At 48.2% G+C, this 50,494-nt stretch carries 44 protein-coding genes and 1 pseudogene; 27 read left to right on the forward strand and 18 right to left on the reverse strand.

Annotated features, from left to right (window positions below):
• From RF007C_RS17530 to RF007C_RS13635, 14 genes and pseudogenes are all read left to right on the forward strand, one after another.
• Positions 1-385 (forward strand): annotated as a pseudogene (locus tag RF007C_RS17530) (hypothetical protein); the annotation flags it as partial.
• A 302-nt stretch (positions 386-687) separates the two neighbouring features.
• The gene (gene glgA / locus RF007C_RS13570) at positions 688-2,142 is read left to right on the forward strand and encodes a glycogen synthase GlgA (RefSeq protein ID WP_037300753.1); all 1,455 of its coding nucleotides are present in this window, start codon (positions 688-690) and stop codon (positions 2,140-2,142) included.
• Between the two features lie 115 nt (positions 2,143-2,257).
• The gene (locus RF007C_RS13575; protein ID WP_019680947.1) at positions 2,258-2,911 is read left to right on the forward strand and encodes an HAD family hydrolase; all 654 of its coding nucleotides are present in this window, start codon (positions 2,258-2,260) and stop codon (positions 2,909-2,911) included.
• 1 nt (position 2,912) lies between these two features.
• Entirely contained in the window at positions 2,913-3,158 is a 246-nt protein-coding gene (locus RF007C_RS13580; RefSeq protein ID WP_019680946.1) for a hypothetical protein, read from the forward strand.
• Between the two features lie 181 nt (positions 3,159-3,339).
• A complete protein-coding gene (gene trkA / locus RF007C_RS13585) occupies positions 3,340-4,698 on the forward strand; it encodes a Trk system potassium transporter TrkA (RefSeq protein ID WP_037300755.1) in 1,359 nt (452 codons plus the stop codon).
• 19 nt (positions 4,699-4,717) lie between these two features.
• Positions 4,718-6,154 (forward strand): TrkH family potassium uptake protein, encoded by a 1,437-nt coding sequence (locus tag RF007C_RS13590; RefSeq protein WP_037300760.1) that lies wholly within the window; start codon positions 4,718-4,720, stop codon positions 6,152-6,154.
• A gap of 57 nt (positions 6,155-6,211) precedes the next feature.
• Positions 6,212-7,279 (forward strand): leucine-rich repeat protein, encoded by a 1,068-nt coding sequence (locus tag RF007C_RS16675; protein WP_051456682.1) that lies wholly within the window; start codon positions 6,212-6,214, stop codon positions 7,277-7,279.
• Between the two features lie 86 nt (positions 7,280-7,365).
• Positions 7,366-10,809 carry a leucine-rich repeat protein gene (locus RF007C_RS18100; protein WP_037300762.1) on the forward strand — a complete coding sequence of 1,148 codons (3,444 nt, stop codon included), beginning with the start codon at positions 7,366-7,368 and terminating at the stop codon, positions 10,807-10,809.
• A 189-nt stretch (positions 10,810-10,998) separates the two neighbouring features.
• On the forward strand, positions 10,999-11,415 hold the full coding sequence (rpsL, locus tag RF007C_RS13610; protein WP_019680939.1) for a 30S ribosomal protein S12: 417 nt from the start codon (positions 10,999-11,001) through the stop codon (positions 11,413-11,415).
• A gap of 226 nt (positions 11,416-11,641) precedes the next feature.
• Complete coding sequence (gene rpsG, locus RF007C_RS13615; RefSeq protein WP_028515382.1) at positions 11,642-12,112, forward strand: 30S ribosomal protein S7; 471 nt, start codon at positions 11,642-11,644, stop codon at positions 12,110-12,112.
• 24 nt (positions 12,113-12,136) lie between these two features.
• Positions 12,137-14,215: an elongation factor G gene (gene fusA / locus RF007C_RS13620; RefSeq protein ID WP_037300764.1), complete on the forward strand. Its 2,079-nt coding sequence runs from the start codon at positions 12,137-12,139 to the stop codon at positions 14,213-14,215.
• Positions 14,216-14,383: 168 nt separating this feature from the next.
• Positions 14,384-15,583: an elongation factor Tu gene (gene tuf / locus RF007C_RS13625; protein ID WP_037300766.1), complete on the forward strand. Its 1,200-nt coding sequence runs from the start codon at positions 14,384-14,386 to the stop codon at positions 15,581-15,583.
• 109 nt (positions 15,584-15,692) lie between these two features.
• Positions 15,693-16,604 (forward strand): ATP-binding cassette domain-containing protein, encoded by a 912-nt coding sequence (locus RF007C_RS13630; RefSeq protein WP_037300768.1) that lies wholly within the window; start codon positions 15,693-15,695, stop codon positions 16,602-16,604.
• Positions 16,597-17,367 (forward strand): ABC transporter permease, encoded by a 771-nt coding sequence (locus tag RF007C_RS13635; RefSeq protein WP_037300770.1) that lies wholly within the window; start codon positions 16,597-16,599, stop codon positions 17,365-17,367. The genes RF007C_RS13630 and RF007C_RS13635 overlap by 8 nt, the downstream gene beginning before the upstream one ends.
• Positions 17,368-17,399: 32 nt before the next feature.
• Here the strand turns inward: RF007C_RS13635 and asnB are convergent, their stop codons facing one another.
• The 5 genes from asnB to RF007C_RS13660 all read right to left on the reverse strand — a co-directional run bounded on the left by asnB (position 17,400) and on the right by RF007C_RS13660 (position 23,170).
• The gene (gene asnB / locus RF007C_RS13640; RefSeq protein ID WP_037300772.1) at positions 17,400-19,217 is read right to left on the reverse strand and encodes an asparagine synthase (glutamine-hydrolyzing); all 1,818 of its coding nucleotides are present in this window, start codon (positions 19,215-19,217) and stop codon (positions 17,400-17,402) included.
• A 112-nt stretch (positions 19,218-19,329) separates the two neighbouring features.
• Positions 19,330-20,073 (reverse strand): pyruvate formate-lyase-activating protein, encoded by a 744-nt coding sequence (gene pflA, locus RF007C_RS13645; RefSeq protein ID WP_037300773.1) that lies wholly within the window; start codon positions 20,071-20,073, stop codon positions 19,330-19,332.
• On the reverse strand, positions 20,070-21,395 hold the full coding sequence (locus RF007C_RS13650) for a CCA tRNA nucleotidyltransferase (protein ID WP_037300775.1): 1,326 nt from the start codon (positions 21,393-21,395) through the stop codon (positions 20,070-20,072). Before RF007C_RS13650 ends, pflA begins: the two co-directional genes overlap by 4 nt.
• Positions 21,396-21,437: 42 nt before the next feature.
• Positions 21,438-21,914 (reverse strand): 2-C-methyl-D-erythritol 2,4-cyclodiphosphate synthase, encoded by a 477-nt coding sequence (gene ispF, locus RF007C_RS13655; protein ID WP_037300777.1) that lies wholly within the window; start codon positions 21,912-21,914, stop codon positions 21,438-21,440.
• A gap of 50 nt (positions 21,915-21,964) precedes the next feature.
• Positions 21,965-23,170: a cation:proton antiporter gene (locus RF007C_RS13660; RefSeq protein WP_037300779.1), complete on the reverse strand. Its 1,206-nt coding sequence runs from the start codon at positions 23,168-23,170 to the stop codon at positions 21,965-21,967.
• Positions 23,171-23,442: 272 nt separating this feature from the next.
• Here RF007C_RS13660 and rpsF point away from each other — a divergent pair, with 272 nt between their 5' ends.
• The 4 genes from rpsF to RF007C_RS18330 are packed head-to-tail and all read left to right on the forward strand — an operon-like array spanning position 23,443 to position 24,670.
• Positions 23,443-23,739, forward strand: coding sequence for a 30S ribosomal protein S6 (gene rpsF, locus RF007C_RS13665; RefSeq protein WP_019680931.1), 297 nt, complete (start codon positions 23,443-23,445; stop codon positions 23,737-23,739).
• 29 nt (positions 23,740-23,768) lie between these two features.
• A complete protein-coding gene (locus tag RF007C_RS13670) occupies positions 23,769-24,290 on the forward strand; it encodes a single-stranded DNA-binding protein (protein WP_019680930.1) in 522 nt (173 codons plus the stop codon).
• Positions 24,291-24,330: 40 nt separating this feature from the next.
• Positions 24,331-24,573, forward strand: coding sequence for a 30S ribosomal protein S18 (rpsR, locus tag RF007C_RS13675; protein WP_019680929.1), 243 nt, complete (start codon positions 24,331-24,333; stop codon positions 24,571-24,573).
• On the forward strand, positions 24,509-24,670 hold the full coding sequence (locus tag RF007C_RS18330; RefSeq protein ID WP_430344453.1) for a zinc-finger domain-containing protein: 162 nt from the start codon (positions 24,509-24,511) through the stop codon (positions 24,668-24,670). Before rpsR ends, RF007C_RS18330 begins: the two co-directional genes overlap by 65 nt.
• On the opposite strand, the gene RF007C_RS13680 is transcribed toward RF007C_RS18330, so the two are convergent.
• The gene (locus RF007C_RS13680; protein WP_019680928.1) at positions 24,667-24,885 is read right to left on the reverse strand and encodes a DUF378 domain-containing protein; all 219 of its coding nucleotides are present in this window, start codon (positions 24,883-24,885) and stop codon (positions 24,667-24,669) included. The genes RF007C_RS18330 and RF007C_RS13680 overlap by 4 nt on opposite strands.
• A 124-nt stretch (positions 24,886-25,009) precedes the next feature.
• Between RF007C_RS13680 and RF007C_RS13685 the strand changes: the two genes are divergently transcribed.
• Positions 25,010-25,657: a nuclease-related domain-containing protein gene (locus tag RF007C_RS13685; protein ID WP_019680927.1), complete on the forward strand. Its 648-nt coding sequence runs from the start codon at positions 25,010-25,012 to the stop codon at positions 25,655-25,657.
• Between the two features lie 18 nt (positions 25,658-25,675).
• The gene (locus tag RF007C_RS13690) at positions 25,676-27,244 is read left to right on the forward strand and encodes a glycosyl hydrolase 53 family protein (protein ID WP_037300782.1); all 1,569 of its coding nucleotides are present in this window, start codon (positions 25,676-25,678) and stop codon (positions 27,242-27,244) included.
• Positions 27,245-27,291: 47 nt separating this feature from the next.
• Here RF007C_RS13690 and RF007C_RS13695 read toward each other — a convergent pair whose 3' ends face one another.
• From RF007C_RS13695 to RF007C_RS13705, 3 genes are read right to left on the reverse strand one after another with little or no spacing between them, the layout of a single operon-like run.
• Entirely contained in the window at positions 27,292-28,092 is an 801-nt protein-coding gene (locus RF007C_RS13695; RefSeq protein WP_037300784.1) for an amidohydrolase family protein, read from the reverse strand.
• Positions 28,093-28,099: 7 nt separating this feature from the next.
• Positions 28,100-28,450, reverse strand: a complete 351-nt coding sequence (locus RF007C_RS13700) for an ArsR/SmtB family transcription factor (protein ID WP_019680924.1) — start codon at positions 28,448-28,450, stop codon at positions 28,100-28,102.
• Between the two features lie 9 nt (positions 28,451-28,459).
• The gene (locus RF007C_RS13705; RefSeq protein WP_019680923.1) at positions 28,460-28,897 is read right to left on the reverse strand and encodes a hypothetical protein; all 438 of its coding nucleotides are present in this window, start codon (positions 28,895-28,897) and stop codon (positions 28,460-28,462) included.
• Positions 28,898-29,284: 387 nt separating this feature from the next.
• Here RF007C_RS13705 and RF007C_RS16680 point away from each other — a divergent pair, with 387 nt between their 5' ends.
• A complete protein-coding gene (locus RF007C_RS16680) occupies positions 29,285-32,554 on the forward strand; it encodes a carbohydrate-binding domain-containing protein (protein WP_051456683.1) in 3,270 nt (1,089 codons plus the stop codon).
• Between the two features lie 117 nt (positions 32,555-32,671).
• On the opposite strand, the gene RF007C_RS13715 is transcribed toward RF007C_RS16680, so the two are convergent.
• The 8 genes from RF007C_RS13715 to RF007C_RS13750 all read right to left on the reverse strand — a co-directional run bounded on the left by RF007C_RS13715 (position 32,672) and on the right by RF007C_RS13750 (position 41,513).
• On the reverse strand, positions 32,672-34,654 hold the full coding sequence (locus tag RF007C_RS13715) for a protein kinase domain-containing protein (RefSeq protein WP_037300786.1): 1,983 nt from the start codon (positions 34,652-34,654) through the stop codon (positions 32,672-32,674).
• Positions 34,655-34,867: 213 nt separating this feature from the next.
• Entirely contained in the window at positions 34,868-37,255 is a 2,388-nt protein-coding gene (locus tag RF007C_RS16685; RefSeq protein WP_051456684.1) for a hypothetical protein, read from the reverse strand.
• Positions 37,256-37,295: 40 nt separating this feature from the next.
• Positions 37,296-38,543: a glutamate-5-semialdehyde dehydrogenase gene (locus RF007C_RS13725; protein ID WP_037300788.1), complete on the reverse strand. Its 1,248-nt coding sequence runs from the start codon at positions 38,541-38,543 to the stop codon at positions 37,296-37,298.
• 15 nt (positions 38,544-38,558) lie between these two features.
• Positions 38,559-38,891: a hypothetical protein gene (locus RF007C_RS13730; RefSeq protein WP_037300791.1), complete on the reverse strand. Its 333-nt coding sequence runs from the start codon at positions 38,889-38,891 to the stop codon at positions 38,559-38,561.
• Entirely contained in the window at positions 38,848-39,381 is a 534-nt protein-coding gene (locus RF007C_RS13735) for a deoxycytidylate deaminase (RefSeq protein WP_019680916.1), read from the reverse strand. The genes RF007C_RS13730 and RF007C_RS13735 overlap by 44 nt, the downstream gene beginning before the upstream one ends.
• Positions 39,382-39,393: 12 nt before the next feature.
• The gene (gene proB, locus RF007C_RS13740; protein WP_019680915.1) at positions 39,394-40,185 is read right to left on the reverse strand and encodes a glutamate 5-kinase; all 792 of its coding nucleotides are present in this window, start codon (positions 40,183-40,185) and stop codon (positions 39,394-39,396) included.
• A 14-nt stretch (positions 40,186-40,199) separates the two neighbouring features.
• Positions 40,200-41,150: a D-2-hydroxyacid dehydrogenase gene (locus RF007C_RS13745; RefSeq protein ID WP_037300793.1), complete on the reverse strand. Its 951-nt coding sequence runs from the start codon at positions 41,148-41,150 to the stop codon at positions 40,200-40,202.
• 3 nt (positions 41,151-41,153) lie between these two features.
• Positions 41,154-41,513, reverse strand: a complete 360-nt coding sequence (locus RF007C_RS13750; protein ID WP_037300796.1) for a hypothetical protein — start codon at positions 41,511-41,513, stop codon at positions 41,154-41,156.
• 296 nt (positions 41,514-41,809) lie between these two features.
• Between RF007C_RS13750 and RF007C_RS13755 the strand changes: the two genes are divergently transcribed.
• From RF007C_RS13755 to RF007C_RS13770, 4 genes are read left to right on the forward strand one after another with little or no spacing between them, the layout of a single operon-like run.
• On the forward strand, positions 41,810-42,901 hold the full coding sequence (locus RF007C_RS13755) for an alpha/beta fold hydrolase (protein ID WP_037300798.1): 1,092 nt from the start codon (positions 41,810-41,812) through the stop codon (positions 42,899-42,901).
• Between the two features lie 28 nt (positions 42,902-42,929).
• Positions 42,930-43,613, forward strand: coding sequence for a response regulator transcription factor (locus RF007C_RS13760; protein ID WP_037300800.1), 684 nt, complete (start codon positions 42,930-42,932; stop codon positions 43,611-43,613).
• On the forward strand, positions 43,606-45,276 hold the full coding sequence (locus tag RF007C_RS13765) for an ATP-binding protein (protein ID WP_037300802.1): 1,671 nt from the start codon (positions 43,606-43,608) through the stop codon (positions 45,274-45,276). Before RF007C_RS13760 ends, RF007C_RS13765 begins: the two co-directional genes overlap by 8 nt.
• A 9-nt stretch (positions 45,277-45,285) precedes the next feature.
• Positions 45,286-46,404, forward strand: coding sequence for an ATP-binding protein (locus tag RF007C_RS13770; protein WP_037300804.1), 1,119 nt, complete (start codon positions 45,286-45,288; stop codon positions 46,402-46,404).
• Positions 46,405-46,627: 223 nt separating this feature from the next.
• Here the strand turns inward: RF007C_RS13770 and RF007C_RS13775 are convergent, their stop codons facing one another.
• Entirely contained in the window at positions 46,628-48,928 is a 2,301-nt protein-coding gene (locus RF007C_RS13775) for a hypothetical protein (protein WP_037300807.1), read from the reverse strand.
• Positions 48,929-49,181: 253 nt separating this feature from the next.
• On the opposite strand from RF007C_RS13775, the gene RF007C_RS17075 reads away from it, so the two are divergent.
• Both RF007C_RS17075 and RF007C_RS13785 read left to right on the forward strand, forming a co-directional pair.
• Positions 49,182-49,448 (forward strand): alpha/beta-type small acid-soluble spore protein, encoded by a 267-nt coding sequence (locus RF007C_RS17075; protein ID WP_037300809.1) that lies wholly within the window; start codon positions 49,182-49,184, stop codon positions 49,446-49,448.
• 596 nt (positions 49,449-50,044) lie between these two features.
• Positions 50,045-50,494: hypothetical protein (locus RF007C_RS13785; protein ID WP_037300812.1), on the forward strand; the 450-nt coding region annotated here is incomplete at its 3' end.

Genomic DNA, 50,494 nt, shown 5'->3' on the forward strand with positions numbered 1-50,494 from the left:
AACCAAGCCCAAGGCAACAACTACCACCACAACCAAGCCCAAGGCAACAACTACCACCACAACAAAGCCCAAGGCAACGACAACCACAACAACCAAGCCAAAGGTAACGACTACTACAACTACAGTCAGCAAACCTGCTGTAACAATGCTCGGCGATGCCAACTGCGATAATAAGGTAGATCTTGCAGACGCTATACTCATAATGCAGGCTCTTGCAAATCCCAATAAGTACGGTATCGGCGGTACTGCTCAGAAGCCGCTGACAAAGCAGGGATATGCAAATGCAGATGTGGACAGCTCCACAAAGGGACTTACAGGAGATGACGCATTGAGGATACAGGAGTATCTGCTGCATAAAATAGATTCCATAGGCGATCAGAAATGATCGGTCGGAAACGGTACGTTTATACGTGCCGTTTTTGTTTATAACAGGGAAGGAATACAGTTGATTCTTGCGGGGCGTAAAATGAGTGAAATTCAACGGACGGGCATCGAAGCCGAAAAAAATATTTTTTGTATTCGACTTAGTAAACAAATTTTTGATAATACTATTGTTGATATTCACAGAGTTTCCGCCCGCTGTGCAATGTTCATATTTTTGTGTTGACTAATAGTGGAAATTAGTATATAATATTAGTGTGGTTACAGGTGATCGCTGTAACAAATACAATAGTAAGGAGATATGCTATGAACAATATTCTATTTGCCGCTTCCGAGTGCGTTCCTTTTATAAAGACAGGCGGTCTTGCAGACGTTGTGGGCGCACTGCCGCAGTATCTGGACAAGAAACAGTTCGATGTAAGAGTCATCATGCCATATTACACCTGTATACCCGATAAGTACAGGAATGAGTTCAAATACGTTCACCACTTCTATATGGATTACGGTATGAGAAGCGAGGGCGTCCATGTCGGTATCATGGAGTATGAATATAATGGCATAACCTTCTATTTCGTGGATAACGAGTATTACTTCAAGTGCGACAGCCCTTATTCTCCCGACCTGAAATGGGATATAGAAAGGTTTACTTTCTTCTGTAAGGCTGTTCTGGCGATACTGCCTGTTATAGGCTTCCGCCCGGATATTATACACTGTCACGACTGGCAGGCTTCCATGATACCCGTTTTCCTTCATTCCGCTTTTGCTACAAACCCGTTCTTCAGCTCCACAAAGACTATCATGACTATCCATAACCTGAAGTTCCAGGGTGTATGGGATATCGATACCTTTAAGTTCAACACGGCTCTGCCCGATTATATGTTCACCTCAGATAAGCTGGAATTCCACAACAATGCCAATATGCTCAAGGGCGGTCTGGTATACGCTGATTATATCACTACCGTATCCGAGACCTACGCCGAGGAGATAAAGTATCCCTTCTACGGCGAGCAGCTGGACGGACTTCTCCGTGCAAGGTCGGCTTCGCTGAGAGGAATACTCAACGGCATAGACTACAAGGTGTTCGATCCTGCCCATGACAATAAGATCTTCGCGGACTATACTGCAAAGAACGCCAAGACGAAAAAGGCTGAGAACAAGAAGAAGCTCCAGGAGCAGCTGGGACTTCCCGTGGACGAAGGCAAGTACATGATAGCCATAATTTCACGCCTTACCGATCAGAAGGGTCTGGATCTGGTAAACTATGCTATCGAGCGCATATGCGATGAGAACACCCAGTTTGTGATCATAGGCACGGGCGATCCCAGATATGAGAATATGTTCACGCATTATCAGTGGAAATACCCCGAGAGAGTTTCCGCTAATATCCTGTATTCCGACGAGCTGGCTCATAAGCTCTATGCTGCGGCAGATACCATGTTGATGCCGTCGCTGTTCGAGCCCTGCGGACTTACTCAGCTGATAGCTCTCCGTTACGGTACTCTTCCCATAGTACGCGAGACAGGCGGACTAAAGGATACAGTCACACCCTACAACGAGTTCGACGGTACCGGCAACGGCTTCTCTTTCGCTAACTACAACGGCGATGAGATGCTGGGCGTTATCAACTACTCCAAGCATATCTACTACAACCACCGCAAGCAGTGGGACAAGATGGTGCAGCGTGCAATGGAGCAGGACTTCTCGTGGAACAGCTCTGCAAGACAGTACGAGGGTATGTACAGCTGGATGATAAACTGGTAATAATTCTTTTATATAATGGAGTGAGGGCGGAACTCGATCCGCCCTTGCGCTTTGTTGAGCGGTGCGGAGTGCGTACTTTCCGCACCGTCCGATAATCAGTAACAAGGAGCAGATAATGTTAAAAGGCGCTATTTTTGATATGGACGGTCTTATGATAGACACCGAGAAGCTCTATCTGAAATTCTGGATACTGGCTGCAAAGGACTTCGGCTATGATATGACTCCCGAGCACGTCTACTCAATGCGCAGTATGGCGAGAAAGTTCTCCATACCCCTGCTGAAGGGTATATTCGGTGAGGACTGCCCCACAGAGGAGATAAGAGCTCACCGCACCGAGCTTATGGCGGAGTACATAAAGGAGCATGGCCTGGAGGTAAAGAAGGGGCTTTTTGTGCTGCTGGACTATCTCCGAGACAAAGGCATCAGAATGGCTGTTGCCACGGCTACGCCCCTTGAGCGGACTATGAGCTATCTTGAGACCATAGGCGCAAAGGACTACTTTTCGGCAGTGATATGCGGAGATATGGTCACTACGGGCAAGCCTGCCCCCGATATATACCTTGCGGCGGCAAAGGGACTGGGGCTGCCTTCTGAGGAGTGTGCAGCCTTCGAGGACTCGCCCAACGGCATAAAGGCGGCTCACGCCGCAGGCTGCTATGCTGTGATGATACCCGATATGACTCAGCCTGACGAGGAGATAAAGCCTCTCCTGTCGGCAGTATATGACAGCCTCGACCAGGCAGCGGAGTTTTTTGAAAGGAGCTTATGATATGAGCGTTTCGGAAATATTTGAGATACCAAAGTTTTATTACTTCGAGAGCGGCAACGACTTCTCGGGGAGCAAGGACGACTTTTCCTATAAAATAGCCAACGGAGACACAATGAAGTGCATGACCTGGCACGGCAGGCTCTGTTCGATGAAGGCGGAGATAGAGCATGAAGCCGAATTCGAACGTACACAGGAGGGCTTCGAGGCCATGATAAAGTGGCTGGAGGAGCAGTATAAAGGGGAATGAGCCCCTGTCTACCCGTGAGTATCAGGGGCATAGCCGCGGCATATTATGTTCCCGAAATATTTTTGCTGTGCGGAACAATGAGCCAAAAATAGACGTTGACAAAAACATACTGTGGGTTTATAATTATAATGAGTAGTTATATCTGCTCATCTCATGAACTTTTATAAAAAACGGAGGAATCATGGATATTATAATTGTAGGCTGCGGAAAGGTGGGAGCTTCTCTCGCTGAAGTCCTCAGCAGTGAACATAATGTTACTATTATAGATAAGAAGGAGGCGCTTATTGAAGCCGCAACCAATGACTACGACGTCATGGGAATTGTCGGCAACTGCCTTCAGACTCAGATCCTCGAGGAGGCCAACGTTGCAAAGGCAAATATATTTATTGCCGTTACTACCTCTGACGAGGTGAATATTCTCTCCTGTCTTATTGCAAAAAGAATGGGAGCCCGTCACTGTGTAGCCCGTGTGCGCAGCCCCGAATTCGACAAGCAGCTGGTATTCATGCGTGAAGAGCTTGGTATCAGCATGATGGTAAATCCGGATTACAACGCCGCTAACGAGATAGCAAAGGTTCTTCGCTATCCCGAGGCTATAAATATAGAGTCATTTGCAAAGGGAAGAGTAGACCTGGCGGAGATCCGCATTACCAGCGGAAGTATCCTGGACGGAGTGGCTCTCACCCAGCTATCGAGACGTATGAGGCTCGATGTGCTTATATGCGCAGTTCAGCGTGGTGATGAGCTCACTATCCCGAACGGTAATTTCGTGCTTCGTGCGGGAGACAAGATACACATGACAGCTTCTCACAGCAATATGGTCAAGTTTTTCAAGAGCATAAGCGCCGCTTACCGCGAAAAGCGCGTAAAGTCTGCGGTGCTCATCGGCGGCGGCCGTATTGCCTATCATCTGTCCCAGCAGCTTATAGAAATGGGTGCAAAAGTCAAGATCATCGAGATCGATCGCGAACGCTGCCTTGAACTGTCCGACAGGCTCAATAAGGTAGATATTTCTTGCGCCGACGGTACAGATCACGATATACTGGAGGAGGAGCGCGTTTACGACGCCGATGCGGTGGTAACACTGACCGGCATCGACGAGGAGAATATACTCCTTTCGCTCCTTGCAAAGAACAACGGCGTGGATAAGGTGGTAACAAAGGTAAACAGAATGTCCCTTATGCAGCTTTCGGACACTCTCGACCTCGATAGCATCATATCACCCAAGACTATCACGGTAAATCAGATACTTCAGTACGTCAGAGCAAAGCAGAATTCTCTCGGAAACAGTGTAACCACGCTGTACAGACTGGTCAACGACCGTCTGGAGGCGATAGAATTCGTTGTCCGTGACAAGAAGGAGTACGTTGATGTGCCTCTGAAAAAGCTGAAGCTGCGCAGCGGTATCCTCATTGCAAGTATTGTAAGAGGCAATGAACTCATAATCCCAAAGGGCGATGACTGCCTGAAGGTAAATGACAGTGTCGTTGTCGTGACTACCACAAAAGGCATGCACGACCTGAGTAATATATTTGACTGAGGTGTAGCGGACGATTTCTATGAATTACAGAATGATTTCATATATTATGGGACAGATACTGAAGGTCGTGGGACTTTTCATGCTTCTTCCCATAATTGTAGGGTTTATTTACGGTGAGAATCATGTGGTTGCTTCCTTCGGCATACCGTTCCTTATTACTATGGCCATTGCAATGGGATTTACCATTGCGAAGCCGAAGAACAATGCGGTATATTCAATGGAGGGCTTCGTGAGCGTTGCGGCTTCATGGGTAACCATGTCCTGCATAGGTGCTCTGCCCTTTGTGATTTCGGGAGAGATAGCAGATTATCCCAGCGCTCTGTTTGAGACTGTTTCGGGATTTACCACCACCGGTGCCACCATACTGGAGGACGTTGAGGCAATGTCGCGTTCCTGCCTGTTCTGGCGAGCTTTAACTCACTGGCTGGGTGGTATGGGAGTTCTTATGTTTGTGCTGGCTATAATGTCCAGCAATGATTCAAGGACCATGCATATGATGCGAGCTGAGTGCGCAGGCCCGAAGGTAGGACGTCTGGTGTCAAAATCAAGGTTTTCTGCCCGTATACTCTACGGTATCTATATTACCATGACCGTTTCGGAGGCAATACTCCTCATGTGCGGCGGTATGCCGCTGTATGATGCGATAATACATTCCTGCTCGTCGGCAGGTACGGGAGGATTCTCCATGTGGGGAAACAGTATCGGCCACTATAACAGCGTATACATCGAAATGGTCATTGCTGTGTTCATTATCCTCTTCGGCGTTAACTTCAATCTTTATTATTACCTTATAATAAAGAAATTCTCCCTTGCCTACAAGAACGAGGAGGTAAGGACATATTTTGGCGTTATCATAGCGGCTACCGCTATAATCGCCGTCAGTGTGCATAAGCTCTATGACGGAGTGGGCGATACACTGAGACACAGCTTTTTTATGGTGGCTTCCACCATTACTTCGGCAGGCTTTTCAACCACTGATACGGCGAAATGGCCTGTATTCTCGCAGACTCTGCTGCTGATGCTCATGTTCGTGGGCTCCTGCGCAGGCTCTACGGGCGGCGGTATGAAGGTATCGCGTATAATTATACTCATAAAGACAGGCATCAAGGAACTCAAGTATATTACAAATCCTCGCGCTGTGACTACTGTCAAAATGGACGGAAAGCCCGTGGAAAAGGATGTTGTGCGCGGCGTCAGCAATTATCTTATCCTGTTCCTTTCGCTTATGTCAATATCTGTGCTTATGGTGACTCTGAACGGCTTTTCCATTGAGGAGTCCCTTTCATCGGTCATCACCTGTATGAATAATATCGGCTTCGGTGTGGGACGTTTCGGTCCTGCGGGCAACCTCAGCGGACTCAATGCCTTCTCAAAGGTAGTGCTGTGTTTTGATATGCTGCTGGGACGTCTTGAGATCTATCCGCTCATAATGCTGTTTGTGCCGAGAAGGAGATAAGACCTGCGGGCTTGGGGAAGCCTGAGGTTTTATATATTAAAATAGGAGGAATAAAACATGAAAAAGTTATTTGCAGCCCTTGTATCAGCGGCGATGTGCGCTGCGGTAATGACAGCGGCTCCCGTTACAGCTTCGGAGACTGCTCTCGTCAGCGGTATTTTGTCGGAGAACAGAGTGGGAGAATCGGGCTCCTGCGGAGATAATGCGCAGTGGAACCTTTCCGGCGGAAAGCTCACTATCACAGGCACGGGAAAAATGACAGCCTGGAAAACCAGCAGCTATGTTCCCTGGGACGAATTCAGAGAACAGATCACTTCCGTGGAGATAGCCAGCGGAATAACCAGTATCGGTCCCAGTGCATTTTTAAGGTGCAGTAATCTGCATTCTGTCAAGATACCTGATACCGTTACATCTGTCGGATCAAGTGCATTTATGCGTTCAGGCATAACATCTCTTGAGATACCTGCTTCCGTTACCATAGTGGGAAGAGACTTCCTGAGGGAATGTTCTTCTCTTAGCTCGGTGACCTTTTATAATGCAAAATGCGAGATAGTAGGCGGCAATCTTACTATAAGCAACAGTGAGTCAAACGGACAGGGCAGTTACGGCGGAACTATCTTAGGATATGATAATTCCACTGCAAAGAAATATGCCTCAGACCGCGGGATAAACTTCTGTCTTATCGGTCAGGCTCCGCCTGAGACTACTACTTCCACAACAACAACAACTACTACCACAACAACAACTACTACCACCACAACAACGACAACAACTACCACTACTACAACTACAACCACAACTTCCACTACAACTACTTCCACAACTTCCACCGCGACTACTTCAACATCCAATGTTAATACCGAAGATTATAAGCTCGGCGATATAAACAACGACGGAAGGGTAGACTCCGTAGACGCCAGCATGGCTCTTGCTGAATATGCTCGTCTTTCATCAAGACAGCCTGCTGCATTCAGCGAAAAGGAGAAAAAAGCAGCAGACGTTGACAAGAACGGAATGGTCGACTCTGTTGATGCCTCAAAGATACTTGCTTATTATGCCTATCTTTCTTCTCTGAAGGACGGAGAGCAGGTAAAAACAATATCGGATTTCATAAGCGGCATTTAAGTTTTCAGTTATGGGGAAGTGCATAGGGGTATTTTAATGGAAGCTGTGTTATATAAATCACAGATTCAGGAAACGGAGAAATATGCATGAGAAAACTGATAGCCGTTATGATGGCGGCGATATTGGGTTTATTTTCGGTATCTGCCGGACCGCAGCTTCTGAGCGAGGCTGCCGTGCCGCAGTATATTGGAAATGAAGACGCTAAGACAGGAGAATCAGGCTCCTGCGGAGCAAACGTCAGCTGGAACCTCTCGGGAGGCAGGCTAACCATTACGGGTACGGGAAAAATGGAGGTCTGGAAAACCAGCAGCTACGTCCCCTGGGACGCATACAGAAGCCAGATCAATTCCGTGGAGATAGCCGAGGGCGTAACAAGTATAGGTCCGAGTGCTTTTTTAAGGTGCAGCAACCTCAGTTACATAAAGCTACCGAACAGTATTGCATCTGTCGGATCCAGCGCATTTATGCGCTCGGGCATCTCATCCATCGAATTCCCGGCAAATGTTACCATAGTGGGAAGAGATGTACTGAGAGAATGTCCTTCTCTGAGGTCGGTGACCTTCTATAATCCGAAATGTGAGATAGTCGGCGGTAACCTCACCGTAAGCAACAGTGAATCGGCAGGAAAAGGCAGCTACGGCGGAGTTGTCCGCGGTTACAGCGGCTCTACAGCCGAGACATATGCTAAAAGTATCAATTGCAGGTTTGAGAAGCTGAGCGGTCAGCCTCCCACAACTACAACAACTACGAAAACGACTACCACTACTACGACCACGACTACCACTACCACCACAACAACTACAACAACATCTACAACAACTACTACAACAACTACTACAACATCTACGACAACCACTACAACAACTACTACATCTACAACGACCACTACCACTACAACTACAACTACAACCACTACAGCAGCCTTTATTTCAAGTATATCGGCAAAGGTCAGGATAGATCAGATCCCGTATAAGACCACTTATACCGTAGGTGAGGATCTTGATCTCAGGGGTGGTGTGATACAGCGCAGCTATATTGAATATCTCAGCAACGGAGCATTCATAGAGCATGATCTCGATCCGCTGAATATGGCTGATGTATCCTACTGGCGCGACAGTGTGTACGTAAACACGGATAATTTCAATAAAGACCAGCCCGGCAAGTATATTATAACCTTCGGCTATGTGAAGGATAACTCTGTGGATTATGCTGATCTTGAGGTGGAGGTGCTCCCGCCCCTCACAACAACTACTACCACTACGACCACCACACAGCCTTATGTACTGAGTGTTTCGGCTAAGGTATCTGTGGGAAGGACTCCCAATAAGACTACATATACGGTTGGTGAAGAGCTTGATCTGAGCGGCGGAACCATAATACGTTCCTTTACGGAGTTCCTCAGCGACGGTACATTAAGGGACATAGTCCTTGAAGCACTTGATATGACAAGTATGTCCTACTGGCAGGACGGAGTTTACGCGAATACATCTGCCTTTGATAAGAACAGGGCAGGAAAGTACACTATATCCTTTGGTTATACCAAGTCCGGCTCGGTAGCATATACAGATATGGAGGTAGAGGTTAAGGAACCTGAGACAACCACCACAACAACGACTACAACAACAACAACGACCACTACCACCACCACAACTACCACCACAACTACAACAACTACAACGACAAGTACGACTACCACAACGACGACTACTACCTCAACCACCACAACAACAACGACCACAACTACGACTACCACAGAGCCGTATGTGATCGGAGTTTCAGCAGATCTTTCGATAGGAAGCTATCCTTTCAGAACAACCTATACCGTAGGCGAAGAGCTTGATCTGCGGGGAGGTTCGCTTATACGCTCCTTCAGGGAGTTCCTAAGCAACGGTACCTTCAGGGATACGTTCCTTGCGGCTCTGGATATGGCGGATATAGTGGAATGGCGTGACGGAGTAAGTGTTGACAGTTCTTCCTTTGACAAGAACAGGGCAGGAAAGTATAATATAAGCTTCAGCTATACAAAGTCGGATTCGACAGCAAATGCAGATCTGGAGGTGGAGGTTCGGGAGACTGAAACAACTACTCCCCCCACTACAACAACTACCACCACGACAACCACGACTACAACTACGACCACAACTACAACAACCACGACTACGACAACAACTACTACTACAACAACGACAACTACCACCACCACAACAACTACGACTACGACAACTACCACCACAACAACGACTACAACTACAACAACGACTACAACTACAACTACAACAACAACCACCACTACTGCACCTGCAAGTGTGGAGAATGAGCCATTTATAAGGATAGTCTCGCTTCCGGATAAGCTGAATTACAAGATCTTTGAATGGTATGATCTGCAGGGCGGTGTGGTTGAAATAGGTCATGCGGAAAGCGGCGGCAGGGTCATTGCCGAGAAAGTTTCCATGGACGATCAGCGTATTTTAAAAAATACCGAATATCGCAGCTGGGTAAGAGGTACGTACAAGATGACGCTCAGCTACACTGAGAACGGTAAAACAGTCTCTGTCGATTTTGATATGACGGTGGGGGCAACAACAACTACGACTACAACTACAACCACCACCACAACGTCAACTACGACTACTACTACAACGACGACAACAACAACTACAACGACAAGTACGACTACCACAACAACTACGACCACCACTACCACAACTGTGCCTCATTATACCGCGGAGATCAGTATAATACAGCTTCCGGATAAGCTCGCATATACAGTTGGAGAGTCTGTCAGCCTTTCGGGTATGTTAGTGGATATCTATCACGTAAACGGTGAGGAGAAGTGCTGCGTATGCAGAGGTGACAGTGTAGAGGCAAATCCCGACAGGTATGAGCTGAAGGGCTATGACAGTGAAAAGCCTGGTGTGCAGACTCTGGTGCTCGTTTATAAGGCCTTCAGCGAGACTATGAATGACTGGATCTATGGAGATACATCCTTTGAGGTCAGCGTTGAGACCGCAACTACCACAAGCGCAACTACCACAAGCGCAACGACGACAACCACAACTACCAGCACAACGACAACCACAACTACCAGCACAACGACCACCACAACCACCAGTACAACGACAACAACTACTACAAGCACGACCACTACGACTACTACAACTACAACTACAACTACAACAACAAGTACCACTACAACTACATCTACAACAACTACTTCGACCACGACTACTACAAGTACGACCACAACTACAACAACCACCACGTTACCTGAGCAGGAGAAGGTAAAGCTGGGAGATGTGGACTTTGACGGTATGGTCAATTCGGTTGATGCAAGTATGATACTGGCAGAATATGCAAGGCTCTCTTCAAATAAGAATGCGACATTCAGCGAAAAGGCCAGAAAGGCAGCAGATGTGGACGAAAACAACAAGATAGACTCCGTTGACGCTTCGCTGGTGCTTGCGTATTATTCGTATCTGTCCCGTTCACACGGTGAAAAGATAACAGACATGAGGGAATGGCTGAAATAATAGCTAAGTCTTCATGGGCAAAGTCCGTGTAATAATGGGAAAAATAACAAAAAAATGAGAAAAAGCGCGGCTTTTGAGGGTTTCCCCTTGACAAGCTGCGCTTTTTTGGGTATAATATATCAGTGCGCAGATTCTGTACCCTTTTGCAGGTACGTCTGACACATTATATTAATGAAAAGGAGGAAAAATATGCCTACATTTAACCAGCTCGTTCGTAAGGGAAGAAAGGATCTTGAGACAAAGTCTACAGCTCCTGCTCTCCAGAAGGGTTACAATGCAAAGAAGAAGACTCAGATCGACCTCAGCTCACCTCAGAAGAGAGGCGTTTGCACAGCTGTAAGAACTGCTACACCTAAGAAGCCTAACTCAGCTATGAGAAAGATCGCCAGAGTTAAGCTCACAAACGGTTACGAGGTAACTTCTTACATTCCCGGTATCGGCCACAACCTTCAGGAGCACAGCGTCGTTCTTATCAGAGGCGGACGTGTTAAGGATCTCCCCGGTGTGCGTTACCACATCATCAGAGGTACTCTCGATGCTCAGGGCGTTGCTAACCGTAACCAGGCTCGTTCCAAGTACGGTGCCAAGAAGCCCAAGCAGAAGTAAGATACTTCTTCAGTCTGCGGCTGACTGTATAAACAATGCCGTTCATTCATTAATATAGGATAACTACTACCGCAGGATAATGCGGAGATCATATAGATTCAGTTCGATAGATCCTCTGCATTGGCTCCTGACACACCTTTCGGCGAAGCAATGCCGGAAAAGGCAGTAACCGAAAAGGTTTGAGTACCTATGAATTCATCAATCTATATGAAGGAGGGAAGCGAAAATGCCAAGAAGAGGTAAAATCGCAAAGCGTGATGTATTACAGGATCCTGTATACAATTCAAAGCTCGTTACACGTCTGATCAACAATATCATGTTAGACGGTAAGAAGGGCGTAGCGCAGAAAATAGTTTACGGTGCATTTGAGATCGTAGCTGAAAAGACAGGCAAGGACGCTCTTGAGGTGTTCCAGCAGGCTATGGAAAATATCATGCCTGAGCTTGAGGTAAAGGCTCGCCGTCTCGGTGGTGCAACTTACCAGGTTCCTATGGAGGTCCGTCCCGAAAGACGTCAGACTCTCGGTCTCCGCTGGATCACAAAGTATTCCAGAGAGAGAAACGAGAAGACTATGAAGGAAAGACTTGCCGGTGAGATCCTCGATGCTCTTAACGGCACAGGCGGTGCTTGCAAGAAGCGCGACGATACACATAAGATGGCAGAGGCAAACAAGGCGTTTGCTCACTACCGCTGGTAAGCGTCATTGTAAAAGGAGTAAATTATGTCAAGAGATTGTTCACTTGAAAATACAAGAAATATCGGCATAATGGCCCACATTGACGCAGGTAAGACCACTACCACAGAGCGTATCCTTTTCTATACAGGTGTTAACCACAAGATCGGTGAAACACATGAAGGTTCCGCTACTATGGACTGGATGGAGCAGGAGCAGGAGAGAGGTATCACAATTACCTCAGCTGCTACTACTTGCTACTGGGCAGGCCACAGACTTAACATCATTGATACACCCGGCCACGTTGACTTTACAGTTGAGGTTGAGCGTTCACTCCGTGTACTCGACGGCTCTGTAACAGTTCTCTGTGCAAAGGGTGGTGTTGAGCCTCAGTCTGAGACCGTATGGAGACAGGCTGATAACTATAAGGTACCCCGTATGGCTTATGTAAATAAGATGGATATTATGGGTGCCGATTTCTATCATGTTATAGACATGATGAAGGACAGACTCAAGTGTAATGCCGTTCCGATCCAGCTGCCTATCGGCGCTGAGGATACATTCACAGGTATTATCGACCTCGTTGAGATGAAGGCTTACATTTATACAAACGATCTCGGTACAGATATCAAGGTCGAGGATATCCCCGACGATATGAAGGAGATCGCTCAGAAGTACCACGATGAGATGGTAGAGCACGTTGCTGAGCAGGACGAAGCACTCATGGAGAAGTATTTCGAAGAGGGCGAGCTTACTCAGGAAGAGATCAAGACCTGCATCAGAAAGGCTACCATTGCTAACCACATGGTTCCTGTATGCTGCGGTACTTCATACAAGAACAAGGGCGTTCAGAAGCTCCTCGATGCTATAATCGACTATATGCCTTCTCCCCTTGACGTACCCGCTATCAAGGGCGTTAACCCCGATACAGATGTAGAAGAGGAAAGACCTTCTTCCGACACCGAGCCCTTCTCGGCTCTCGCATTCAAGATCGCAACAGATCCCTTCGTTGGTAAGCTTGCGTTCTTCCGTGTATACTCAGGTGTCGTAAATCAGGGTGATACAGTTCTCAACGCTACAAAGGATACTAAGGAGCGTTTCGGACGTATCGTTCAGATGCACGCTAACCACAGAAAAGACCTCACAACTGTTTACTCAGGCGATATCGCTGCAGCAGTAGGTCTTAAGAATACAACCACAGGTGATACACTCTGTGATGATAAGCACCCGATCATTCTCGAGTCCATGGAATTCCCCGAGCCTGTTATCCAGCTCGCTATCGAGCCCAAGACAAAGGCAGGTCAGGAGAAGATGGGTATCGCTCTCGCAAAGCTTGCTGAAGAGGATCCTACCTTCAAGACATGGACAGATGAGGAAACAGGACAGACTATCATCGCCGGTATGGGTGAGCTTCACCTCGATATCATCGTTGACCGTCTCCTCCGTGAGTTCAAGGTAGAGGCTAACGTTGGTGCTCCTCAGGTTGCTTATAAGGAAACTATCAAGGGCAGCGCAGATATCGACTACAAGTACAAGAAGCAGTCAGGTGGTTCAGGTCAGTACGGTCACGTTAAGATCAGAGTTAATCCTAACGAGTCAGGCAAGGGCTATGAATTCACAAACGCTGTTGTCGGCGGTTCTATCCCCAAGGAGTACATCCCTGCTGTTGACGCAGGTATCCAGGGCGCTATGAAGGCCGGTATCCTTGCAGGCTATGAGGTAGTTGACGTTAAGGTAGAGCTTTACGATGGATCATATCACGAAGTTGACTCTTCGGAAATGGCATTCAAGATCGCCGGTTCTATCGCTTTCAAGGAAGCTCTCAAGCAGGCTAACGCAGTTCTCATGGAGCCTGTTATGAAGGTTGCGGTTATCGTTCCCGATGAGTATCTCGGAACAGTTATCGGTGACCTCAGCTCACGTCGTGGACAGATCCAGGGACAGGAGTCAAGATCCGGTTCGATCCAGGTCGATGCACTCGTTCCGCTTTCAGAAATGTTCGGTTACACAAGCGACCTCCGTTCAAATACACAGGGCCGCGGACAGTACACAATGGAGCCCCACAGCTATGAGGAAGTTCCGAAGAGCATCGCTGAAAAGATCATGGCTAACAGAGCTAAGAACTAATTGAATTATCCGCCCGTTTTATGCGGATAAAAGTGTAAAACGGGCATAATCTACAAAATCATGTGCTTCGGATATAATTTTTTTACCGAAACACTTGAATTTACCAAAATAATCTGGTATAATAATATATACAGATTTCTGAAATCTATTCTAAGGAGGAATTTTCCAATGGCTAAGGCTAAATTTGAAAGAACTAAACCCCATGTAAACATTGGTACAATCGGACACGTTGACCACGGTAAGACAACTCTTACTGCTGCTATCACAAAGACTCTCGCTATGAAGGGTCAGGCTCAGTATGAGGCTTACGATATGATCGATAAGGCTCCCGAGGAGAGAGAGCGTGGTATCACAATCAATACAGCTCACGTTGAGTACGAGACAGATAAGCGTCACTATGCTCACGTTGACTGCCCTGGTCACGCTGACTACGTTAAGAACATGATCACAGGTGCTGCTCAGATGGATGGTGCTATCCTCGTTGTTGCTGCTTCTGATGGTCCTATGGCTCAGACAAGAGAGCACATCCTTCTCGCTCGTCAGGTTGGCGTTCCTGCAATCGTTGTATTCATGAACAAGGCTGACCAGGTTGACGATGAGGAGCTCCTCGAGCTCGTTGAGATGGACATCCGTGACCTTCTCTCAAGCTATGATTTCCCTGGCGACGATACACCTATCATCAAGGGTTCAGCTCTTGCAGCTCTTAACGCTCCTGATGATCTTAACGATCCTGCTTACAAGCCTATCCTCGAGCTCATGGATGCTGTTGATGAGTACATCCCCAGCCCTGAGAGAGACGATGCTAAGCCTTTCCTTATGCCTATCGAGGATACTATGACAATTTCCGGTCGTGGTACTGTTGTTACAGGTAGAGTAGAGCGTGGAAAGCTCAACGTAAACGAGCCTGTTGAGATCGTTGGTCTTTCTGACGAGAAGCTCAACACAGTTGTTACAGGTCTTGAAATGTTCAGAAAGACTCTTGATTTCTGTGAGGCTGGTGATAACGTTGGTGCTCTTCTCCGTGGTATCACAAGAGACCAGGTTGAGCGTGGACAGGTTCTTTGTAAGCCCGGCTCAATCCACCCCCATACAAAGTTTGCTGGTCAGGTTTACGTACTGAAGAAGGAAGAGGGCGGACGTCATACTCCTTTCTTCAACAACTACAGACCTCAGTTCTACTTCAGAACAACTGACGTTACTGGTGTTGTAACTCTTCCTGCTGACAAGGAAATGTGTATGCCTGGCGATAACGTTGCTATGGACGTTGAGCTCATCACTCCTATCGCTATCGAAGAGGGACTCCGTTTCGCTATCCGTGAGGGTGGTAGAACAGTTGGTTCAGGCGTTGTTACAAAGATCAACGAATAATCTTTGATCCGTTAAGGTTAACAACTTCAGGCGGTCATGCCTATGGGCATGACCGCTTTTTTACACATAAGCACATTGATATAATTTAAACAAAAGGTGGGGTAAACATATGGACTATGTTCTTCAGACCCGTGACCTGTATAAGAAGTACGGCAGCTTCAAGGCTCTGGACAATCTTACTATAAACGTTCCCAAGGGCTCTATCTACGGACTCGTCGGCAGAAACGGCGCAGGTAAGACTACTCTTATACGTATAGTTACGGGACTAAATCATCCGTCATCAGGTGAATTCACATTTTACGGCGTAAAGAACAATGACGGAAAAATACTTGAAGCACGAAGAAAAATGGGTGCTGTTGTAGAAACTCCTTCTCTTCATCCTAATATGACGGCCAGGGATAACCTTATCCAGCAGACCAAGGCTCTCGGCATTTCCGATGAAAAGATCGATGATATACTGAAGCTTGTCGGTCTTGCCAATACAGGCAAGAAAAAGGCAAAGAACTTCTCTCTCGGTATGCGTCAGAGACTGGGCATAGCTTTTTCTCTGGTAGGAGATCCCGAATTCCTCGTACTCGACGAGCCTATCAACGGCCTCGATCCTCAGGGTATCATAGAGGTCCGTGAGATGATAACACGCCTCAATCAGGAAAAAGGCATTACTATCCTTATCTCCAGCCATATCCTTGATGAGCTGTCACGTCTGGCTACACATTACGCCTTTATCGAGCGCGGACACGTTATCAAGGAAATGAGCGCAGAAGAGCTTGAAAATGCTTCACGTACCTTTGTACATATAAACGTGAACGATACCAAGATACTTGCCGATGTTCTCGGCGGAATGGGTATTGAGTTCAGGATATGTTCTCCTAATGAGGCTGATATTTATACACCTGTACAGGTAACTCCTCTTGTACTTGCTCTCAATGACAAGAATTGCATTGTAAATTCAATGAGCGAGCATCATGAAAGCCTCGAAAATTACTTTATGGGACTTGTGGGAGGTGTTCAGAATGGCTAATCTTCTTGCTGAGGGATACAGACGACTTTTTAAGGGCAAGAGATTTTACATCGTTCTTGCTGTAGTTATTGCCATTTCCGTAATGTTCACATTGCTTTATATGGCTGTAAACAAACTGGCCGGCGGTATGGTCATGGGTGAAGAAGATGCTCCGATGATTCCCGCAGATCCGCTGCTTTTTGATAATATCGGAATTACACCTCTTCTTGTGGGCATCGCCGCAGGTATGCTCATTGTTCAGGATTTCAGGAACAATACCATAAGAAACAAAATAATCATAGGTCATTCAAGAGTTAAGATCTATATGGCCAACTGGATCGTTTCCGTCACTGTTATGGTGATCTATATGATAGCTTATCTCGCTGTTTCTATTCTGCTTGGCGCTATCATTCTTGGTTTTGAGGAATTCCCCTCAAAGGCCATATTTATCAATCTGCTCCATGTGTTCTTTATAGAGCTGGCTATGACATCGCTTATAGTTTTCCTCTGTAATACTATGAAGAACGTGGGCGGTTTTGTTCTCGCCATCACAATGCACTACATTGTTGATATGTTCTCCCTGTCACTTATGCTCCTTAACAAGCATGAGAAGGCGCAGCAGATCATCAGAGAGGCAGTTCCTTCACTTCAGATGTCAATAATCCAGCAGAATTATACCGAAACTCATGCAAACGGAGTTCGAATGATCCTGTTCATGGTGGCTATAACCGTGGTTTCAACTGTTGCAGGAGCTCTCCTGTTCAGGAAATCAGACCTTAAATAAGACTTTTAAAGCTCCCTTCGGGGAGCTTTTTTTTATACGAACTCTATGCGGAACCGCTCCAGCCAGTAATCCAGCTGTATGAAATAAGCTATGGTCTGGGGGAAATTCATCAGCTGACCGTACCATTGTACGTTTTCTTCATGGCGGAGGAGTTTTTCCAGCTCTTCACGCTTTACCAGCTGTGTGAGCCGTCTTCCTCTCCCGTCAAGTACGGAGCGGAGCTTTGCGGTAACTTCGTCAAGAAATACGGGATCATGAGTCTTGGGATAGGGGCTCTTTTTTCTCCACAGGACCTTTTCGGGGAGCCAATCCTTCATGGCCTCGCGGAGAAGTCCTTTTTCCCTGCCCATGTAGTCCTTGTATTCCCAGGGCACGTTGTAAAGGTACTCGGCTATGCGGTAGTCGCAGAATGGTACTCTTACTTCAAGTCCGCTGTACATGGACATTCTGTCCTTGCGTTCAAGAAGATTCTGCATGAACCAGCTGAAGTTCAGCTGAGTCATCTCCCGCATACGGTATTCAAGAGGGCTGTCGCTGTCCAGTTTTTCGGCGCTGTCGGCGGTATCACGGTATGCGGAGTATACATAGTCCTCGGCGTCTGTTGTCTCCGCATATTCATCGCATAGTAAGCGTTTGCGATAGGCGGTGCTCTGTGCCCAGGGAAAACCGTCGGTCATGCGTATATCCTTATCCCTGTACCAGGGGTAGCCTCCGAATATCTCATCGGCACATTCTCCCGATAGGGCAACAGTGCCGTATTTTTTTATCTCGCGGCAGAAAAGCAGCATAGAAGCGTCCACATCTGCCATACCGGGAAGCCCCCTTGCTTCGGTTGCTTCCTCCAGTGCGGCTGTGAGCTGCGAGGTCTCAAGGAGGATATTATGGTGGTCTGTACCCAGATATTCTGCCATGCAGGCGATATACTCATTGTCGCTGTCGGGCTGGAAGTGGCTGCTGCGGAAGTTCACATCGTTGCCGCGGTAGTCCACGGAAAGAGTAGTAAGGCGTTTGCCCTGCTTTTTCAGCTCGTAAGCTGTCACGGAGGATATGAGACTTGAATCCAGTCCTCCCGAAAGAAAAGTACACACAGGCACATCTGAGATAAGCTGACGCCTTATGGAATCAATGACAAGCTGGCGGACGTGCTCTGCGGTCTGCTCAAAGCTTTCGCGGAGCTCATAGGCTTTCAGCCGCCAGTATTCCCGCAGTTCAAGTCCCCGGGGAGTGTAATATCCGCACCAGCCCGCTCTGAGTTCTTTTACTCCGCGAATGACACCGCAGCCCATAGTCCGTCCGGGAGCCATGAGTATCAGCTCCGCCGCACCCTGACGGTCTATTTCATGAGGGATATCGGGATGCTCCAGCAGGGCAGGGAGCTCCGAGGCGAAGATTAGCTTGCTTCCCGTATCATAGTAGAACAGCGGCTTTACACCTATCCTGTCGCGGGCGAGGAACAGGCGGCGGTGCTCCTCGTCAAATACCGCAAAGGCAAATATACCGTTGAATCTGTCCACGCAGGAGCTCCCCCATTTGATATAGCTTTTGAGGACAATCTCGGTATCCGAAAGAGTGTCAAAGCTGAAATCTTCACTCAGCTCTCGGCGGAGCTCCTCTGTATTGTAGAGCTCGCCGTTGTATATTATTGTGTATTTACCGAAGCTCATGGGCTGTCTGCCGCCGTTTATGTCGATGACGGCAAGCCTTGTATGGATAAGGGCAGCTTCACGTGTGAGCTTCATGCCGCGCTGGTCGGGGCCGCGATGCAGCAGGGAACGCTCCATTTTCTCGTATATTTTCATATCCTCCCGCATATCCTCTTTAAAGCTTATAGCTCCTGCAATTCCGCACATAGTATCCTCCACCGCTTTACGGCATACGGCACGCCGTTACTGTTGATCGTTCGCTGACCATTCATATGATATGAAAAAGACCTCTGATGTGTGTCAGAGGTCTGTGAGATATTTATTTTTGCTTGCGCAGGCCTGCTTTTATGCCCGACATAATGATGTCCCGTGCCTTTATAGCTTCTTCTTTTGTGAGCGGAGGAGTATCTCCCAGGGGATATTCAAGTCCGAGCTCTGCATACTTAGGCTTTGCCATGTCGTGATAGGGGAGTACGTCAAGAGCCTTCAGATTGCTGAGAGTGGACAGATATTCACCGAGAGCGAAGAGATCCTCATACCTGTCGGTTATCCCGGGGACGACAACGTGGCGTATCCATACGGGTATCCCCAGATCTCTGATATGCTCTGCAAAGGCAAGTATATTGCTGTTTCCAATGCCCGTGAGTTCCTTGTGGCGGTCATTGTCTATATGCTTTATGTCCAGCATTACAAGATCGGTATATTTCAGAGCTTCGTCTGTTTTCTCATGATGTAAGGGATCGTATACTCCGGCTGAGGTGTCGAGGCAGGTATGTATGTTTTTGCTTTTTGCAAGGGCAAAGAGCTCCGCAAGAAATTCCGGCTGGACCAGAGGCTCTCCTCCTGTTGCGGTTATGCCGCCGCTTTTCAGGAACTCCTTGTAGGAGTCGTATTCCTTCATCAGCTCTTCGGCTGTGACCTCTCTGCCCCTCGAAAGATCCCATGTATCAGGATTGTGGCAGTATCTGCATCTCATGGGGCAGCCCTGAAAAAACACAACAAAGCGTACTCCGGGGCCGTCTACCGTTCCGAAGCTTTCTGTTGAGTGGATACGTCCTTTCATACTATGCACCTCTGTTTTACGTATTCTGTCAGGGACTTCCTGTCGTTTGCAAGCTGTTCCTCCATGACCAGCTGAAGGAGCTCGTTCTGCATGGAACCGATCTCTGAACCCTTCAGTCCAAGCTCTGCAAGGTCTGAGCCGTTCAGGGCAAGGCCTTTTGTGCTGCGGCATTCGTTATTGTCTATCATTTTCCTTGCCAGGCGTTTATATTCATCGAACAACTTGTTCTCTCTGACAACGAAGTCATTTTTTGCGGAATTATCGCATTTTTTCATGTCCATAAGCACAAAGAACATCTCGTCGCCCATAACTGACAGCATCTTCTTTACGTCTGTCCTGCATTTCAGCTTTTTGCTGTGATTTGCTATGAGCTTCAGAGTATCGGCGATAGTCTTGTTATCGTATCGGAGCTGCCGCATTATCCTTCCGGTCATTTCGGCGCCTACGCTGTCATGCTTCTTGAAGTGCCCCCTGCCTGTCTCATCGAGCTTCATGCAGGCTGGCTTGCCGATATCGTGGAAAAGCAAGGTTCTGCGCAGGAACAGGTCATCCGCAGGAGCAGAGGCAATGGCGCGGACAGTATGCTCCCAGACATCATACCTGTGATAGGGAGAGTGCTGGTCAAGTCCCACAGAGGGGCTGAATTCGGGAATAACGGCGGTAATGACGTCGCTGTATCCCAGAAGTATATCCGTGCAGTTACTTCCGCAGATAAGCTTGTCCAGCTCATCGCGGATACGTTCGCGGGAGATCTTTTCCAGCTCATCCTTCATGCTGTGTATCGCCTGTGCGGTGGCTTCATCTATGGTGAAGCCCAGCTGTGAAGCAAAACGGACAGCTCTCATTATGCGCAGGGCGTCCTCGCCGAAGCGCTGCTGAGGCACTCTCACACAGCGTATTACAGCTGCTTCAATATCTTTCTTGCCGCCGAAGGGATCGACGATGTTTCCGTGTCTGTCCATGGCAATGGCATTTATGGTGAAATCGCGTCTTGCAAGGTCGGCAGCAATATCCGATGTGAATTCTACCTTGTCGGGGCGGCGGTGGTCGGTGTATTCTCCGTCTATACGGTAGGTGGTTATCTCATAGGGGATGCCATCGCTGACCACAGTTACTGTGCCGTGCTTTATGCCTGTGGGGATCACCTTATAGCCGCTGAAAACAGAAATGATCTGCTCGGGCAGTGCATTTGTGGTAATATCCGTGTCATGGAAGCTCCTGCCCATAAGGCTGTCACGCACACAGCCGCCTACCATATATGCTTCGAAGCCGTTGTTTTCCAGCTCAGCCAGTATCCTGTCGGTATTCTTATCGGGTCTCAAGACTGCTGCCTCCTTTCTGCGGGATCTTTTTGCAGTCGGGCCTCATGCCCTGTACATGAGAGCTACTGCGTGAGCTGACATTCCGAGCTTTTCGCCTGTAAAGCCGAGGTGCTCCTCGGTAGTTGCCTTTACGCTGATCTGAGATACGTCACAGCCGCAGACCTTTGCGATATTTTCGCGCATGGTCATGATATGGGGAGCGAGTTTCGGAGCCTGAGCGATCACAGTGGCGTCGATATTTCCGATCTCCCAGCCCTCAGCTCTTATCCTGCGGCATACTTCTGCCATGAGCTTCATACTGTCAGCGCCCTTGAAACTGTTGTCGGTGTCGGGAAACAGATGGCCGATGTCGCCCATAGCCAGTGCGCCCAGCATGGCATCCATAATGGCATGGACGAGAACGTCTGCGTCGGAATGCCCGAGAAGCCCTGTGACATGGGGGATCTCAACTCCGCCGAGTATGAGTTTTCTGCCTTCCACAAGCTTGTGGACATCGTAACCGTGACCTATTCTGAACATATTATTCTCCTTTCGCAAATCAGAATTCAGCTTTTCGCTTGTGCGCATAGTTATGATTTATTCGTTTCGACTGCTTCTATGGTATCGTCGCCGGATCTGCCGAAAAGCAGCTTCAGCATAATTGGAGTAACTATACTTGATACGATAATAAGCAGTATAACTGCTGTAAAATATGACGAGTCGATAATGCCGAGACCGAGTCCCTTGTTGGTAATGATAAGTGCGACCTCGCCGCGTGTCATCATGCCGGCGCCTATTTTAAGGCAGTCCAGCCAGCTGTACCTGAAGCATTTCGATATCAGCCCGCAGCCGATGATCTTTGTGAGCATGGCTACGATAACAAAGCCGATGGAGAAGATTATCATGCTTGAATCCACATGGCTGAAATCGGTCTTGAGTCCTATGCTGACAAAGAATACAGGTGCAAAGAACATATATCCGTTGATGCTTACACGGCGGTCTATGTACTCTGCGTCGCGGACGTTGCAGAGGATTATTCCTGCGATATAGGCACCTGTGATATCTGCGATGCCGAAATATTTTTCGGCAACAAACGCCATTATGAAGCAGAGAGTGATAGCGATTATAGGGATACGTCTTGTGTGTGTGTGCTTGTCGTCGTAGAATTTGAAAGCCTTGTATATTATAAAGCCGAGTATCAGTGAAAGTACCAGGAACAGGAGTATTTTTCCCGTTACAAGGAGGGTGTTGCTGCCCGGATCCTTGAAGCCCAGTACAAAGGTAAGAACTATGATTCCGATAACGTCATCTATGATAGCCGCACTGAGTATTGTCTGTCCAACGCGGCTTTTCAGCCTGCCCATCTCCTTGAGGACTTCAACTGTTATGCCTACGGAGGTGGCTGTCATTATACATCCTATGAACACGGCCTTGAAGAATTCGTCCGAGCCGAAGGAGGAGAAGCCGTAAACGCTCATATACAGCAGACTTCCGCCGATAAGTGGCACGAGCACTCCCACACAGGCTATAAGAAAGGCTGCAAAGCCTGATTTCTTCAACTCCTGCAAGTTGGTTTCGAGGCCTGCCGAGAACATGATGAGCACAACGCCTATTTCAGCCATCTGTCCGATAAAATCGTTTGGCTTTACCCATCCCAGCAGACATGGACCTATTATAAGTCCCGCGATTATCTCACCGACGACCATGGGAGCTTTCAGTCTTCTTGCAAGAAGTCCCGCGCCCTTTGCGCAGATAAATACTATCGCAAGGTCCCTGAGTATTTCATAAGTTGCCATACATATCCATATCCTTTCGCAAATAAAGGGAGCACAAATGCTCCCATATACAATTATTATACTATGAAAGCTTGCAGTTGTCAACTTTTTTCGGCATGAGGGATAAGTACAGCATAAAAAGCCCGCAAACAAATCTCGGATTTCCCGAAAAAAGTGCTTGACAAGCCCTGAATGAAATGATATAATATTTGAGTATCGTGTGAAAACAGATACTATTATTATCCTTGCCCGCAGTAAGTTGTCGGGCATGATCCCAGAAGGAGGTGTGCTAAATGGCAAAGGTATCCGCTAAGTATGAAGTAATGGTTGTTTTCAGCCTCAAGAACGGCGAGGAGCCTATGAAGGCTCTCGTAGAGAAGTTCAAGGAGAGAATCGAGCGTCACGCCGAAGCTGTTGAAGTCAACGAGGATTGGGGTAAGCGCAAGCTTGCATATCCTATCGAGGACGAGACAGAGGGCTACTATGTGATCTACACATTCCAGTCACAGCCCGAATATCCCGCTGAGCTTTCAAGACGTCTCAACATCACAGACGGCGTTCTTCGTTCACTCGTAACAGTTGTTGAATAATTCTACTTCATTATTTAGGAGGCGGTCAGATGAATAAGGTTATTTTAGTTGGAAGGCTCACTTCTGATCCTGAACTGAGACAGACTCAGAGCGGAGTTGCTTCATGTAGATTTACCGTTGCTTGCGACAGAAAATTTGCCGACAAGAATACAGGTGAAAGACAGGCTGATTTTATCAGCTGTACCGCATGGAGACAGACCGCTGAGTTCATCACAAGATATTTCAATAAGGGCAAGCTCATCTGTATTGAGGGAACCCTCAGAAATAACAACTATCAGGATAAGAACCACCCCGAGATCACACATTATACAATGGATGTACTTGTGGATAATGTAGAGTTCGTGGGCGGCAAGGGTGAGAGCGGCGGCAATGGCGGCGGTTATCAGAATAACGGCGGCTACGGCGCTCCCCAGAACAATTACAATAACAATTATTCTGCTCCTCCACAGCAGGCAGCTCCACAGCAGCCTGCAGCAGGTAATGACAGTATGTCTTACGGCAACCTAAGCGATTTCGAGGAAATTCTCAGTGACGGCGACGTTCCGTTCTGAGAAAGACTAACTTTACTTTATTACGATAGGAGGAAAAGTCATGGAAAAGGAAAGAAATTCCCGTCCTGCGAAGAAGCCCCGCAAGAAGGTTTGTATGTTCTGTGCTGACAGAATCGAGAAGATCGATTATAAGGATCTCGCAAAGCTCAGAAAGTGCATGACCGAGAGAGCTAAGATTCTTCCCAGACGTGTAACAGGCACTTGCGCTTACCATCAGCGTGAGCTCACAGTTGCTATCAAGAGAGCAAGACACATCGCTCTGCTTCCTTATATCAGCGACTAATCATAAAACTCAAGGGAGGCATTTATGCCTCCCTTTTTGCATATCCGTATGTACGCTCCTTACGGCATCGTTGAAGGAGCGCGGTCAATGGGACTAACGGTCGATATTTTGTACTGCAAGCTCCTCATCGCTGCGGAAAAGGAGAGATATGCACCAGACTGCCGCAATGGCCACGAGTATATAGACTGCACGGCTGAGAACGCTGTCCGTTCCGCCTAAGAGCCATGCCACCATGTCGAACTCGAAAATACCGACAAGTCCCCAGTTTATTCCTCCGATTATCAGAAGAATAAGAGCAAGTTTGTCCCACATATTGAGAACACCTCTTTATTCGGGATTTCTTAGACCGCTGGCGGCAGCTTCAGCCGCGCTTCAGCGGTACAAACCTATTATCGCCGCAATATTATCTTTTATTCATTAATGAAGGAGAAAAATTATGGATCTCGGAAAAATAGCATTATTCGGCTTTGATAAAAAAACATGGATACTCATAGCCATTGCAGCTGCGGCTGCTCTGCTGCTCATTCTGTATATATGCGTGCATTTCAGCAAGGGAAAGCGCAAAGGCAGAGCTGCTGAGCGCAAGGTGGGAAAATTCATAAAAAAGCTTGGAAAAAAGGACCATATAAGAATAATCAACAATGCCTATCTGCCTCTTTACAATAAAGCCTGTGAAGTGGACCATCTGGTCTTCGGACGCTTCGGTGTGCTCGTTGTGGAGACAAAGGGCATATCAGGCACTGTAACGGGCAGCGGCAAGAACCTTACTCATAAGATAGGCAGCAAGACTCATAAGTTCTATAACCCCCAGCTCCAGAACAAGACACATATCGACAATGTGGTGCATCATCTGAAAAAGGGCGGATTTGATACTACTCCCGTAAACGGTGCGGTAGTATTCTCCGCAAAGGATATAGAATTCCCCTCCGAGATAGGCATGGATCTCAGGGGACTGGAAAAGTTTTACAATTCCCTTTCCGATGCAGGCTGCAATCAGGATGTGCTCTATCACTACTTTAAGGATATGCAGGTAAGGAATCCCATGAAAAAGATGTGGATAAGGACACGTAAGAAGAACGATTGATCCGAAAAGGAGGTCATTATGAAACTCAGGAGACTCATAGCTTCCGCAGCTGCGGCCGTCATGGCGTTCTCGGCTTCGGCAAACAGCGGATACTCACATGAAAGGGCGGACGCGGCAGACATTCCCGCCGTGACCTTCAGCAACTTCGACAGCCGTATAAACGGAGGAGAACCTGTACGCGGCGTTGACATCTCCTCTGTTATCTCCCTTGAAGAAGCAGGCATGAAGTTCTATGATGACAACGGCAAAGAGCAGGATATCTTCAGGACGCTTGCAGATCACGGCGTTAACTATATCCGTGTAAGGATATGGAACGAGCCTCACGACGACAACGGCAACAGCTACGGCGGAGGCCATTCTGATCTTGAAACTGCGGCAAAAATAGGCAAACGCGCTGCCGAAAACGGCATGAAGCTCCTTGCTGACATACATTATTCCGATTTCTGGGCAGATCCCGCAAAGCAGACTCGTCCCAAGTACTGGCAGCCTCACGATCATAACAAGCTCAAGGGCGAGATATACAACTGGACCTCATGGGTGCTGAAGTACCTTACCGAGAACGGCAGCGACATCGGTATGGTGCAGGTGGGCAACGAGACAGACTGCTTCTTTTGCGGCGAAAAGGATATGTATAAGATATGCGACCTGTTTTCCGGCGGTGAAAAGGCTGCCCGCGACTTTGACAGGAATATCCTCATAGTCCATCATTTCGCCAACGCAGGTAACGGACATTTCGGCTGGTACGCTCAGGTCATGAATGAGTGCAAGCTGGATTATGATGTTTTTGCAGCTTCGTATTATTCCTACTGGCATGGTTCTCTTGACAATCTGAAGAAAACTCTCACCGACATCGGCAACAAGTACAACAAGTACGTCATGGTGGCTGAGACTGCATATCCTTATACTGATATGGACGGCGACAACTTCGGAAACAGCGTCACCTCAAACCATGAGGGCTGCGAGATGAAGTACCCCGTGTCCGTTGACGGACAGATAAAGGCAGTGACCGATGTGTTCAGTACAGTGGCGGACTGCAACGGCCATGGCATAGGAGTTTTCTACTGGGAGCCCGCATGGCTGGGCATACCAGATCTTTCATGGAACGAGCAAAAGCAGCTCTGGGACAGATACGGCATGGGCTGGGCTACGGGATATGCCCGTGAATACGACAGGGACGTCAAGGAATCGGGGGGCTCCTCCTTTGATAATCAGGCCATGTTTGATTTCCACGGCAGACCGCTGGAGTCACTGGACGTATTCCTTAATATCTATCCGCAGAAAAAGCCTGCAGCAACCACCACTACCACGACCACAACAGCTGCCACTACTACTACGACTACTACCACCGAACCCTTTGAAACAAGGGAGATCATACTCGGAGATATAAATTCAGATGGGGTTATTGACGTATTTGATGTGATCTCCATGAGGAAAGCGCTTCTTTCGGGCAGCAGGTCAGCAGAGTTTGACCTCAACGGCGACAATGAAGTGGGAGTTGCCGATCTTGTGAAGCTCCAGCGCTTCATACTCGGCAATAATGACGGCGACCTTGCAAAAAAGACCATAACAGTTAAAAAGAACGGATAAAAATACTCCCGGAGAGACGTAAAAGCCTCTTCGGGAGTAATTATTTATTATTGTATATCAAGGAGCCTTTCCGCATTTTTGTGGAATATGAGCTCCTTTTCTTCATCGGTCAGGGGAAGCCTTCCGATCATGGCTATCTCGTTTGCGGGCTCGTCCCAGGGACAGTCGCTGCCGAAAAGCACCTTGTCAGCACCCTGGCTGCGGATTATTCTCAGGAGCTGGTCGTCCTCGATATATCGTGAGACCACTCCCACATCGAACCAGAGATTGTCATATTTTCCTGCGGTATACTTCTCCACATCGTCCCAGAGCCCCATGCCGCTCAGATGAGCCGCAACTATGGTGAGCTTCGGGAATGCTTCTGCAATGGCTGCAAAGCTTTTCGGAGTAGCTCTGATAGTATCCTCGGAATAGGGATCCCAGCCTCCGTGAAAGACCGCTATCAGTCCAAGCTCCGCTATCTTTTCGTATATCGGGAACATTTTCTTCTCGTCGGGGCAGAAGAACTGGTATTCCGAGTGGAATTTTACTCCGCAGAGTCCCAGAGATTTTATGCGTACAAGTTCTTCAAGGGCGTCCTCGGCATCCGGGTGGACGGAGCCGCAGCAGTAAATATCGCTGCTCATGACCTCGGCTGCCCAGTTATTTATGGTAGTCTGCTGAGATGGCTTGGTAGCCACAGGCAGCAGCATAGCCCGTTCAATGCCGTTTTCGGCCATTTTTCTGCGGAGCCCGCTTAAAGTGCCGTCGGTGGCGGGAGTTATGCCGCTGGTGTCGGCGAGACCTTTTACGGCACGCTGCGCCAGGGCGTCGGTAAATGCGTGGGTGTGAAAATCAAAGTATCTCATGCAGGGCTTACTCCATAACGTGTTCCATAGCGTGGTAGAAAATAGTTTTTACGTGGTCGTCGCAGAGGGAATAGAATATAGTCTTGCCCTCTCTGCGGGAGCTGACAAGGCGTGCCTGCTTGAGCACTCTCAGTTGATGGGATATAGCGGACTGAGTCATATTCAGCAGCCTTGCAATATCACAGACGCACATCTCGCTCTGACAGAGTACGAAGATTATTCTTATCCTTGTTGAGTCGCCGAAAACCTTCAGCAGCTCGGCGGCATCGTAGAGCAGTGCCTCATCGGGCATGACATTTGATACCTTTTCCACTATGTCCTTATGCACTCCGTGAGTGCCGCAGATATGTTCTTCCATTTTTGCCTCCTATTTATTGATAAAGAGCAGGAATGCCGCAGCAGCCGTACCGATACAGGCGACAGTGCCGATAGTACAGGTAGCGCAGGCAAATTTATCGTAAACATATTTTTTATTCCTTGTAAGAAAGACGCTGCAGCTTTTGTCGCCGCGGTAGAGCTTGCTCTGCAAAAAGCCTTCCTCTGGGAATATATTGGGGTATTCTGTCCCGTCAATGATGTAGTAAGCGACCTTGAATCTGCTTCTCGGGCTTTTGTCAATACGTGAAAAAACGGCGCTGTGTTTGCTGGTGAACATCAGTCTCACAAAGAACACTGTGAGCAGCAGCAGTGAAGCAGCGAACAGGAAAACGACAAGCATTGCTGCGGCGAAGAGCAGGTATATGGGCTTTACGCCGATTATCAGACATATAACAGCTATGATTATAACAGCAAGAACAAATTCCATTATATCACCCCCGCATATGAGCGATAATTAGTATTTACATATATTATACAACAAACAGAGCCTTTTTGCAAGCTGTACAAAGAAAAGCCGCAGATAAGGTAAAAAGCGAGCTTTCTGAGTGGATTTTGAGGGTTGTTTATCTATATTTTTATTTTTTAACTTATAAAACAGCAATATTTTTATTGTGAAATGTCGAAAAAAGTTGTATAATTATAAGTGGCATAAGGGTATGACAGCAATGGAAAAATGCTGCCCGTTTCTGGTAATCTTAAATCTTTTTTTAGGCAATTTTAAGATTATTTTAAGTTGTTTGTACTACAATAAAAATACGCTAAGGGGGTTTATAATGCTAAAATGGGCAGATATTAAAAAAGGAGATTGATATTTATGAAGAATCAGAGTGTAAAGAAGCTTCTGGCAGGACTTTCCGCATTATGCGTAATGGGGGCTGCACTTCCGACAGTGAGCTTCGCAGCAGAGACAAAGGTCTCTAAGATCGTAGGCGACGCAAATGGCGACGGCAATGTTGACCTTGCGGACGCTATCCTCATCATGCAGGCGCTGGCTAATCCCAATAAGTACGGAATAGGCGGTACAGACGAACATTCCTTCAGCGAACAGGGCTGGGCAAACGCAGACTGTGACGGCTTCAAGGGCGTTACCAATGATGACGCAGTTGCTATCCAGATGTTCCTTCTCAACAAGGGCGAGCTGAAGCCGAGCAGTGGAGATCCCGTTGCAGAGGCAACAAAGATCCATCTCAAGAATACTTCCATTGAAGTAGAGGGCGATAACGCTACAGTTGACGGCACCACAGTTACTATCACTCATTCGGGTGAGTTCTATGTGGATGGTACTCTTGATGACGGTCAGATCAACGTAAATATAGCAGACTCCAAGACTGATGCCGAGACCGTTAAGATATTCCTTAACGGAGCAAATATCACAGGCAAGAGCGCTCCTGCTATACTTGTTACAAATGCAGAAAATACATCCATAAATATAGTTGACGGCACAGAAAACACCATCGCCGACGGCGATACAGCATATGCAGGTGATTTCGCCAAGACAGCCGTTATCGAAGCCAAGGACGACCTTACCATTAAAGGCGGCGAAAAGAGCGACGGTGTCCTCAATATAACTGCAAACACCCAGGACGCTGTTTCCTGTAACAATGATATCAAGGTAAACGGCGGCAAGATCAATATCACTACAAGCAGTTCCGAGACCAAGACCGACGCTATAAAGGCTAAGAAGTCCGTTACTGTCAAGGATGGTAAGCTTGAGATCGATGCTACAGGCGACGGTATCAAGTCCAGCAAGGGTGCTGTTTCATTCACAGGCGGCAAGACCAAGATAAAGGCAGGCAATGACGCTGTACAGGCTGAGACAACTATCGACATCAGCGGAGGCAGACTCATTGCAGGCGGTGACCGCGGACTTACCGCAGTTACAGGAATCAATATCACAGGCGGTACTGTTATTGCTACTGCTACCGATAATCAGGTAGACGAGAAGCTCCTCAGCGGTACAACCCAGACAACAGCACTTCTCAATTGTATCGACGATCCTTCAAACGAGAAGGACGGTACATGGAATAAGGATAACGCAATAGTTACAGACAGCCTTGATGTGAAGTACACCAAGAAGTTCAAGTATGTTCTCATCAGTGACACTTCCATCAACGGAGCTAAGTCATGCGGCTTCAAGAACCTTTCAACAGGCAATGCCGTAACTCATACAGATGGCAAGCAGACACAGTTCCAGCTCAGTCTTGTAACTGTATTTGATAAGGTAGATCCTGCAGGAATTGCAAAAAGCGATGTAGTTCCTACTCCTGCACCCGAAGAGCTCACAATAACTCTTTCCGACGCAGGCATGACCACAAACGCTTCCTCAGAAGCTAAGGTGGAAAACAATATATGCACTATCTCTCAGCCCGGGGTTTTTACAGTAACCGGCGAGATGGTAGGCGGACAGATCATTGTTGATGTAGACAAGACTGTCTATCCCGACGGCGTCGTTGAGCTCGATCTCAGCGGCATGAGCCTTACAAATACAAAAACTTCTCCTATATATGTAGCATCTATCGCAGATGAGGTCATCATTGTTGCTAAGAACGGCACAGAGAATACTATCTCTGACGGTACAGAGTATACCAACGCTGACAATGATACGGGAGCTATCTATTCCAAGGAAGATATAAAATTCAAGGGCAAGGGTAAGCTTACCGTAAACGGCAACGCTGCGGACGCTATCGTTGGCAAGGACGATATCAAGATCTACAACGGCACACTGGTAGTAAATGCTGCTGACGACGGTATCCGCGGCAAGGACAGCGTTACTATCGGAAATACATCATCAGACGGTACAGAGGTTGATTACTCCAATCTCTCTGTAACAGTAAATACAAAGGCCGGCGACGGTATCAAGGCAACATCCACTGATGTTTCTTCAACAGCAAAGCAGTTGGGAATTGTTACTATCAACGGCGGTACTATAAATATTGACTCCTACGCAGACGGCATCTCAGCCGAGCAGTTCTTCACCATGAACGGCGGCGACCTGACTGTCAAGACCTATGAGGGCAGTTCCTACACAGGCACAGGCAGTACTCAGGGCGGACAGCAGGGTGGACAGCAAGGCGGCTGGGGCGGCGGCAGACCCGGCGGCGGAGGTCCCGGCGGATTCGGTATGGACGGAAACTCCAATAAGACCGACATATCCGCAAAGGGCATAAAGGCAGTGGGCCTTTATGACGAGGCTGGCACTACATGGCAGAGCGTAGGCGACATTACTATCAACGGCGGTTCTATCAGTATAGATTCTTCCGATGACTGTATCCACTGTGGCGGAAATATGCGGCTTATCGGTGGCGAGTTAAAGCTCTTATCTGCTGATGACGGCGCTCACGCAGACCATGACCTTACTATCGGTACCAAAGACAGCGGCAAGTATGATGATATAGTTATATTTGTCGGAAAAGGCTATGAGGGTATCGAAGCACAGAAGATCTACCAGAACAGCGGTTCCGTTATCGTGAACTCCACTGACGACGGCTTCAATGCAGCCGGCGGCAAAGACGGTTCAGGTATGGGTAATCCCGGTATGCCCTGGGGACAGGGCGGCGGCGGTTTCGGAGGCGGCGGCTTCGGCGGCAGCTCAGGAGACTACCTTATGCAGTTCAACGGTGGATTTGCGATCGTCAATGTCGCCAACGGCGACCATGACGGCTATGATTCCAATGGTAATATCGAAATAAACGGCGGTTATATCATATCAAACGGCAATGAGCCCTTTGACTGCGGTGACGGCGGAAGTACCATAAAGGTCAACGGCGGTACATGGGTATCAAATTGTCCTTCCGGCGGTATGAGCATGGGAGGCAGCGAAATGACTGCTTCAGTTACTGCTTCCACTAATAATCTCAGCGCTTATACAAGGCTTTCTCTTGTTGGCAAGGACGGAAAGGTCGTAGTTTCATTCATAGTTGACAAGGCTGTAAGCCAGCTCAAGGCAGGCGGAGCAAATACCTCGGGAGCTTCCTTCTATATGGGCGGAACTCTTAAGGATACTACATACTTCCAGAGCCTGGACGATACTCAGCTTGTTGCATACGGCGGTACGCTGACAGGCGGCAGTGTGATCCCTGGCTGATAATACATCTTTACAAGCCCTTTTTCAATCGAGAGCCATGGAGTTTAGACGAAATGGCTCTCATCATTCCCTATAAAAAAACGCTTCTCATAAGAGAAGCGTTTTTATTATACTTTATCAGCCCTCCTGATTTTCCTGTGGAGGATTATCTACGGGAGTATCAACAGGAGCATCAGTCTGCGGTTCCGGCGGATTTGTGGGCGGTTCGGTGATAACAGGAGCCTGTGTTGTAGGAGCCTGTGTAGCAGCTGCCGTAGTGGTTACGGGAGCTTCGGTTTCCTGCTGAACAGCCGTTGTGTAGACCGGAGCGTTTGAATTTTCGGAAACATAGTAAACGGTAAGTTTCTTGCCGTCCTTGTTGCTGAAGAAATCGTTGGGGTGTACGACCTTGCCGTCCACCTGGAGCTCAACGATGGAATTAGCCTTTCCGTAAGAGGATTTGGACTCGATGAACTGGTAATTGAAGTCAGAGATACCTGCCTTTTCCAGAGCGTTCTTGTACTGCTCTACGGTCTTTCCTGCGAAATCGGGGATATAAGCAGATTCCTTGCCCTTGCTGACCTTTACCTTTATGACCTGTCCGTTGGTGATCATTTCACCTGCTTCAACACTCTGTTCAAAGATCATATCCGTATCGTAAGAGTCGTTGTAAGCGTAATCCGCGTCAAGCACGAAGTAATCCTTGTACTTCTCCTTGGTAGGCTCAAGGAACCTGCCCAGGAGGTTGGGCATTTCCGTATCAGCGGCCTTAGTGGGCTCGTTGTCGTCGATCACGTTGGTGCTTACGGAAGAGCGCTTTACTCGTGAAGATGAAGCGGTTTCATCCTTTTCCGGAGAGAAAAGGCTTATAAGGACAACGCATAGCGTCATAAGAATGGCGAGGAGCAGAAGTCCTATTATTATCGGAACCTTGATACGGTCCACGGTGGTTACTTTTTCGTAGTTATAGCTGTCATCGTGTCTGGGCTTTTTATAAACGGGAGCACTTCTCTCATGGATGACATTCTGAGTGTCATACTGAGGCTGATGTACAGGCTGCTGCTGGTAAACAGCTTCCTGGGGCTGAGGCTCGGGAGCGGCATCATTGCGGCCCTCAAGGAGAATAGTGCTGTCGAAATCCTCCTCTGCCTCTTCGGCAGGCTGTTCAAACAGCTTTGTAACCAGTTCTGTGATAGTCTGTATACGGTCTCTTCCGTTCAGGTTCATACCTTCCATGATAACTCTGGAGATATGACGGGGGATACGCGAATCCAGCATATGAGGCTCGTGGAGGTCGTCATGCTTCTGACGGCTTACAGAGTCAACGGGCATACAGCCTGTAAGAGCTCTGTAGAGAAGAGCACAGACGCCGTAAACGTCAGTCCATGAACCCTGACGGCTGCTGCTGTTTGCAGAATACTGCTCGGGAGCAGCGTAGCCCTTGAAGAGCTCATATTCCAGGCCGGCATTTGCGGTCCTCACGGCAGAAACGCAGAAGCCCGAGAGCTTCAGCTCGCCCTTGTCGGTGATATATACCGTATCGGGGCTTATAGCGCGGTGTATGATACCTGCATTATGGAGTATACCAATGGTAGTGAAAAGGGGAGGGAATATCTTTGATACCTGTTCCCAGCTGAGCTCGCCTGCATTTTCCTTGAGGTAGTCCAGCATTTTCACACCCTCGATATTCTCGAAGATAGTGTAGGTGGTATTATTCTCGGCGAACATATCAATAACCGGAGGAATATTGGTATTGTTCCTGAGCCTTGCAAGAGACTTGTTGAGCTCGGTATATTCCGCCATGAAAGCCTTATACTTGGCAAGGTTATTGTAATTGACGCTGATAGTGGGCTTGCCCTTTACTCTTGTGCAGAGGTTTATGGGCATATACTCTCTTATGAGTACCTTTTTGTTTGTAGATATATCGCAGCCGATATAAGTGGCGCCCTCGCCGTTGTATTCCAGAAGAATACCGCAGAGGTACTTGCTGTGGAGTATCGTACCGGGTGGGACATACATGGGGTCATAGGATGAAGTTTCAACATATCCGCATGACGGGCAGACATGAAGCGAAGGATCATAAGGCTCCATGCACTTGAAGCAATATTTACTGTCTCCCAAAGCAGCTCCTCCTCCTAAAGATAGTCATCGCCTAAAAAGGCATCATATCTATTTTACCAATAAAAAATCAAATTGTCAACTGTTTGGAGTCTGATAATGCGTAAAACTGTGAATTTGTATTTTTTTTGTAATATTTCACCTTCAAATTTTCCTTTATTGTAACTTTTGCCGCAACAGAAAAGAGTCCGGAAGGTTCCGAACTCTTATATATCGTTACAGATTGCCGCTGTTGACAGAGAGTATCTTCATGGAATTGAAGCGGAAGGTACCGTCCTCTTTTTCCGTGAGTTTGTATTCTGCCTGCTTTGCAACGCTCTTTTCCATCCACTGAGGGAGCTCAGTGATGTAGTCAACAGTAAGTGTATACTCGCTGCCGTTCTTTACTATGGATTTGATCTCGGGAGCGTATGTATGAGTGATAGGCTTTACCTTGACGTTGTATACTCCGTCGGAGTAGTAGAACATAGAGCCGAAGGGGCCTACTGTACAGTGTGTGAACTCGGGGATATTCTCACCGAAGAGCTCGACTGCGTATTTTTCAACATCCACCTGAGGTATGGAGACTGTATCGAAGTTCATCTCATACTTTGAGATCTTTTCGTCATCCATGATTATTGACCATATGGTAGCTGTCACTATCTGCTCGGAAGGGAGCTGCGAAGGATCGCTGAATGGCTCGATGTCCATGATAGCGGCAGGATAGATCATCTGTGTGAAGCTGTCTTTCTTCACCTCACCAGAGGTGAAGCTTCTGGCAAGACCGATGCCCTTTGCGACGGTAGCGATGATGCCGATTACAGCGAATACAGTCATAACTATGCCCAGTATATTGAAGAGCAGCTTTTTCTTGTTGCCTGCGGGAGCGTTATCGGAAGCGCTGCTTTCAACATTCTCCCTGCGCTGAGCGATGAGCTCGTCGGGATCCTCATCGAGTATGCGTTCGAGGGCGGAAGTGATCCTGCCCTTTGGCTTTTCGGGCTCGGCTTCCTTCTGTACAGGCTGGGCATCGGACTTCTTTTCGTCTGTTTCAGCCTTTTCCTCGGTACTCTTTTCTTCTGGAGCTTCTGTGCTTTCGGGAGCTTTTTCGGCTTCTTCGCTGATTTCCTCTGTATCCGGGAGTATTTCTTCTTCGGGCTTGTCCATTACGATAGGAGGAGCGATAGCGCCCATCTGAGCGCGTCTCATTTCGATGACCTGCTGCTGCTTGTCGGCAGACAGAGCGTCAAATCTCTCCTTGAGCTCGGGAGTAAGACCTGCGATAATGTCTTCATCGGACATGATAAGCGGCTCTGAAGCTTTTTCCTGAGCATTTTCGGGCTCCTTTTCGGGAGCGTCCATGTCAGCGATTGCTTCCGCTGCGTCCTCACGTATATTTTCCAGCATACTGCCCACAGGATCGCTGTCGTGATGCACTTCCTCGTCGTGAATGGCGGCAATTGCTGCATCTATGAGAGCCGTTGCGGATACGGAGTCGTCCCCGGCCTCGAAGAGACCTTCCTCGGGAGCAGCCTCCTCTGTACTTTCTGGAGCGGCTACTTCGGGCTCATCCTTGGATTTGCCCATGAGCTTTTTGAAGAAGCCCATCTTCTTTGGCTTTTCGGCTTCCTCGGCAGCTTCTGCCGGCTTTTCTGACGGAGCAGCGGCAGCTTCTCCCAGTGCCTCAATGGCGTTATCGACCTCATCGGCACGGGCGGAATCGTTAACAATTATCTCTTCTGCGAGATTTACAGAAACAGGGATATTTTCCTCGGCAGCCTCTGCAAGGCGCTTCATTTCTTCTATGCGGCGCTGCTTTTCAGCCTCTGCCTCGGCGGCGAGACGCTGTCTTTCAGCTTCCTCAGCAAGGCGCTGCCTTTCGGCCTCCTCGGCTCTGCGCTGTTTTTCTGCTTCGATCTGAGCGATACGTCTTTGTCTTTCGGCTTCTTCTTCGAGACGGGCTTCTTCAGCGAGGCGCTGTCTTTCAGCCTCCTCGGCAGCCAGCCTCTGTCTCTCGGCCTCTTCGCGCTGAAGGCGTCTCTGCTCGGCTTCTTCCATAAGGCGCTGTCTCTCGGCAGCAGCTTCAGCGGCTCTGCGGGCTCTTTCGGCTGCATGAGCCTCCTCGGCAGCACGCTCGGCGGCAAGCTGAGCCTGACGTTCTTTTTCAAGTTCCTCACGGCGGAGAGCCTCATAATCGGGGAGTTCACCTGTGATAACTATTTTCTTTTTCTTGACGGGCTTTGGTATTTCATCAGAAGGCTGTATTGCGTCGAAGACCCTTGTTGTTTCGGCAGAGGCCTCGGTGTGCATTACTTCGGCGATAATATTCGGTACTTCCTCTTCCTCCTGAATAGGCTCCGGAGCTGAAAACTCATGTGTGGACGGAGCAAATTCCCATGATGAAGGGGAAGTATCGTCATTGTAGAATGACTGCTCCTCCTCTATATGGTGCTTTTCCTCTTCAAGGGCATGAAGCAGGTCATCCACCGACATATTATCGAATTTGCTCTTCCTTGCTGCTCTCGGGGTTGTATGGCTCCTTGCGGGAGTGCTTGTGTCTGCGGAGCTTCCTCCGCCGTCCATAAGGCTGTTGAGCATATCGTCAAGATCTTTTCTAATAGCCATTTCGACCTCCAAAAATCAAATGAAAACTTCAGGCAATGTCTTATCTTATCTGACCGTTGCCGTTTATCAGGTATTTTACCGTAGTAAGCTCCGTAAGTCCCATAGGACCTCTTGCGTGGAGTTTCTGTGTTGAAATGCCTATCTCTGCACCAAAGCCGAATTCTCCGCCGTCGGTGAAGCGTGTGGAGGCGTTTACATATACAGCAGCAGCGTCGACCTGCTTCTGGAATTTCTGAGCATTTTCAAGGGTGCTCGTAACTATGCACTCGGAATGGCGGGTGCTGTACTTTCTGATATGAGCGATAGCCTCATCTATGTTGTCTACCACCTTAACGGCGATGATGAAATCGTTGAATTCGGTAGCGTACTCTGTCTCCGTAGACTTTTCAACGGTATCGCCGAGGATAGAAATTGTCTTGTCGCAGCCGTAGATCTTGACATCGTGCTGCTTGAAGCGCTCGGCGATGAGGGGCAGGAATTTATCGGCTATGTCCTTGTGTACGAGAAGGCTCTCAATTGCGTTGCACACGGAAGGACGCTGAGTCTTGGCGTTGTCTGTGATCTCCACTGCCATACCGAGGTCTGCGGAATCGTCAATGTATACATGGCAGTTTCCTGCGCCTGTTTCGATAACAGGAACGGTAGCGTTCTTGACTACGGCCTGTATGAGATTAGCGCTGCCTCTGGGGATAATAACGTCAACATATCCGTTGAGGCGCATGAGCTCTGTGGTAGTCTCACGGTCGGTCTTATCCACCACCTGTATCATATCAGCGGGGAGCCCTGCCTCCTCTATGGCTTTTCTCATTATATTACCCAGGCATACGTTGGAGTTTATGGCCTCCTTGCCGCCCTTGAGGATAACGACATTTCCCGACTTCAGGCAGAGTGCAGCCGCATCTACGGTAACATTGGGGCGTGACTCGAAGATTATGCCGATAACGCCCAGTGGGACGCGTGTCTTTATGATCTGAAGACCGTTGGGACGGCAGCCGCCGCCGATGATCTCACCGATAGGATCTGCCAGAGCGATGAGTTCGTCAACGCCCTTTGCGATGCCCTCGATACGCTTCTCGTCCAGCTTCAGTCTGTCCTGCTTTGCCTCGGTCATGCCATTAGCCTTGGCATTTACGATATCCTTGGCATTCTCTGCTATGATAAGCTCCTTATTTGCGATAAGAGCCTTTGATATAGCTGCGAGAGCGTTATTCTTCTGTAAAGTGGAGGCTCCTGCCGCAGCCGCCTCGGCAGCCTTGGCTCTTATGCCCAGTTCCTCTGTATAACTCATAATTACACCTCGTGTTCAATCTCGTTTATATATTCTGAATATTTTATTATCTGTACAAGCGGAAGCCTGTATAATAGCTTCATAGTCGATCTCTATGCTCTTGCTCAGCTGCTGGAACAGGAACGGATCATAGTCCCTGTGTCCGGAAAGTATGAACACAGCCGTACCGTCATCCATTCTCAGAGCCAGTCCCATATCATCATAGAACGGCCCCATATCTGTGGTGATGACAACGGCTTCTTCCAGCCTCTCCAGCGGGAAGCAGTGCTCAGCGCCTTCTGAAACGGCCTTTATCACTTCGTTTTCAAGGGAAAGACTGTCCTCGGGAGTCTCTATCAGTACCTTCATTTGTTTCCTCCTTGAACCATTCAAGCTCAGCCGCGGGGATTACGGTATAGTCCTCGGCTTTATCGCTCTGACGGAGATAAACATTTCTTATCCCTGCCTGTATGATAAGTCTTGCACACAGCGGACAGGGCTTTGCTTTGTGGATCGAGCCGTCCGCAGGATTGACGCCCGTAAGGTAAAGGTCGGCGCCCACGGTCTGCTCACGGGAGCAGTTCAGCAGGGCGTTTGCCTCAGCGTGTACGGCTCTGCATATCCCGTAGCCGTCGCCCTGATGGAGATTCAGAGGTATCCTCGGACATTCGCCCCTGTCGCAGCAGTTTTCCATACCTCTCGGAGAGCCGTTGTAGCCTGTTGACAGGACTGCGTCATTCTTTACGATGACAGCGCCGTACTTTCTTTTAAGGCAGGTGCTCCTGTAGGCGAAGACCTCAGCGCAGTTGAGGTAGGTATCTGTTTTGGAAACGCGCTCGGCGCCTTTGGATATGACCATAGCGATATTCCTTTACTGTGCCTTGAAAAGAGTACCTATCTCCTTGTCCTCAAAGAGGTCGTAGAGCTTTTCTGGATCTCTTCCGTTCATGATTATCATGTCGATACCTGCATTTGTAGCTATCTTGGCAGCGGTTATCTTAGTGGACATACCGCCTGTGCCGAGACTTGTTCCCGCGCCTCCTGCCACAGCCTCTATCTCGGGAGTTATCTTCTCAACCAGGGGTATAGGCTTAGCGTCGGGATTTGAGCGGGGATCGTCGTCATAGAGAGCGTCGATGTCGGAGAGTATCAGCAGAAGATCTGCACGGGACAGCTCCGCCACCAGAGCCGACAGGGAGTCGTTCTCGCCGATCTCCAGCTCCAGCTCGTCGATAGCGATGGTATCATTTTCGTTTACTATGGGGATAACGTCCATATTCACCAGCTTCTCCACGGTATTCATGAAGTTCTCGCAGTGACTGGGGTTATTGATTATCGCCTTGGTGAGCAGTATCTGCGCCACCGTAATGCTGTATTTAGCGAACATATCGTCGTATACGTGCATAAGCTCACACTGACCGATAGCGGCAACAGCCTGCTTGGTCTTGGTGTCCTTCGGTTTCTCGGGAAGTCCCAGCTTACCTGCGCCCAGTCCCACGGCACCGGAGGATACCATGATTATTTCACGCCCCGAATTGTGCAGGTCGGAAATAACGCGGACCAGGTTTGTCATGCGGCGTATATTGAGCTTGCCCGTCTTGTGGGCGAGGGTAGAGGTACCCAGCTTTATGACGATACGCTGTTTTTCTGATATATTTCTCATAGGTATATCTTCCTTCAGTTGACTTTGTTTCGCGGCGAGCCGCTGATCCATGCCCTGATGTTATCGCATACTATATCTACAAGGCGCTGTCTTGTTTCAAAGGGCGCCCAGGCGGTATGAGGAGTGATAACGCAGTTCTTTGCGCCCTTGAGGGGCGTATCGGGAGACATAGGCTCCTTTTCCAGCACATCGAGGTATGCGGCAGCTATCTTTCCGCTGCCCAGAGCCTCTGCCAGGTCTGCTTCGTTCACTACGCCTCCGCGGGAGGTATTTATGAGCATAGCCGAGGGCTTCATATGTGAGAGGAGCTCTCTGTTGACAATGCCTGCGGTCTTGTCCGTAAGGGGGCAGTGGAAGGTGAGCACGTCAGCCTTTTCAGCAGCAGTAAAGAGGTCGGTGACCTCATATGGGCAGTCCTTTGGCTGAGTCCTTGTGCTGATTACTATATTCATGCCGAAGGCAGAGCCTATTTCGGCCACTTTTTTTCCTATTGAGCCATAGCCCACCACAGAAAGAGTCTTGCCTGCCAGCTCTGCGGTAGGTACCGGGAAATAAGAGAACGCAGGAGAGCGCTCCCATTCACCGTTCTTTACGGCAGTATCGTAATCCCTGACGCGGCTGAAGCGGTCAAGGATATAAGCGAAGGTCTGCTGAGCTACGGCGTTTGTGGAGTACTGACCTGCATTGCAGACAGCTATGCCCTTTTTTGCGGCATAGTCGATATCCACGTTATTGAAGCCCGTAGCGAAGAGTCCCACATATTTTATATTCGGGCAGGCGTCCATGACCTCCTTGGTGATAAGCACCTTATTGCAGAGGACGATATCTGCGTCTCCGATATTTGCAGCCGTTTCCTCGGGATTGGTGAGCGGGATGATCCTGACGTCTCCCAGCTCTTCAAGCTGAGTCACAGGGATATCTCCGCTTATATTTACGGTATACCAGTCGAGAACAGCGATCTTCAAGGCTTATTCCTCCTTGCTGTCCTTATCTTCGCCTGCTTTTGCTGTTACAGCAGCGGTCTCCTCAGTCTTTTTGGGCTTGCACACAATGGAAGTAACGGCAGCCACAGCGATAAGTATGAACTCGGCGATACCGAGAGCATAGAAGAGAGTCCTGTTATTTGATACCCAGACAAGAAGTGAAAGGGGAACAGCTATTGCGAAAATAAGCTGAAAAGGTCTTTTCTGTACAGCAAATCTGTAAGCAAAGAATATCACGGATATAACAGCGAGTGAGATGTGGAGCCAGAATGGAAATGGGAAGATGGTCGGATTGTCAGCGTCCGAGATCTGAGCGATGGAAGTAAGCATATCTGTGAAGTTCATAATATCTCCGATCCTCCGCCATTTCGGCTGTATGCCTTCTCGGCGGAAATTTATAAGTTTGCAAAAGTCTGCACATTACAGTATAGCACAAACAGCGCAGAAATTCAACTACATTTTTAAAAAATACACAAAAAATTTATGACGCATTTTTCGGTATTTTCGGCTGTTTTTAACAGGGGGCTTGAATTTTTCGCCTGCTTACCGTATAATATTACATAGACAAATCGGAATTTACGTTTGTAGGGGCGGATATTATCCGCCCGTGATACAAACAATATATTTGCGAGGTGTGATAGATGAAAATAAAAAAGGTGTTCCGTGTAATAGGCAAAGTATTATTGATACTTCTTTTGCTTATCGTCCTATTGTTTTTAATATCAACAACAATCTATCATGTCAAACTGAAAAAGGTCGAAAATCAGCTAAAGGATGAAGGATTTTATCATCCTGTATCAGTCGGCGATCACGCCCTCAATATGTACACCTGCGGCAAACAAGACGGTCAGCATACGATAATTGCTCTGGCAGGCTGGGGCGACGGCGAAATGTTCCTCGGCTGGCGGCAGATGACAGAAGATATTGAAAAAGAAAACCTCCTGATCTTCCTCGACCGCGCAGGTTACGGACTAAGCGATGATTCCAAGCAGAACATGACACCTGAACAAGTCGTTGAGGATTACCGGACGGCGCTCCGGAATGAAGGCATTGAAGCGCCGTATCTGCTTATGGGGCATTCTCTGGGCGGATTGTATGCGACATACTGGGAAAGCAAATATCCCGATGAGATAGAGGGCGTTATCTTTGTGGACGGTACATTCTGCTTTGAGATTCCCGAAGATGAACAGCTCGGCGGCGGAATGATTGCCGCGCTGATGCCCATCGTCGAAAAGCTCGGATTTGCACCTTTAGTGATCCGCAGCGAGTACGGGGAATTTCTCGATATCCTGCCTGAAGATCAGCAGGAACAGGCAATTTACCTGATGAGCAAAACGCTCGGTGCTTCCGCACCGACAAATGAGATGGGCAAAGTGGACTGGGATTGTGATTTCGTATGGAAAGCTATGCAGACGACGGATATTCCCAAGTGCTACATTGAAGCAATGTTCGGTTATCACACAAAAGAGGACTTCATAAATGACGGCGTCAAAGCGGAATCGCTGCTCAATGTCTATGTTGAGCCGTCGATGAAAGATTCAGGAGACGATGCAATCTATGAAGAAGCATTGCGGCTGATAAAGCAAAGACGCACGGAAAGGGCTGTGCCTTATTACGAAAAACTCGGTAACTGCGAAGTCGCCAAGCTTCCGGGCGATCATGTGATCTTTCTGGATAAGCCTGATAAATGCAGTAGAATCATAAAGGAATTCATTGATAGATTAGATAGTTAAATTCTGATTTACGAAAGGGAGGCTTTGCATGATATATATGCTTGAAGACGAAGAAGGTATACGCAACTTCGTTATATATGCGCTCCGAAGCTCGGGCATGGAGGCCGAGGGCTTTGAAACGCCGTCCGCGCTGAGAGAGGCCATGTCAGAGGAACTTCCCGAGCTGCTGCTTCTTGACCGTATGCTTCCCGAGGAGGACGGACTGGATGTACTGAAAAATCTCCGCAGCGCTCCGGAGACAAGGAAGCTGCCTGTGATAATGCTGACTGCCAAGGGCACCGAGCTTGACAAAGTGGAGGGACTTGACAGCGGAGCCGATGACTATATCGCCAAGCCCTTCGGCACTATGGAGCTCATATCGCGCATAAAGGCGCTGCTACGCAGGGCGTCCGACGCCCCTGCCGAGTCGGAAAAGCTTGAGGCAGGCGGTCTGTGCGTGTATCCCTCGAGACACGAGGTCATAGCAGACGGCACAATGGTGACTCTTACCCTGAAGGAGTACGACCTTCTGCTCATGCTCCTGAGGCATCAGGGCGAGGTATTTTCGCGTGAAAGCCTGCTCAGGGAGATATGGGGCTACGATTTTGCAGGTGAGAGCCGCACCGTAGATGTACATATAAGGACTCTCAGGCAGAAGCTTGGCAGCTGCGGCGAGGTGATACAGACCATACGCGGAGTAGGCTACAAGGCAGGTGACGGGGCAGTTGACTAAGAAGATATTTCTGGGAATAATGACAATATGCGTATTTTCTGTAGTTGCAGCCATCGTGCTCGTAACGGCGCTGCTTTACAATACCTCTGCCGAGAATGCCGCAGCAGAGGTGCGGACCGATGCCCGTCTCATAGCAGCGGCAGTGGAGAACGGCGGTATAGGCTATCTTGAAAGGAACTCAGCGGAAAAGAATATACGCATCACATGGATAGGCAGCGACGGAAAGGTGCTTTTCGACTCCGAGGAGGACACCGCTTCTATGGAGAATCATGCCGACCGAAAAGAGGTCATTGAGGCTCTGCGCAGCGGCGAAGGCAGCTCCTCGCGTTATTCCAGCACCATTATGAGCAGGACGGTGAATCATGCCGTAAGGCTCAGCGACGGAACTGTGATAAGAGTATCGGGAGCACATACTTCCTTTACCGCCCAGCTGGTGAAGCTGCTCAATCCCATGCTGCTCATACTTGCGGCAGTAGCGCTTTTCTCGGGACTTGCGGCCTCGATGGTGGCAAGGAATATAGTAAAGCCCGTAAACGATATAGACCTTGCTCACCCGGATACGGCCAGAAGCTATAAGGAGCTTGCCCCACTTCTGGAGAAGCTTCGCACGCAGAACATAAAGGTCAGCCGCCAGATGGACGAGATAGAGAGCAGGCGAGAGCAGTTCAGTCTGATGACAGAGAGCATGACAGATGGACTGATAATCACCGATCCCAAGCTCAATGTGCTCACCTGCAATTCGGGAGCAAGGAAGCTTCTCGGTGCAGGAGCCTTCAGCGAGGGACAGAGCATATACGGCCTGAACAATTCCGACGTATTCCGCCGCTGCCTGCTGAACGCTCTCGGAGGAAGGCGTTCCGAGTGTATACTGCGCACGGGAGGCGGACAGTGCGAGGTCATAGCCAGTCCCTCCAACAGTTTAGATATGGTCTGCGGACTGGTGGTGTTCATAATGGACGTTACCGAAAAGCAGGAGCTTGAGACTATGCGCCGCGAGTTCACTTCAAACGTGTCACACGAGCTGAAAACGCCGCTGACTACCATATACGGAACAGCGGATATGCTTGCCAACGGCATGGTGAAGCAGGAGGACGTAGCGCAGTTCGGAGGCAATATCAGAAGCGAGTCAGAAAGACTCATAAATCTTATCAACGATATAGTATCTCTTTCCAAGCTTGACGAGGATTCCGCTCCACGCGAGAACGAGAGCGTCGAGCTTTACGCCCTTGCGGAGGAGGTTCTTGACCGTCTGAAGCTGAGCGCCGCCGAAAAGGGCATAACAGCTTCCCTTACGGGAGAGAGGGTGTCCCTCATAGGAAGCAGGACCATACTCAGCGAGGTGATATACAATCTCTGCGACAACGCCATAAAGTACAATGTCAGCGGGGGAAAGCTGGATGTCAAGGTGTCCCATATACCCCAGAGAGCGATAATAACCGTCAGCGACACGGGAATGGGCATACCAAAGGAGCATATAGGACGCATATTCGAACGCTTTTACCGTGTTGACAAGAGCCGTTCCCGCAGGATAAAGGGCACGGGACTGGGACTGTCCATAGTAAAGCACGGAGTAATGTATCATAAAGGAACAGTCCGCGTCGAGAGCGTGGCAGGCAGCGGAACCACCTTTGTTGTGGAGCTGCCCATAGAGAAAAAACAGTGAGGTAATAATATGAAAGAAAGGATAACGGTGTCCGCCCTTGACGGACTTGACAGCGCGGAGTATATGCTTATAGACATGAGAGACAGCTCTGCCTTTGAGTACGGACATATAGACGGAGCCGTAAATATACCGCGTGAGGAGCTTGATACAGCCGAGCTGCCCCGCGGGAAAAAGCTCATAATCTATTGCAGGAGCGGCATAATCAGCGGCGAAGCAGCCGACAGCCTCTGCGGAAGGGGCTATGAGGCATATGAGCTTGAAGGCGGCTATGTTGAGTGGCTGCGCATAAATATGGAGAACAGGCAGATAAAGGAGGACGTTGAGCAGAGCCTGCGCAAGAAGTTCAAGAAGTCCGTATGGTGCAAGTTCACAAAGGCGATAAACGAGTACGAGCTTGTGCAGCCCAATGATAAGATAGCCGTATGTATATCCGGCGGCAAGGACTCAATGCTCATGGCGAAGCTTTTTCAGGAGCTGAAGCGTCACGATAAATTTCCCTTTGAGCTGGTATTCCTTGTTATGGATCCGGGCTACAGCCCCGAGAACCGCCGCGTTATAGAGGATAATGCCCGCGCACTGGGGATACCCGTACACATATTCGAGTCGGACATATTCGATTCCGTATACAATATCGAGAAGAACCCCTGTTACATATGCGCCCGCATGAGGAGAGGCTATCTTTACAGCCATGCAAAGGCACTGGGCTGCAACAAGATAGCTCTTGGACATCATTTCGACGACGTTATCGAGACCATACTCATGGGTATGCTCTACGGCGGACAGGTCCAGACCATGATGCCCAAGCTCCACAGCACCAATTTTGAGGGCATGGAGCTGATACGTCCTCTGTATCTGGTGCGTGAGGCGGACATCAAGCACTGGCGCGACTATAATTCCCTGCATTTCATACAGTGTGCCTGCAAGTTTACGGACACCTGCACCACCTGCGAGCCGGATAGCCGTTCCGTGTCAAAGCGCCTGGAGATAAAGAACCTTATCGCCGAGCTGAAAAAGGTCAATCCGCAGGTGGAGAAGAATATCTTCCGCAGCGTAGAGAACGTGAACGTAAATACTGTAATAGCCTACAAGGACAAAGACGGAGTACATCGTTTCACCGACAACTATTGATCTGAATTGAATATGAGAAAAAAGCGCCTGTATAGTGAAAGTTCACAAATACAGGCGCTTGATTTTATGCACAATGTGGAAAAACATTTTTTCTTTTCTGAAATTCAATGGTTTTCCGTTGAAATTTGTCATTTTTCGTCCCTTTTACAGAAAGGGGTGATAGTCGGGAGATACCCGAGGGGAGCGTATAGTGCCCGACCTTATACAAGGCGGACAATGAAGATTACCTCCAGAAGATCATAAGATCCTCGGCTTTTTCAAGGAGCTGGGGGAAATGCCTTGCAAGAGAGCCGGTGAACCAGTTGAGAGCAATGCACAGAGTAAATACCATAGTCAGAGCCATTGATACTCCCGAAAGGATATATCTGCGCTTCTGTGAAGCAGGAGCTGTGCAGCTGCGGAATATACCGATCATAGCCGCAAAGGTCAGCAGCGGAGTGAGATCGAATACATAGTGGGTGATATAGCCGGAGAGGCAGAATTCCAGCCATGCAAGTACAACAGGCATTACGAGGCATATAGTGAGGAACTGTCTTCTTCTGCGGTCGGTGAGCTCCTTGGTCTTCGGACCGTAGGCCTCGGGGAGGAAGAAGAGTCCGATAGTTACCAGCGGGAGCACCAGTGCGCCGATACCGATAGCGGTATAGGAATAGGAACCGTAGTTTTCCATGGGGTTGGTAGTGGAAGCAAAGAACGGGAAAGCGTTCTTGAACTGTGGCAGCTGCAGGAAGAAGTGCATGATAGCCGCAGGGAACTTTGTCAGGTCGAGTCTGTCGGCCTTGATATTGTTTACAGTGAGCTGATATGCCGTACCGAACTCAAAGGCCGAGCCGAAACGAGCCGAATTGTACCTCATTATGAGAGCAGCACCTATGATGAGCGGTACCACGAAGGAAGCTGCCTGAGCCAGTCTGAAGGTGAGCTTCTGCTTCTTGTCGAGGAGTATTCCTACGAAGAAGGGGACGAGTACAGCCGCACCGAAAGCAGTTGTGGGACGGCAGCTTACAGAGAAGGCCAGTGCGCTGCCGCCGATGACCAGAAGCAGGGGCTTCAGCCATTTTTTCTCGGTAGTAACTGCGGTCATGCCCGTGAACAGACAAAGCATGAGGAAGCACAGTCCCGAAACGGAAGGCAGGGTGTATCTGTCTATCTCGTTTGCAAGGTTCCAGAAGCCCATAGCCGCGGTTGAAGCCGGCAAAAGGGACAGCAGGAGCACCAGATTCGGCTTTTTGATCTTCAGAAGCTTTATCAGCGCCAGCATGGAGAGGCACATGAAGAGTATGCCGAAGAATGCGAAGAAGTTGTTTGCGGAAGCCATATGCGGGAATTTGCCCGTAAGCTTGTAGTAGGGATAATAGAACGCAATAACAGGCCCCACGCCGAAGTAGGTGTAATAATGTCCGTTATAGAAGGCATAGTCCCATTGGTAGCTCACACCCAGAGCATTTCTGTCGTCAATGCTGTAGGGATCTTCCATCTGGAGGAGCTTTTCATCGGGCTGGATATCGAGGTAGTCCAGATCCTTTACGAAGGCGTCCAGAGTCATTGCATAGGGATCGTCCATAAACTTTTCAGCGCCTGTGTAATCACGTGCCTTTGCGTCGGGATAACGGAACATAAATGCCGACATAGCGCAGAGAGCTGTCATTACGGCAACTGCGATGATATGAGAGCGCTTTTTGCTGTCATAGCCTATCTCGTAGAGCTTGAAGCACTTTATAGCCAGCAGAAGAGCAGCAATTGCAAGGAGCACCGTAAATCTCAGCAATGAGAAATGATAGGGAGCTGCGCTGAGAGCTCTTATATCTTTTACCGTAACAGGGAGGCTCGAATGTAAGATATTGATATTTACCTTCCTTATATCGCCGAAGGGCTTGAAGGACATCATTATTTCGCAGTCCTGACCGCGGGTATACTTATGCTGAACTGTAACGGGATTGATGGTGAAATCCCCGTCAGTAAGACCGAGAGTGAGATCGAAGGGATTGGAATTCTTATCGGTGCTGAGTTTAACGGATATCACACGTGTTTCCTGAGGAAGATTTGAGAGCTGGAGGTAGGAATCACCGGTTATGGTGTAGCTTCCGTCGCCGTTGTCTGCGGCATTTGCTCCGGGAGTGATATCTGCTGAGGAGACGGTCTGATCCAGGGCTTGTTTTGTGAAGCTCTTGCCGTTGAAGAGAAGTACCTCTGCGGCAAAGAGGACGCAGGCGCATACGGCGCAGCCCTTGAGAAATCGTGCGAGCTTCGGAGCATCGTAGCGTTTAACGAGTACAGAGCCCAGCACCGCGGTACAGGTCAGAGTAGCCGCAATGGGAGATATGCCACTTTTTCCGTTGGGCATATTGCTTATGGCAATGGCGCTGAGCAGCAGCATTGCGCCTCCTGTGAGGCAGGCCGAGAAGATGAGCATTTTCAAAGTGTTGTTTTTCTCTTTTTTCTTCTTGAAGCGCTTGTCGCATATATTCATCATGGAAAGCGAAAGCACAAAGAAGACTGCGGGGACTATTACTGACCAGATCATAAAAGATCCTCCTTATTTTTTCGTTTATTTATTAGACGAACGAGCGGTATATTTCTCTCGTTTTTTCCGTGTCCTGAGAACATCTTCTTCTATTATACTATCATAACGGCCTGAAATGCAAGGGAAAAAGCTTTTATACACGGTGGTACTGCTGATTTTCGTCAGATTGTACATAAATTTCCAGCTTATAAAATGCGGCCGGGGTGTCATAATACTATCACGGCATCAAAATCATATTAAGGAGAAAAAAGCAATGAGCAATAATGGCAATAATAAAGGCGAAATGACACAGAAGGGCAGAGATGCTCTTGAAAGATTCAAGATGGAGTCAGCAAGCGAGCTCGGCATCCATCTCAAGGACGGCTATAACGGCGATCTTACCTCGCGTGAGGCAGGTTCTATCGGCGGCAGCATGGTCAATATGATGTGTCCGGAACAACAATGGAAAATTCCGCGAAATAACGTGAAATCGATGGGACATAAGATAGTGTATACATACTATATGCAGATTGGAATATAAATAGTGAAGTTAAATGGTTTATTTATGTATGCTAAAATAAAACTGAGCCAAATATGGCACAAATGATAATAAAAAAGTGAGCCACTAATAATAATAATCCTGTATAATAAGAGAAAGAGCTTGTGTACAGGAGGAACAAGGAGTGGCAATAGCAATGGAGATCTATGAAAAGATCAGATATTACAGCAGTCAGAGAAGTAATATCTCCGGCTGCTGTTTTTTGTATAACATAACAAAAAACGCAGAAACGTTGATATTGTTTGCAAAAAGTCTTTATATATGTTGATTGATTATGTTATCATACAGCTGTAAAGATTCTTTTATATTTAACAAAATCAAAGCGGCTCTTATTAAATATATTGAGCTAGTCGTGTGCCATTTGCCTGCCGATTACAAATCTGTAATTATCCGCATTCGGGAGAAAAAATATGCTACAATGACTTTGTCATTAGAAAAAAGGACATAAATGCTTCCAATAAAACATAAAACAGAAGCAAATATATCTGCATAGGGGGATTGATGATATGTTGTAACAATGTTTTTTATGAAATACACAGATAAAAGAAACGGTTTAAATTTAAAAGGAGGAATTGAAATTGTCTAATCGAAGAATACTCAAAAAAATGCTCAGCTTTACCACAGCAGCTCTTACCTGTACAAATCTTATGTTCGCAGGTAATTGCGGTCAGCTCTTTTCACAGGAAGGTTTTACAGTATTTGCAGCAGAAACAGAAAATACTGGGATAAGTATCGACAAAACTTACTTGAAGGTCGGAGAGGCTTTGAAGATCAATAATCCGACAGGAAGCATGATAAGATGCCTTGCGGACGGCAGCGAGGTCGATCCTGAGAGCTTTGTTCTTACAGAAGAATTCTATGAGAAGTGGATAGAAGTTCAGGAATTTGACGGTGAAGGATACGAAACAGTGGACAAGGTATACTTCAGCAAGCTTCCCGTTATTTATATCAATACAGATGACGGTCAGGTCCCTGCATTTAAAAAGGACGCCAAGAGCGGCGAAATGTTCATACAGAACAACGAAGAT

The sequence above is a fragment of the Ruminococcus flavefaciens 007c genome (assembly GCF_000571935.1).
GTDB classification, from domain to species: domain Bacteria; phylum Bacillota; class Clostridia; order Oscillospirales; family Ruminococcaceae; genus Ruminococcus; species Ruminococcus flavefaciens_F.

What these genes read in the sequence shown, in the direction of transcription:
- RF007C_RS13705 (WP_019680923.1), bottom strand. Translation starts at nt 28,897, where the DNA reads ATGGAATTTGTTCTTGCTGTTATAATCATAGCTGTTATATGTCTGATA.
- RF007C_RS13775 (WP_037300807.1), bottom strand. Translation starts at nt 48,928, where the DNA reads ATGATCTGGTCAGTAATAGTCCCCGCAGTCTTCTTTGTGCTTTCGCTT.
- asnB (WP_037300772.1), bottom strand. Translation starts at nt 19,217, where the DNA reads ATGTGCGGAATTGCAGGAGCTATAAGCTTTAAAGAGGATATGCGGGAG.
- glgA (WP_037300753.1), top strand. Translation starts at nt 688, where the DNA reads ATGAACAATATTCTATTTGCCGCTTCCGAGTGCGTTCCTTTTATAAAG.
- tuf (WP_037300766.1), top strand. Translation starts at nt 14,384, where the DNA reads ATGGCTAAGGCTAAATTTGAAAGAACTAAACCCCATGTAAACATTGGT.
- RF007C_RS13760 (WP_037300800.1), top strand. Translation starts at nt 42,930, where the DNA reads ATGATATATATGCTTGAAGACGAAGAAGGTATACGCAACTTCGTTATA.
- RF007C_RS13695 (WP_037300784.1), bottom strand. Translation starts at nt 28,092, where the DNA reads ATGAGATACTTTGATTTTCACACCCACGCATTTACCGACGCCCTGGCG.
- RF007C_RS13630 (WP_037300768.1), top strand. Translation starts at nt 15,693, where the DNA reads ATGGACTATGTTCTTCAGACCCGTGACCTGTATAAGAAGTACGGCAGC.
- RF007C_RS13590 (WP_037300760.1), top strand. Translation starts at nt 4,718, where the DNA reads ATGAATTACAGAATGATTTCATATATTATGGGACAGATACTGAAGGTC.
- fusA (WP_037300764.1), top strand. Translation starts at nt 12,137, where the DNA reads ATGTCAAGAGATTGTTCACTTGAAAATACAAGAAATATCGGCATAATG.
- RF007C_RS13755 (WP_037300798.1), top strand. Translation starts at nt 41,810, where the DNA reads ATGAAAATAAAAAAGGTGTTCCGTGTAATAGGCAAAGTATTATTGATA.
- RF007C_RS13730 (WP_037300791.1), bottom strand. Translation starts at nt 38,891, where the DNA reads ATGAAGGTACTGATAGAGACTCCCGAGGACAGTCTTTCCCTTGAAAAC.
- rpsF (WP_019680931.1), top strand. Translation starts at nt 23,443, where the DNA reads ATGGCAAAGGTATCCGCTAAGTATGAAGTAATGGTTGTTTTCAGCCTC.
- RF007C_RS13700 (WP_019680924.1), bottom strand. Translation starts at nt 28,450, where the DNA reads ATGGAAGAACATATCTGCGGCACTCACGGAGTGCATAAGGACATAGTG.
- RF007C_RS13660 (WP_037300779.1), bottom strand. Translation starts at nt 23,170, where the DNA reads ATGGCAACTTATGAAATACTCAGGGACCTTGCGATAGTATTTATCTGC.
- pflA (WP_037300773.1), bottom strand. Translation starts at nt 20,073, where the DNA reads ATGAAAGGACGTATCCACTCAACAGAAAGCTTCGGAACGGTAGACGGC.
- RF007C_RS13770 (WP_037300804.1), top strand. Translation starts at nt 45,286, where the DNA reads ATGAAAGAAAGGATAACGGTGTCCGCCCTTGACGGACTTGACAGCGCG.
- RF007C_RS13680 (WP_019680928.1), bottom strand. Translation starts at nt 24,885, where the DNA reads ATGTGGGACAAACTTGCTCTTATTCTTCTGATAATCGGAGGAATAAAC.
- RF007C_RS13635 (WP_037300770.1), top strand. Translation starts at nt 16,597, where the DNA reads ATGGCTAATCTTCTTGCTGAGGGATACAGACGACTTTTTAAGGGCAAG.
- RF007C_RS13670 (WP_019680930.1), top strand. Translation starts at nt 23,769, where the DNA reads ATGAATAAGGTTATTTTAGTTGGAAGGCTCACTTCTGATCCTGAACTG.
- RF007C_RS13725 (WP_037300788.1), bottom strand. Translation starts at nt 38,543, where the DNA reads ATGAGTTATACAGAGGAACTGGGCATAAGAGCCAAGGCTGCCGAGGCG.
- RF007C_RS13690 (WP_037300782.1), top strand. Translation starts at nt 25,676, where the DNA reads ATGAAACTCAGGAGACTCATAGCTTCCGCAGCTGCGGCCGTCATGGCG.
- ispF (WP_037300777.1), bottom strand. Translation starts at nt 21,914, where the DNA reads ATGTTCAGAATAGGTCACGGTTACGATGTCCACAAGCTTGTGGAAGGC.
- RF007C_RS16685 (WP_051456684.1), bottom strand. Translation starts at nt 37,255, where the DNA reads ATGGCTATTAGAAAAGATCTTGACGATATGCTCAACAGCCTTATGGAC.
- RF007C_RS13735 (WP_019680916.1), bottom strand. Translation starts at nt 39,381, where the DNA reads ATGGTCATATCCAAAGGCGCCGAGCGCGTTTCCAAAACAGATACCTAC.
- trkA (WP_037300755.1), top strand. Translation starts at nt 3,340, where the DNA reads ATGGATATTATAATTGTAGGCTGCGGAAAGGTGGGAGCTTCTCTCGCT.
- RF007C_RS18100 (WP_037300762.1), top strand. Translation starts at nt 7,366, where the DNA reads ATGAGAAAACTGATAGCCGTTATGATGGCGGCGATATTGGGTTTATTT.
- RF007C_RS13580 (WP_019680946.1), top strand. Translation starts at nt 2,913, where the DNA reads ATGAGCGTTTCGGAAATATTTGAGATACCAAAGTTTTATTACTTCGAG.
- RF007C_RS13750 (WP_037300796.1), bottom strand. Translation starts at nt 41,513, where the DNA reads ATGAACTTCACAGATATGCTTACTTCCATCGCTCAGATCTCGGACGCT.
- RF007C_RS13575 (WP_019680947.1), top strand. Translation starts at nt 2,258, where the DNA reads ATGTTAAAAGGCGCTATTTTTGATATGGACGGTCTTATGATAGACACC.
- proB (WP_019680915.1), bottom strand. Translation starts at nt 40,185, where the DNA reads ATGAGAAATATATCAGAAAAACAGCGTATCGTCATAAAGCTGGGTACC.
- RF007C_RS13685 (WP_019680927.1), top strand. Translation starts at nt 25,010, where the DNA reads ATGGATCTCGGAAAAATAGCATTATTCGGCTTTGATAAAAAAACATGG.
- rpsR (WP_019680929.1), top strand. Translation starts at nt 24,331, where the DNA reads ATGGAAAAGGAAAGAAATTCCCGTCCTGCGAAGAAGCCCCGCAAGAAG.
- RF007C_RS16675 (WP_051456682.1), top strand. Translation starts at nt 6,212, where the DNA reads ATGAAAAAGTTATTTGCAGCCCTTGTATCAGCGGCGATGTGCGCTGCG.
- rpsG (WP_028515382.1), top strand. Translation starts at nt 11,642, where the DNA reads ATGCCAAGAAGAGGTAAAATCGCAAAGCGTGATGTATTACAGGATCCT.
- RF007C_RS16680 (WP_051456683.1), top strand. Translation starts at nt 29,285, where the DNA reads ATGAAGAATCAGAGTGTAAAGAAGCTTCTGGCAGGACTTTCCGCATTA.
- rpsL (WP_019680939.1), top strand. Translation starts at nt 10,999, where the DNA reads ATGCCTACATTTAACCAGCTCGTTCGTAAGGGAAGAAAGGATCTTGAG.
- RF007C_RS17075 (WP_037300809.1), top strand. Translation starts at nt 49,182, where the DNA reads ATGAGCAATAATGGCAATAATAAAGGCGAAATGACACAGAAGGGCAGA.